The organism is Blautia sp. An81, from assembly GCF_002161285.1.
In the GTDB taxonomy this organism is placed as follows: domain Bacteria; phylum Bacillota; class Clostridia; order Lachnospirales; family Lachnospiraceae; genus Blautia; species Blautia ornithocaccae.
In genome coordinates this window covers 1-54256 of sequence record NZ_NFHH01000026.1, presented here as the reverse complement: position 1 = coordinate 54256, position 54256 = coordinate 1, and the positions used below count along the sequence as shown (strand labels likewise).

The 54256-nt window shown below is 46.1% G+C and carries 53 protein-coding genes, 2 pseudogenes and 1 riboswitch; of the genes and pseudogenes, 13 read left to right on the top strand and 42 right to left on the bottom strand.

The features are described 5' to 3' along the window. Nucleotides 1-501: 501 nt before the first annotated feature. From B5G33_RS17270 to hemA, 7 genes are read right to left on the bottom strand one after another with little or no spacing between them, the layout of a single operon-like run. Nucleotides 502-2199 carry a MutS-related protein gene (locus B5G33_RS17270; protein ID WP_087418511.1) on the bottom strand — a complete coding sequence of 566 codons (1698 nt, stop codon included), beginning with the start codon at nt 2197-2199 and terminating at the stop codon, nt 502-504. Nucleotides 2200-2206: 7 nt separating this feature from the next. Beyond that, nucleotides 2207-3478, bottom strand: a complete 1272-nt coding sequence (hemL, locus tag B5G33_RS17265; protein WP_087274131.1) for a glutamate-1-semialdehyde 2,1-aminomutase — start codon at nt 3476-3478, stop codon at nt 2207-2209. Next, nucleotides 3478-4464 (bottom strand): porphobilinogen synthase, encoded by a 987-nt coding sequence (gene hemB, locus B5G33_RS17260; RefSeq protein WP_164496700.1) that lies wholly within the window; start codon nt 4462-4464, stop codon nt 3478-3480. Before hemB ends, hemL begins: the two co-directional genes overlap by 1 nt. A gap of 3 nt (nt 4465-4467) precedes the next feature. Further along, nucleotides 4468-5979 (bottom strand): uroporphyrinogen-III C-methyltransferase, encoded by a 1512-nt coding sequence (gene cobA / locus B5G33_RS17255; RefSeq protein ID WP_087418513.1) that lies wholly within the window; start codon nt 5977-5979, stop codon nt 4468-4470. A gap of 14 nt (nt 5980-5993) precedes the next feature. Further along, a complete protein-coding gene (gene hemC, locus B5G33_RS17250) occupies nt 5994-6890 on the bottom strand; it encodes a hydroxymethylbilane synthase (protein WP_087418510.1) in 897 nt (298 codons plus the stop codon). Beyond that, nucleotides 6862-7371 (bottom strand): precorrin-2 dehydrogenase/sirohydrochlorin ferrochelatase family protein, encoded by a 510-nt coding sequence (locus tag B5G33_RS17245; RefSeq protein ID WP_087274127.1) that lies wholly within the window; start codon nt 7369-7371, stop codon nt 6862-6864. Before B5G33_RS17245 ends, hemC begins: the two co-directional genes overlap by 29 nt. Continuing rightward, complete coding sequence (gene hemA, locus B5G33_RS17240) at nt 7361-8590, bottom strand: glutamyl-tRNA reductase (protein WP_087274125.1); 1230 nt, start codon at nt 8588-8590, stop codon at nt 7361-7363. Before hemA ends, B5G33_RS17245 begins: the two co-directional genes overlap by 11 nt. Before the next feature lie 146 nt (nt 8591-8736). Continuing rightward, a riboswitch (cobalamin riboswitch) is annotated at nt 8737-8942 on the top strand. Nucleotides 8943-9150: 208 nt separating this feature from the next. On the opposite strand from hemA, the gene B5G33_RS17235 reads away from it, so the two are divergent. The 9 genes and pseudogenes from B5G33_RS17235 (at nt 9151) to B5G33_RS17200 (ending at nt 14984) form a co-directional block, all read left to right on the top strand. Further along, nucleotides 9151-9897, top strand: a complete 747-nt coding sequence (locus B5G33_RS17235; protein ID WP_087274123.1) for an energy-coupling factor ABC transporter permease — start codon at nt 9151-9153, stop codon at nt 9895-9897. A gap of 3 nt (nt 9898-9900) precedes the next feature. Next, nucleotides 9901-10206, top strand: a complete 306-nt coding sequence (locus tag B5G33_RS17230) for an energy-coupling factor ABC transporter substrate-binding protein (protein WP_087274121.1) — start codon at nt 9901-9903, stop codon at nt 10204-10206. 15 nt (nt 10207-10221) lie between these two features. Beyond that, the gene (gene cbiQ, locus B5G33_RS17225; RefSeq protein ID WP_087418509.1) at nt 10222-10998 is read left to right on the top strand and encodes a cobalt ECF transporter T component CbiQ; all 777 of its coding nucleotides are present in this window, start codon (nt 10222-10224) and stop codon (nt 10996-10998) included. Beyond that, a pseudogene (locus tag B5G33_RS22660) lies at nt 10977-11600 on the top strand (energy-coupling factor ABC transporter ATP-binding protein); the annotation flags it as partial. The gene cbiQ and the pseudogene B5G33_RS22660, both read left to right, overlap by 22 nt. 267 nt (nt 11601-11867) lie before the next feature. Beyond that, entirely contained in the window at nt 11868-12659 is a 792-nt protein-coding gene (locus tag B5G33_RS22655) for a sirohydrochlorin cobaltochelatase (protein ID WP_242974748.1), read from the top strand. Nucleotides 12660-12846: 187 nt separating this feature from the next. Next, nucleotides 12847-13266: a DUF3786 domain-containing protein gene (locus B5G33_RS17215; protein ID WP_204247421.1), complete on the top strand. Its 420-nt coding sequence runs from the start codon at nt 12847-12849 to the stop codon at nt 13264-13266. Nucleotides 13267-13281: 15 nt separating this feature from the next. Next, complete coding sequence (locus tag B5G33_RS17210; protein ID WP_087274113.1) at nt 13282-13878, top strand: TetR/AcrR family transcriptional regulator; 597 nt, start codon at nt 13282-13284, stop codon at nt 13876-13878. Continuing rightward, complete coding sequence (locus B5G33_RS17205; RefSeq protein ID WP_087274110.1) at nt 13875-14537, top strand: DUF1638 domain-containing protein; 663 nt, start codon at nt 13875-13877, stop codon at nt 14535-14537. Before B5G33_RS17210 ends, B5G33_RS17205 begins: the two co-directional genes overlap by 4 nt. Before the next feature lie 18 nt (nt 14538-14555). Next, nucleotides 14556-14984 carry a DUF2115 family protein gene (locus B5G33_RS17200; RefSeq protein ID WP_087274108.1) on the top strand — a complete coding sequence of 143 codons (429 nt, stop codon included), beginning with the start codon at nt 14556-14558 and terminating at the stop codon, nt 14982-14984. Here B5G33_RS17200 and B5G33_RS17195 read toward each other — a convergent pair. The 5 genes and pseudogenes from B5G33_RS17195 to B5G33_RS17170 all read right to left on the bottom strand — a co-directional run bounded on the left by B5G33_RS17195 (nt 14981) and on the right by B5G33_RS17170 (nt 20139). Further along, nucleotides 14981-16177, bottom strand: a complete 1197-nt coding sequence (locus B5G33_RS17195; RefSeq protein WP_087418507.1) for an MFS transporter — start codon at nt 16175-16177, stop codon at nt 14981-14983. The two genes, B5G33_RS17200 and B5G33_RS17195, sit on opposite strands and share 4 nt — an antisense overlap. 26 nt (nt 16178-16203) lie before the next feature. After that, on the bottom strand, nt 16204-17514 hold the full coding sequence (locus B5G33_RS22445) for a GNAT family N-acetyltransferase (RefSeq protein WP_330396728.1): 1311 nt from the start codon (nt 17512-17514) through the stop codon (nt 16204-16206). A gap of 202 nt (nt 17515-17716) precedes the next feature. After that, a pseudogene (locus tag B5G33_RS17180) lies at nt 17717-18607 on the bottom strand (DUF362 domain-containing protein). A gap of 411 nt (nt 18608-19018) precedes the next feature. Further along, nucleotides 19019-19477 (bottom strand): GNAT family N-acetyltransferase, encoded by a 459-nt coding sequence (locus tag B5G33_RS17175; protein WP_087418506.1) that lies wholly within the window; start codon nt 19475-19477, stop codon nt 19019-19021. Nucleotides 19478-19536: 59 nt separating this feature from the next. Continuing rightward, on the bottom strand, nt 19537-20139 hold the full coding sequence (locus B5G33_RS17170) for a DNA-3-methyladenine glycosylase I (RefSeq protein ID WP_087418512.1): 603 nt from the start codon (nt 20137-20139) through the stop codon (nt 19537-19539). Between the two features lie 170 nt (nt 20140-20309). Here B5G33_RS17170 and B5G33_RS17165 point away from each other — a divergent pair, with 170 nt between their 5' ends. Further along, nucleotides 20310-20729: a PPC domain-containing DNA-binding protein gene (locus B5G33_RS17165; protein ID WP_087274103.1), complete on the top strand. Its 420-nt coding sequence runs from the start codon at nt 20310-20312 to the stop codon at nt 20727-20729. Between the two features lie 57 nt (nt 20730-20786). Here the strand turns inward: B5G33_RS17165 and B5G33_RS17160 are convergent, their stop codons facing one another. The 20 genes from B5G33_RS17160 to B5G33_RS17060 all read right to left on the bottom strand — a co-directional run bounded on the left by B5G33_RS17160 (nt 20787) and on the right by B5G33_RS17060 (nt 41434). Further along, the gene (locus B5G33_RS17160; RefSeq protein WP_087418505.1) at nt 20787-21569 is read right to left on the bottom strand and encodes a GNAT family N-acetyltransferase; all 783 of its coding nucleotides are present in this window, start codon (nt 21567-21569) and stop codon (nt 20787-20789) included. A 388-nt stretch (nt 21570-21957) separates the two neighbouring features. Next, on the bottom strand, nt 21958-23325 hold the full coding sequence (locus B5G33_RS17155) for a zinc ribbon domain-containing protein (RefSeq protein WP_087418504.1): 1368 nt from the start codon (nt 23323-23325) through the stop codon (nt 21958-21960). Between the two features lie 21 nt (nt 23326-23346). Then, nucleotides 23347-23997 carry a precorrin-8X methylmutase gene (locus tag B5G33_RS17150; protein WP_087418503.1) on the bottom strand — a complete coding sequence of 217 codons (651 nt, stop codon included), beginning with the start codon at nt 23995-23997 and terminating at the stop codon, nt 23347-23349. Nucleotides 23998-24026: 29 nt separating this feature from the next. Further along, the gene (locus B5G33_RS17145) at nt 24027-25535 is read right to left on the bottom strand and encodes a cobyric acid synthase (RefSeq protein WP_087418502.1); all 1509 of its coding nucleotides are present in this window, start codon (nt 25533-25535) and stop codon (nt 24027-24029) included. A 19-nt stretch (nt 25536-25554) separates the two neighbouring features. After that, nucleotides 25555-26598 (bottom strand): pyridoxal phosphate-dependent aminotransferase, encoded by a 1044-nt coding sequence (locus B5G33_RS17140; protein ID WP_087418501.1) that lies wholly within the window; start codon nt 26596-26598, stop codon nt 25555-25557. A gap of 10 nt (nt 26599-26608) precedes the next feature. Further along, entirely contained in the window at nt 26609-27589 is a 981-nt protein-coding gene (gene cbiB / locus B5G33_RS17135) for an adenosylcobinamide-phosphate synthase CbiB (RefSeq protein ID WP_087418500.1), read from the bottom strand. Beyond that, nucleotides 27582-28187 (bottom strand): histidine phosphatase family protein, encoded by a 606-nt coding sequence (locus B5G33_RS17130; RefSeq protein WP_087274088.1) that lies wholly within the window; start codon nt 28185-28187, stop codon nt 27582-27584. Before B5G33_RS17130 ends, cbiB begins: the two co-directional genes overlap by 8 nt. Then, nucleotides 28180-28566, bottom strand: a complete 387-nt coding sequence (locus B5G33_RS17125; protein ID WP_087274086.1) for a bifunctional adenosylcobinamide kinase/adenosylcobinamide-phosphate guanylyltransferase — start codon at nt 28564-28566, stop codon at nt 28180-28182. Before B5G33_RS17125 ends, B5G33_RS17130 begins: the two co-directional genes overlap by 8 nt. Next, nucleotides 28551-29324: an adenosylcobinamide-GDP ribazoletransferase gene (locus B5G33_RS17120; RefSeq protein ID WP_087418499.1), complete on the bottom strand. Its 774-nt coding sequence runs from the start codon at nt 29322-29324 to the stop codon at nt 28551-28553. The genes B5G33_RS17125 and B5G33_RS17120 overlap by 16 nt, the downstream gene beginning before the upstream one ends. Then, nucleotides 29321-29860, bottom strand: coding sequence for a bifunctional adenosylcobinamide kinase/adenosylcobinamide-phosphate guanylyltransferase (locus B5G33_RS17115; protein WP_087274082.1), 540 nt, complete (start codon nt 29858-29860; stop codon nt 29321-29323). The genes B5G33_RS17120 and B5G33_RS17115 overlap by 4 nt, the downstream gene beginning before the upstream one ends. A gap of 88 nt (nt 29861-29948) precedes the next feature. Then, the gene (gene cobT / locus B5G33_RS17110; protein WP_087418498.1) at nt 29949-30998 is read right to left on the bottom strand and encodes a nicotinate-nucleotide--dimethylbenzimidazole phosphoribosyltransferase; all 1050 of its coding nucleotides are present in this window, start codon (nt 30996-30998) and stop codon (nt 29949-29951) included. Nucleotides 30999-31000: 2 nt separating this feature from the next. Beyond that, nucleotides 31001-32380 carry a cobyrinate a,c-diamide synthase gene (locus B5G33_RS17105; protein ID WP_087418497.1) on the bottom strand — a complete coding sequence of 460 codons (1380 nt, stop codon included), beginning with the start codon at nt 32378-32380 and terminating at the stop codon, nt 31001-31003. A 2-nt stretch (nt 32381-32382) separates the two neighbouring features. Beyond that, a complete protein-coding gene (gene cobK / locus B5G33_RS17100; protein ID WP_087418496.1) occupies nt 32383-34365 on the bottom strand; it encodes a precorrin-6A reductase in 1983 nt (660 codons plus the stop codon). After that, a complete protein-coding gene (gene cobJ / locus B5G33_RS17095; RefSeq protein WP_087274073.1) occupies nt 34358-35089 on the bottom strand; it encodes a precorrin-3B C(17)-methyltransferase in 732 nt (243 codons plus the stop codon). Before cobJ ends, cobK begins: the two co-directional genes overlap by 8 nt. Then, on the bottom strand, nt 35082-36197 hold the full coding sequence (locus B5G33_RS17090; RefSeq protein ID WP_087418495.1) for a cobalt-precorrin 5A hydrolase: 1116 nt from the start codon (nt 36195-36197) through the stop codon (nt 35082-35084). Before B5G33_RS17090 ends, cobJ begins: the two co-directional genes overlap by 8 nt. A gap of 29 nt (nt 36198-36226) precedes the next feature. Beyond that, nucleotides 36227-36991, bottom strand: a complete 765-nt coding sequence (cobM, locus tag B5G33_RS17085) for a precorrin-4 C(11)-methyltransferase (protein WP_087418494.1) — start codon at nt 36989-36991, stop codon at nt 36227-36229. A 21-nt stretch (nt 36992-37012) separates the two neighbouring features. Further along, nucleotides 37013-37705 (bottom strand): precorrin-2 C(20)-methyltransferase, encoded by a 693-nt coding sequence (gene cobI, locus B5G33_RS17080; RefSeq protein ID WP_087418493.1) that lies wholly within the window; start codon nt 37703-37705, stop codon nt 37013-37015. A gap of 26 nt (nt 37706-37731) precedes the next feature. Next, nucleotides 37732-38901: a cobalt-precorrin-5B (C(1))-methyltransferase CbiD gene (gene cbiD, locus B5G33_RS17075; RefSeq protein ID WP_087418492.1), complete on the bottom strand. Its 1170-nt coding sequence runs from the start codon at nt 38899-38901 to the stop codon at nt 37732-37734. Nucleotides 38902-39308: 407 nt separating this feature from the next. Next, nucleotides 39309-40250, bottom strand: a complete 942-nt coding sequence (locus tag B5G33_RS17065; RefSeq protein ID WP_087418491.1) for an ornithine cyclodeaminase family protein — start codon at nt 40248-40250, stop codon at nt 39309-39311. Continuing rightward, nucleotides 40247-41434, bottom strand: a complete 1188-nt coding sequence (locus B5G33_RS17060; protein ID WP_087418490.1) for a M20 metallopeptidase family protein — start codon at nt 41432-41434, stop codon at nt 40247-40249. Before B5G33_RS17060 ends, B5G33_RS17065 begins: the two co-directional genes overlap by 4 nt. An 82-nt stretch (nt 41435-41516) precedes the next feature. Here B5G33_RS17060 and B5G33_RS17055 point away from each other — a divergent pair, with 82 nt between their 5' ends. After that, nucleotides 41517-42161: a helix-turn-helix transcriptional regulator gene (locus tag B5G33_RS17055; RefSeq protein ID WP_158229644.1), complete on the top strand. Its 645-nt coding sequence runs from the start codon at nt 41517-41519 to the stop codon at nt 42159-42161. A gap of 15 nt (nt 42162-42176) precedes the next feature. On the opposite strand, the gene B5G33_RS17050 is transcribed toward B5G33_RS17055, so the two are convergent. From B5G33_RS17050 to spoIVA, 7 genes are all read right to left on the bottom strand, one after another. Beyond that, nucleotides 42177-43388, bottom strand: a complete 1212-nt coding sequence (locus B5G33_RS17050) for a metal-dependent hydrolase family protein (RefSeq protein ID WP_087418489.1) — start codon at nt 43386-43388, stop codon at nt 42177-42179. Then, nucleotides 43385-44578 carry a MalY/PatB family protein gene (locus tag B5G33_RS17045; RefSeq protein WP_087418488.1) on the bottom strand — a complete coding sequence of 398 codons (1194 nt, stop codon included), beginning with the start codon at nt 44576-44578 and terminating at the stop codon, nt 43385-43387. Before B5G33_RS17045 ends, B5G33_RS17050 begins: the two co-directional genes overlap by 4 nt. Continuing rightward, nucleotides 44575-45975 (bottom strand): MFS transporter, encoded by a 1401-nt coding sequence (locus B5G33_RS17040; RefSeq protein ID WP_087418487.1) that lies wholly within the window; start codon nt 45973-45975, stop codon nt 44575-44577. The genes B5G33_RS17045 and B5G33_RS17040 overlap by 4 nt, the downstream gene beginning before the upstream one ends. Before the next feature lie 16 nt (nt 45976-45991). Continuing rightward, on the bottom strand, nt 45992-46855 hold the full coding sequence (locus B5G33_RS17035) for a hypothetical protein (RefSeq protein WP_087418486.1): 864 nt from the start codon (nt 46853-46855) through the stop codon (nt 45992-45994). Then, nucleotides 46852-47088: a hypothetical protein gene (locus B5G33_RS17030; protein WP_087418485.1), complete on the bottom strand. Its 237-nt coding sequence runs from the start codon at nt 47086-47088 to the stop codon at nt 46852-46854. The genes B5G33_RS17035 and B5G33_RS17030 overlap by 4 nt, the downstream gene beginning before the upstream one ends. Nucleotides 47089-47336: 248 nt before the next feature. Beyond that, entirely contained in the window at nt 47337-47948 is a 612-nt protein-coding gene (locus tag B5G33_RS17025; RefSeq protein ID WP_087418484.1) for a DUF3786 domain-containing protein, read from the bottom strand. Nucleotides 47949-48083: 135 nt separating this feature from the next. Beyond that, nucleotides 48084-49553 (bottom strand): stage IV sporulation protein A, encoded by a 1470-nt coding sequence (gene spoIVA / locus B5G33_RS17020; protein WP_087274046.1) that lies wholly within the window; start codon nt 49551-49553, stop codon nt 48084-48086. A gap of 278 nt (nt 49554-49831) precedes the next feature. On the opposite strand from spoIVA, the gene B5G33_RS17015 reads away from it, so the two are divergent. Beyond that, nucleotides 49832-51358, top strand: coding sequence for a putative DNA modification/repair radical SAM protein (locus B5G33_RS17015; protein ID WP_087418483.1), 1527 nt, complete (start codon nt 49832-49834; stop codon nt 51356-51358). Between the two features lie 70 nt (nt 51359-51428). Then, a complete protein-coding gene (locus B5G33_RS17010; RefSeq protein ID WP_087418482.1) occupies nt 51429-52184 on the top strand; it encodes a TIGR03915 family putative DNA repair protein in 756 nt (251 codons plus the stop codon). Between the two features lie 129 nt (nt 52185-52313). Here the strand turns inward: B5G33_RS17010 and B5G33_RS17005 are convergent, their stop codons facing one another. From B5G33_RS17005 to B5G33_RS16995, 3 genes are all read right to left on the bottom strand, one after another. Further along, entirely contained in the window at nt 52314-53165 is an 852-nt protein-coding gene (locus B5G33_RS17005; protein ID WP_087274039.1) for a bifunctional 5,10-methylenetetrahydrofolate dehydrogenase/5,10-methenyltetrahydrofolate cyclohydrolase, read from the bottom strand. A 48-nt stretch (nt 53166-53213) separates the two neighbouring features. Continuing rightward, entirely contained in the window at nt 53214-53843 is a 630-nt protein-coding gene (locus tag B5G33_RS17000; protein ID WP_087274037.1) for a cyclodeaminase/cyclohydrolase family protein, read from the bottom strand. Nucleotides 53844-53947: 104 nt separating this feature from the next. Then, nucleotides 53948-54256, bottom strand: a 309-nt coding sequence (locus tag B5G33_RS16995; protein WP_140403169.1) for a formate--tetrahydrofolate ligase, incomplete at its 5' end; no start/stop codon positions are given.

Below are 54256 nucleotides of genomic sequence, written 5' to 3'. Positions count from 1 at the left end.
TGAATATTTATACATTTTATGCGAATTTGTCGAGCATAGCTTTGAGACCATAGGCTCAAAGCGGCACAGACTGAGCAATAAGATGTATAAATATTCTCGATTTCGATTAATGCGACAGCTCCCCCATATTGTGCAAATGGAGCTGCGTATCCGCAGCTCCAACCCAATGGTAAACTCGAAGACTGTGCTTTCCATGGTCATAAATCAGACGTTTATGCACTGCTGCGATAAACGAGAAATGTCTGCCTGTGCAGATTTAGAACGGGTTCTTTTTTCTTTTATCACTCCCATCTTCTGTTTTCTCACAGCGAATGATGATTTAGTCTTTGAGTTTCCAGCAGACACGCTGATTGAAGAAATAAAAACAAAAAGTAAAAAGAAAAGACAGCATTGTCTTTTGACATCTTCTATTATGACAACATCCGGCCTCTCCGTCAAGGAAAACAGTCTGACAGTTTCCGGTGGATTCCTGCCTTTTCTCTTCTATATTTACAGCATGTCTCAGAATTTTTGTACTTTCTCCCAGATTCCTGTCTCTTCAAAATCTGCCACTGCTTTTTTTGCCTCTTCTGACAGGTTTTCCGGATATCCCGTCATTTCCAAAAGGCGTATGGCATTTCTGGTGGTCACTCTGCCTTTCTTCAGCAGATAATTAAAGACTACCTCATGTTCCTTTACTTCTTCCTCAAAATGATAGTTTTCGTACAGGTCCTCCAGAATATAAGACAGCTCAATATCATGGGTAGCTGCAAAGGGCAGCACATGCTCCCTGTCCAGACCCGCCAGTATCCTGGAAGATGCACCAATCCTTTCAATCGTGTTTGTCCCTCTTAAGACTTCATCAATGATACATAAAAGACAGCCTTCTTTTTCTGTCTCATCTAAAATCCTTTTCAGGGAACGTATTTCCACGATAAAATAGCTCTCTCCCCTTTCCAGATCATCCCGAAGAGCCATGGAAGTCATAACTTTAAAATAAGGCGCCTGGTATTCAGAAGCTGTAACAGTATAGATAGTCTGAGCCAAAATGGTATTTACCGCTATATTCTTCAGAAAAGTGGATTTTCCCGAGGCGTTGGAGCCAGTTACCAAAATCCCGTTCTCTGCCTCTATGCTGTTGGCCACAGGATGAGAAAGCAGCGGATGGTACAGGTTTTCCACCTTTAGATAAGCTTTGCCTGCCATTTCAAGTTCCGGTATGCTGTAGTAAGGCAGACTTACTCTGAAAGACGCAATGGAGATCATGCCATCCAGATATCCGAAAATCTTCATCAGACCCAAAATTTCTTCCTGATGTTCCTGCATGGCCTTCATCATGGTAGAAAACTTAATCAGGTCAATGTGCGTAAGCATACGGATATAGTCCATGATCAGCCCTTCCATCCCTCCTCCTGTACTGCTCTGCTCCAGGACCAGAAAGGATCCTTTCTGAAAGGTCCGCAGTTCTTTCCGGCATCTTTTTCCTTCTTCCATATATGAAGCAAGCTCCGGGATCTTCAGTTTTTCCAGATTTTTCTGTGCCTCCAGAAGCTGGATCACACAGCGGAAGCTGGTAAGATACAGATCAATATCCTGCTTTCGCATAAAATACGTGATAATATTCAGAATGCAGATTCCCAGGAAGCAAAAGATTCCCGGCGAAGGCATGGCTGCAAAAAACAATAGGGAAAGGAAAAAGGCGCCGCACATAACTATCTGGAATCCTTTTCCCTGGATCTCTACCTCTTTCGTTACACTGACAGCCTCATAAACGCTTACATTTCCCGGTTTCCGGATTCCGGCAAGAAGAGCCTGTACCTTGTGCCGCTCCATTTCTTTCTCTGAGAAAAATTCCAGAAGCCTCTGCCTCTCTTTCAATTCCTCTTCCTCAAAAACCGGCTTTCTCAGAATCTCATAGAGGTATTCATCTCCAATGGGGGAAATGCTCTGGTTTATCAGAGCAAAAATCCGGTCCATATCCAGGTCATTCCAGGTAATATCGTCAACATAAAAGCCTTCTTTTTCTCTTTTACGGAAAAACTGGGATATATGTTCCAGTTCATCATAACTGTATTCCCGCTGGGGGATCTTGCCCCAGGAAGCCATCATCCTTTCCAGAAAAAGCTTTCGCCTCTTACCCTTTTCATAATAATTCAGGACTCCAGCCCCTGCCAGAAACAGAAGAATCACTACCAGCCCGATTACGGTATCATTATACATAGTTCACCTAAAAATAATTGTTTATAAGCTCTAAAAATTGATGGATATCTTCCTCTGTATGAGCGTCAGAAAGGAAAATAGCTTCAAACTGAGAGGGCGCCAGATGAACTCCATGCTCCAGCATATATTCAAAATATTTTGAGAAAGCCGCCGTGTCAGAAGTCTTGGCTGACTGGTAATCCCTAACAGGAGTTTCTGTAAAGAAAATACTGCCAAGAGAAGCTACAGCATTTACCTGGTATCCGATTTCCTTCTCCACAAAAATCTTCCGGATTCCCTCAAAGAGGATTTCTCCTTTCTGGAAAAGACGTTTATAAATATCCTGGTCCTCCCAGAGGATTTTCAGCTGAGCCAGACCTGCTGCCATGGCGATAGGATTGCCGCTTAAAGTACCTGCCTGATAGACCGGACCGCTGGGGGCCACCATTTCCATGATCTCTTTTCTTCCGCCGTAGGCTCCCACAGGCATGCCTGCGCCGATGATCTTTCCATAAGTAACCATGTCAGGCGTCACTCCGTAGTATTCTGCCGCTCCCCCGAATCTTAAGCGGAAACCGGTAATCACCTCATCAAAGATCAGCAGGGCTTTATGCTTGTCACACAGATCTCTCAGACCCTGAAGAAAACCGTCTTCAGGAGGAACCACACCCATATTGGCGGCCACCGGCTCTACGATCACTGCTGCCACCTGATCCTGGCTTTCTGCCATTAATTTTTCTACGCTGTCAAGATCATTATACACTGCGATCATGGTATCCTGGGTACAGCCTTTTGGCACACCGGCACTGTCCGGTACGCCGCTGGTCATCACGCCGCTTCCTGCACTTACCAGCATGGCGTCCGTATGACCATGGTAGCAGCCGGCGAACTTAATAATCTTATTCTTGCCGGTATAGCCTCTGGCCGTGCGGATAGCGCTCATAACTGCTTCTGTACCGGAATTCACCATACGGATCATTTCCACATGAGGGATCCGCTGGCAGATAAACTCTGCCATCTCTACTTCCCGCTCTGTAGCGCAGCCAAAACTTAATCCGTTCTCGCTGGCACGGATCACCGCTTCTTTTATCCGCTCATCATTATGCCCCAGGATCATAGGACCCCAGGAACCGATATAATCTGTATAAGCGTTTCCGTCCACATCAAAAATCTTGCTTCCCACAGCTCCCTGGATAAATCTGGGAGCCTCATCTACAGAACCAAAGGCTCGTACCGGGCTGTTTACTCCTCCCGGGATTCTTTTCACTGCTCTCTGAAACAGCTCTTCTGATCTTGTCATTATCCGATTCTCCCTTCGTCTAAGAATTTTGCGATTTCTTCTGCAAAATAAGTTAAATAAATATCTGTTCCTGCTCTGAAAGCGCTGACTGCCATCTCACAGATGATCCGGTCCTCCTCTATGTATCCCAGCTTTGCTCCTGCCTTGACCATAGCGTACTCTCCGCTGACGGAATAAGATGCCACCGGAAGATGGATCTGGTCTTTTACCTCCCGGATAATGTCCAGATAATTCATTGCCGGTTTTACCATGATAATATCCGCTCCCTCTTCTACATCCAGAAGAGCTTCTTTAATAGCTTCTCTTCGGTTATGGAAGTCCATCTGATAGCTCTTTCTGTCGCCGAAAGCCGGGGCAGAACCTGCTGCATCACGGAAAGGTCCGTAAAAGGCAGAGGCATATTTCACTGCATAAGACATAATGGGAATATCCCGGTAGCCGTTCTTATCCAGGATGGTGCGGATAGCCCGGACTCTTCCGTCCATCATATCAGAGGGCGCTACCATATCCGCTCCAGCCTCTGCATGAGAAAGAGCTGTCTGGGCCAGATATTCCAGGGTTTTGTCATTGTCCACTTCGTGTCCACAGAGGATGCCGCAGTGTCCATGGGAAGTATACTCACACATACATACATCGGTGATCAGATATAGCTCATCCTGAAATTCTTCTCTCGCTTTCCGAAGAGCCTTCTGAACAATTCCATCCTCTGCATATGCCTGGCTTCCGACCTCGTCTTTGTGGTCAGGAATACCGAAAAACATTACCTTATCTACTCCTGCTTTTTTTAATTCCTCCAGTTTTTCCGGAAGCCGGTCCAGGCTGTACCGGTACTGTCCAGGCATAGTAGCGATTTCTTCTTTCAGATTCTCTCCCTCTCTTACAAAGATGGGGTAGATCAGAGAGCTTTTATCCATTCTGGTCTCTCTTACCATCTTTCTTAAACTTTCTCCCCCTCTGAGTCTTCTGGGTCTGATCCCCATGTCCATTTGTCAACACTCCTTTTCCTTTAATCTTATTACCAGCTCCAGCACACTGTCTATGGTAGCTTTTTCGGCCATATAGGTCTTCATTCCATAGGAGTCTGCCGCTGCTTTTGTCTGTTTTCCAATACAGGCCGCTGTGACCTTTGTATAATCCAGATCCGGGCAGGCCGCTGCAAATCCTCTTACTGTAGAGGCGCTGGTGAATACCGCACAGTCTATCCCACCCTGTTCAAATTCTTTTTTCTCATCTATGATTTCCTGATTTTCATAAAAAGTATCATAAGTGGCGATATCTGAGATCCGAAGGCCCGGTTTCTTTTCCAGCTCCTCCAGGATTTCATGATTTCCAATCTTAGCGCGAGGGATCAAAATCCGCTCTTCCCCGCAGCAGGCATCTCGCAGGGCTTTTCCAAGGGAAGCTCCGTCATAGATTTCCGGAATCAGATCCGGGATCAGGCCTCTCTCTTTCAAAGCTTTCTCAGTGCCTTTGCCGATAGCGGCAATTCGGATTCCTCCCAGCTTTCTGATATCTGTTCCGGTCTTCAGCAGTTCTTCAAAGAAGACCTTCACTCCTGTAGGACTGGTAAATGCAGCCCAGTCATAAGTATCCAGCTCTTTAAAGGCCTGATGCAGTTCTCTCTGGTTTTCCAGGGGCTCTGTCCGTATAGCAGGCAGTTCCAGAACTTCCGCACCCAGTGTCCGAAGCTTGGCAGACATGGTGGAGATCAGATCTTTTGGTCTGGTCACCAATACTTTATAACCGGCCAGCGGAAGCTTTTCATACCAGGCAAATTCCTCTGCCAGAGCGCAGACCTTTCCTACCACAATGATCGCCGGAGTTTCCACTCCCTGCCGCTTTACTTCTTCCGGCAGTTCCGCCACTGTGGAAACAATCCTTTTCTGCCCTGCAGTCGTTCCTTTCTGGAGAACTGCCGCAGGCATCTGTGGATCCATTCCTGCCTCCAGAAGAGAGGCGCAGATATCCGGAAGGGCTGTAACTCCCATGAGAAAAACGAGGGTGCCTTTGGTGTCCACCAGTGCCTTAAAATCAATATCGTAGGCTTCTCCCTGGCGTTTATGACCGGTGATAATATGAAGGGAAGAAGTATAGTCCCGGTGAGTCACAGGGATGCCGTTATAGGCAGGCACTGCAATAGGGGAAGTTACTCCCGGCACCACCTCATAGGGAATCTGCTCCTTTGTCAGAAGCTCCAGCTCCTCTCCTCCTCTTCCAAAAAGGAAAGGATCCCCTCCCTTCAGACGCACCACACGGCAGCCTTTCTTTGCCTCTTCTACCAGGACCTGATTGATCTTCTCCTGGGGCATAGTGTGATGAGAAGCCCGTTTTCCCACATTGATGGCTTTTGCCTCTTTTGGAATCTGGGATAAGACTCCCTGTCCAACCAGGCTGTCATAGACTACCACCTCTGCGTTCTGTAAGATTTCTCTGCCTTTTACGGTAAACAGGCCCGGATCTCCCGGGCCGGCGCCTACCAGCCAGACCTTTCCTGTACTCATATCTATCTGCTCCTTTACTGCTGATTTTCTTTCCTGCATGTTTCCTGCAGCCTGCGGGCAAGGGAAATCCCCAGTTCCTCTGCCGAGGAAATTCTGCCTTTTTCGCTGCCTCTTATGTATTTTCCTGTTTCTTCCTCATAGTACAATCCCATGAGGAATAATTCCTCTCCCAGAACCTGTCCGTGAGCCGCTACGGGAGAAGAACAGCCACCGTCCAGATAGCGGACAAAGGCCCGCTCTGCTCTGGCTGCAGCAGCAGCCTCCGGATCCTGGAAATCTGCCAGGTAAGAATAATCCTCTCCGGCCCTTCCCTGGACTGCCAGGATTCCCTGGCCAGCAGCGGGTATGATTTCTTCCACAGTAAAATAACGGCTGATCCTGTTTTCCAGTCCCAGCCTTTTCAGTCCTGCTGCTGCCAGGACCAGGGCACTGTATTCTCCGCTGTCCAGCTTTTTCAGCCGGGTCAGGACATTTCCACGTACGCTCTTAAATTCCATATCCGGAAAAAGCTCCTTTAGCTGAAGGATCCTCCGGAGGCTGGAACAGCCTATAGGCTTCCTCTTGTCCATGGTTTCCTGTCCTTTTGGAAGGACCAGCACATCCCGGGGATCTTCTCTTTTGGAATAGGCCACCAAAGGCAGCTCCTCCGGTATTTCCATAGGCATATCCTTCAGGCTGTGCACAGAGAGGTCACTTCTCTTTTCCATAAGAGCCTTATCCAGTTCTTTCACAAAAAGCCCTTTTCCTCCGATTTTATCCAGTGTCCTGTCCAGGATAATGTCCCCTGTTGTTTTCATAGTCAGGATCTCTGCCTGGATCTCCGGAGAGTGTTCTTCTATATATTTTTTTACCATTTCACTCTGGATCACTGCCAGCCGGCTTTCACGGCTGCCGATTATGACTTTCTTCATCTTGTACCTCCATGTTGTCTCCCAGCAATACCTTCTGGGTTTTTTCCCGGACCTCTCTCACTTTCCTGTGGTCTTTTCCGCTTCCGTTGAATCCTATGACTACACCCTCGTATTCCAGGATTCCTGGAAAATGAAAGTCGCATTTATTCTGGTCGCTGGCTACATTTACCTGAATTCCCAGACATTTGCAGGCACTGTAAATATCTTCATTTACTTCTTTGTTGTCTGTGGCCGCAATGACCAGATCTGCATCATAAAGGTCCTCTCTGGAATAGGTCTTTTCTTTGTAAAGGATCTCACCCTGACGGGCCAGACTGAGGATCTCTTCAGAAGCCTCAGGGGCTTCTACCACCACTTCTCCTGCAAAGGGCAAAAGGGTTTTTACTCTCCGGGAGGCAATTTTCCCTGCCCCTACTACCAGAACCTTTTTTTGGGTCAGGTCCACAAAGAGGGGAAACATTTTTTTCTCTTTACTCTTCATATAGCTTCTCCAACCCTTCCACACAATTTATAAACTCTTCTTCTTTCATAAAATCCTTCAGGCCGAACATCATCTTGTTGACCACTTTCCCGGCAGCTGTGTCAATGGCATTTAAAAGATTTTCCCGGTCTTTCTCTTCCATGGGAGTCTTCCTTAATATCTTCATGATACGGAGATTCAGATCTTCTACTGCATCTGCCTTGATCTCCTGAATCCTTGGGATCAGATCTCTGCCATTGTACCAGCTGTAAAACTCCTCCTGCTGCTCCTGAAGGATCTTCCCTGCCTGGTCAAGGCTGGCCTGGAGCTTGGGAGATACCGCATCAATCTTGAAACTGTCAATATCGTACAAAGTCACATTACTAAGGGTCCCTGCCGAAGGCTCTATGTCTCTTGGCACTGCCAAGTCGATAAGAACAATATGTCCGGGAATTTCTGCATTTTCAATCTGCTCCATAGTCAGCGTATAATTAGGACTTGCTGTAGCGCTGACTGCCAGATCACATTTTGGAAGAAACTCCAGACGCTCTCCATAATTGATCCTGTCGCAGCCCTGAGGGATTGTCACAATTCCGCTGCGGTACTGCCGCACTGTGACCGTTACATCTGCTCCTGCTTCCTTAAGAGCCAGAGCAGTTACCTTCCCCATTTCGCCGTTTCCAATAACCATACAGGTTTTTCCCTGGATGGAAAATCCCTGATTTTCCAGACGTTCTATAGCCTGGTGGATTACAGAGCTGTTGGCTCTGGAAAAGCTTACCTGGGTTTTTACTTTCTTTGCAGCAGTAACCGCCATGCGGAATAAAACCTCCAGAACATTATCTGTACAGTAAGCTTCTCTGGAAAGGGCTAGGGCATCTTTCACCTGGGTAATGATCTGGTCCTCTGCAAGAATCTGGGATTTCAGGCCACTGGTAAGATAGAACAAATGCTCTACGGCCTCCTCTTCTTTTCTGGAAACAAAATACTGCCGGAATTCATCCGGATCCTTCTCTTTTTCTCTGCATAAAAATTCATAGAGAGAACCTTTCCAGTCTTCCCCAGTACTGGCCCAAATCTCCATACGGTTACAGGTAGACAGAATAATACAGCCCAGGATTCCCGGCTCTTTTTTCAGATTTTCCAGGGCTGCAACTGTATTTTTTTTCGTAAATGAAAACTGGGCCCGAACATCTACTGATGCCTTTTTGTAGTCGATTCCAATCATGGAAATACTCATGTCTTTACTCTCCCCTATTTTCTTTCTCTTATGAATTATGAACGGTCTTATCTCCACTCAATCTTTTCTCATCTTAGCATAGAATTCTTTCCCGTGCAATGATTGATTCCTATTGACAAAAATCCTGTATATGCTACAATAAATCCAGAATTGAATGTACAAAGGTGCCTGCATAAAATGCGGGAGAATAGGAAAGCTGAGTGAAAAGCTCACACGGTCACGCCGCTGTAAAGGAGGAGCCGTATTTCTTGTAAGGTTTTTGTAAGACCTGCGTCACTGGGAATTACCTGGGAAGGCTGAAATACGGTGAGGATGCCTAAGTCAGAAGACCTGCCTTGTGCACGAAATTTACACAGGTTACGAACGATGGCCTCGTGTAAGAACAGGTTGGCTCATAGCAGTTCAATTCTATTTGCTATACCTCTTGTTCTTCTGGTAGCCTGTGGGAATCATCCCTCAGGTTTTTTTATTGTACAGGGAGCTTTGTTCCCAATAAAAAAGTCCCGCAAAAATATACTGCAGCGGGAAAATCACATTTTACTATCAGAAAGGAGAAGAAAATGAGTAAACAGGAAAAACGTATTCTGGCTCTGGCAGGGGCTTTTGCCCTTACTTTCGGTATTGTCCCCAATGTCAGCGCTATGCACATTATGGAGGGATATCTGCCCGGAGGTTTTTGCATTGCCTGGGGTGTTCTGTGCCTGCCATTTTTGATCGCAGGTTTCATGTCCATAAAGAAAACTTTAAATGACCACCGAAATCTGATCACACTGCTGGCCATGTCCGGCGCCTTTATCTTTGTGATCTCATCACTGAAGATCCCTTCCGTAACAGGAAGCTGTTCTCATATGACAGGAACTGGACTGGGTGCCATTTTGTTCGGTCCCTCTGCTGTTTCTGTGCTGGGACTGATCGTTCTTTTGTTCCAGGCCATTCTGCTGGCTCACGGCGGCCTTACCACTATTGGGGCCAATACCTTTTCCATGGCCATAGCAGGACCTTTCCTTTCCTATGGGATATATAAACTTTGTAACAAAAGTGGGATGAACAAGCGGGCCAGTGTTTTTCTGGCCGCCGCTTTAGGCGACTTATTCACATACTGCATCACCGCTTTGCAGATGGCTCTTGCTCACCATGCAGATACTAGCATAGGCGGCGCTTTGGTGAAATTTCTTGTGGTTTTTGCTCCTACCCAGGTGCCTCTGGCCATCATTGAAGGAATCATCACAGTCCTCATCGTCATGGGACTGGAAACCTATGCAAAGCCAGAGCTTCGTACTATCGGATTTATAAAGGAGGGAAAATAAGCCATGAAAAAGAAAGTGTTTCTGGGAATCCTCTTAATTTTTTTAATCGCTCTGGTTCCTCTCTTCGCTTTAAAAGATGCTGAATTCGGAGGCTCCGATGATGCAGGCAGCCAGGTAGTAGAAGAGGTGGATTCTTCCTATGAGCCCTGGGCCACTCCTATTCTGGAAAGGCTCATTGGCGGAGAACTGCCAGGAGAGGTTGAAAGCCTTTTCTTTTGTATCCAGACCGGTATCGGCGTGGGAATCATTGCCTTTATCATGGGCAGGTTCGTGGAACGAAGAAAATGGATGAAACATGAAGAACAATAAAGGAAGGAGTTTCCCGTGATTACCATAGACAAGCTCTGTTATAATTCAAAGCTTCGCTATGAAAATGCCGGTGAAAAATTTGCCTTTGCAGTGATTACACTTTGCATTTGTGTAATGAGTCGTTCCATTGCAGTGGCATGTATTGTTTTAGCTGTGACAGGGATTCTTGCCGTATGGAAAGGCGGAGTCCCTGTTTCCCGTTATCTGGGTTTTCTCACTGTACCACTGGCTTTTTTATTCCTGAGCACAATAGCAATTATGTTTAACATTAGAAAAGCCCCTTTGGACCTTTTTGCGATTTCAATCGGCAGTTGGTATGTGACGGCAAGTACCGATTCTTTTTTCTACGCAGTACAGTTGATCCTGACGGCCTTGGGAGCCGTATCCTGCTTGTATTTTCTATCCTTTACCACACCTATGCCGGATATCCTGGAAGTACTGGGAAAACTCCACTGCCCTGGTCTTCTTATTGAGCTGATGCTGCTGATCTATCGTTTTATTTTTATTCTCCTGAACACAGCTTCTGCTATTACCACATCCCAGAACTGCCGTCTTGGAAATAAAGATTACAGGACTTCTTTAAAGTCTTTTGGGCTGCTGGGCTCTGTACTTATGATGCGGGCTATCTCCCGCTCCAATAAACTTTATGACGCTATGGAAGCCCGGTGTTACGATGGCAGAATTCGGGTGCTGTCAGAGAATCAGCCTCCCAGAAAAAAAATCATTGCCGCTATCGCAGTCTTTGATACTGCACTTTTCATTTTTGCCTTATGGAGGAGATTTTTCTCATGAATCAAGATATTATCTTAAAAGCCGAGAACCTTTATTATTCTTATGATGACGACAACAGCCATTCTCTCAATGGACTGTCTCTGGAAATAAAAAAGGGGCAAAAGATAGCCGTTATGGGAGCCAACGGCAGCGGAAAATCCACTTTTTTCCTCTGCTGTACAGGAATTCTAAAGCCTCAGAAAGGACATCTGTTTTTTAAAGGAAAGAAATACGCCTATGACAAAAAAAGTCTTCTGGATCTGAGGAGCAAAGTGGGTATCGTCTTTCAGGACCCGGATAACCAGCTTTTCTCTGCCAGTGTTTACCAGGAAATCTCCTTCGGCATCCTGAATCTGGGGGTTGCCCCGGAAGAGGCCAAAAAAGAGGTGGAGAAAGTCATTGATTATCTGGAGATCACCCCTTTCCGCCATAAACCTACCCATGCCTTAAGCGGAGGTCAGAAGAAGCAGGTTTCCATTGCAGATATCCTGGTCATGCACCCGGATATCATTATCCTGGACGAGCCGGCAGCGGCCCTGGATCCAAAGCATACCCAGATGGTAAACCACATTGTAGATCAGATGACAGAGGCGGGGATCACCGTTCTCATGGCTACCCACGATGTTGATTACGCCTATGAGTGGGCAGATGAAGTCATCCTTTTCCATGAAGGAAAAGTCCTGCTCCACGGGTCTCCCGCCCAGGTCTTTTCCAATAAACGGGTTCTTGCCCAGACTAACCTGGAGCCCCCTGCAGTATTGGAGCTTTTTGAAAGTCTGTGCAGAAAAGGGTTCCTGAAAGCCTCTCTGGAAATCCCCAGGAATTTAAAAACCCTGGAACAATATATAGAAGAAATAAAATTAAACCCACATTACGGAGGAAAGAAACCAGTGACAGCAGAAACAAAGAAAGCCATTCTGGCAGTAAGCTTCGGCACCAGCCACAACGATACCAGAAAAGTGACCATTGACGCCATTGAGAGAGATATGCAGGAAGCCTTTCCCGACTACATGCTCTACCGGGCATGGACCAGCAAAATGATCATCAAAAAGCTGAAAAACCGGGATAATGTTCATGTATTTACCGTCCTGGAAGCTATGGAACAGATGAAAAAAGACGGGATTACCGACGTTCTGATACAGCCTACCCATGTTATAAATGGTATTGAAAATGATCTGATGAAAGAAGACGCCCTGGCTTACCGTGATGATTTTCACTCCATCACCTTCGGGGATCCTCTCCTCACCAGCGCAGAAGACAATCTTGCAGTGATCCAGGCAATTGCCGATGAATTTTCTGACCTTGCCCAGGATCAGGTGCTGGTACTTATGGGCCACGGTACCACCCATTATGCCAACTCTATTTACGCTGCCCTGGATTACACCTTTAAAGACAAAGGCTACAAAAATATTTTCCTTGGCACGGTAGAGGCTTATCCTTCCATGGAAAGCCTGATGCGAATGGTAAAAGAATATAATCCTTCCAAGGTGGTTCTGGCTCCCTTTATGATCGTAGCCGGAGACCATGCCAAGAACGATATGGCCGGAGACGATCCGGATTCCTGGTACAGCCAGTTTAAAGCCGCTGGTTTTGAAGTGGAGCCAGTGATAAAGGGACTTGGTGAATATACTGGAGTCCGCAGTCTTCTGGTAGAACATTTAAGAGTTGCAGCAGAAATGTAGCAGGCCTCCGAAATCTTTAAAGAACGATAAAAGGCAAGAGCCTGGAGATCTCACAATCCTGTGAAAAATCTCCGGGCTTTTTTTACTTGATTTTTTAGACCGATTGGTCTATTGTTAGAGTAACAACTTTACCAGGGAGGATTTTATGGAAACGGTAACATCAAATTATGAAAAAATGAAAAGGTCTATGTCAAAAGTATTTCTCCAGTATCCCCAGGAAAAAATGATTGAAAAGTTTTCTCTGGAGGCTGACAAGGATTACCTGTATGTGTGGTTTTTCGGCCGCAAATACCGGATCAATCGCTCTACAGGAGAGGTTCAGTGGTCGGAGGATTCATTTTGCAGCGTACAGGAAGCCGGATATAACGAAGCCATGACCATTTATGACGTCCTCTGCAATGCAAAGGATACCTGTCATCTGTCCCATGAATTTGTAAACATCAACACCTTTACCACGGTCAAAACCGGGACTTTAAATCTTGGCAGCGGATTTTTCCAGAATACAGCGGATTTTTTTATCTGCAGATCCTGGCGGACAAAAACACGCCGGACTATATGCACTATGAGACCCTTATGTTCGCCCTCTCCCATCTCTTTGAACGGCTGAAGGAGGAAGTATCCCATGAAAAAAGGTGAAGAATCCAGGCAGAGACTCATCGCCTGCGCCGCCAGGCTGTTCTGGAAGAACGGATACGCCGCTACAGGGATCAGCGAGATCCTTGCCCAGGCAGGGCTTCCAAAAGGCTCTTTTTATTTTTATTTTAAGAGCAAAGATGATCTGGCTGTAGAAGTGATCTCCTATTATCAGCGGATTTTGCTGGATCAGTTAGAAAATATTTCCGTAGGGAAGACCTGGGAGACTTTTGTTGACGGCACCTTCGGATTTTTACTTAGTTCCTCAGAAGATACCGATTTCCTGGGCTGTCCTTTTGCCGTCATGGGAATGGAGACTGCCTTTTACAAGCCGGAAATCGCAAAGAAATATGGGGAAGGGATAGAAAAATTCCGGGATCTTTTCTGCAGGGTGCTGCTTTTCTCCGGCCTGGAACCGTCTCATGCAGAAACGCTTTCCAGCCGGTTTCTATCCCTGTATCAGGGAGCCATCCTCCTTGGAAGGATCAGCGGAAACACTTCTTACTTGACAGAAGCGAAAAAAACTATGATCGAAATATACCGGGAATACTGCGTATTTCATAAGATCGGAAAGGAGTGCCTATGAGTACCGTTATTCTCTCCTGCACCACGTTATTGGAATATGTACAGAAAGCCCAGGAAAGCTGCGGCACCAGCTATCCTGTTGTGGAACTTGACCGGAAATATCATGCAGAGCCTTCCCGGATGCGGGAGCATATCCTGAAGACCCTGGCCGGTCTTCCTTCTGATGTGGACACGGTTCTGGCCGCCATGGGATTCTGCGGCGGTTCCTGGCAGAATGTATCCTGTGCCCGGACTCTGGTCATTCCCAGAGCCGCCGACTGCGTGGCTCTGGCTTTGGTTACCCGAGAACGCTACTCACCGGATCTTAAGGAACCCGGACATATGTATCTGTTCGGCGAAGGGGACAATGGTTTCTCCATACGGGCTATCTATGAAAATCTGCTGGAAACCTATGACAGAGAAATGGCAGATATTGTTTTTGATATGTATTTTGAACACTACTATCACCTGGATATTATTGACAACGGTCTCTATGACTGCTACGACCTGGACTATGTGGAACAAGCCCAGGAAGATGCCGTGCGGATCCACGCAGAGCTGGATTTCGTCCCCGGCAGCAATCTGCTCCTGGAAAAACTGGTATCCGGCCAATGGGACAGCCAGTTCTTTGTAGTACCGCCAAACACAACCATCACACAGGAAAAATTCTTTAATCTTTAAGGAGAAAGGAAAAAGATTATGACTAAAAATTCTCTATTGACCCAGTTGAAAAAAGCCATATCTCCATCAGAATACACCCTTCTCCTGGAAGACAGACTCTCCCATATCAGTCCCTATAACCGCCGCACTATCCTGGAAATAATGGAGCACACAGAAGCCGGAGATACCAGCCTGCCCCTCTCTGAAATACAGGCCCTGAAAGGGATCCTTGACAGCTATCTGTCCAGATATCTGCCGGACGATCCTTCCACCTGGAAATGGATCCTTCTCTCCTGCCTGTATCTTTCCTTCATTCGAGAGGAGCCTATGCACCCTCAGAAACTTGTCCATTATAAAAAGACAGTAACAAACGGCAAAACCAGTTATTACTGTCCTGTAAAAAATATGGAGAAGGATACTGTCTGCTCTTTCTGTGTCTGTGAAAATATGAAAAAACGTATCCTCTAATGAGCTGTCTTTTTTGTAAGCAGCTCATGCATGACAGCCATAAGCACAAGCAGCGCCATCATATACACTGGAAAGAGCGTAATACTGATATGATTGGCGATCAGCCCGAACAGAGGCGGCATAAGGCAGGTGCCCACATAGGCGCTAGCCATCTGTACGCCAATGATGGCCTGTGACCGATCCGCCCCGAAATGCTCCGGCGTAGAGTGGATAATACAGGGATATACCGGGGCACAGCCCAGTCCGATAAGGATCAGCCCGGCAAGAGCTGTCACATTCGGCCCGGGAAGAAGCATAACAAGAATACCTGCGAAAATAATTACCTGTCCCAGACGGATCATCTGCACATCATTGAGCTTCATAGTAATAAAGCCGCTGACTGCACGGCCTGCAGTAATGCCGATAAAAAACATTCCGGCAAAACGTGCAGCTGTTTCCGCAGGTATCCCTTTAAATAAATGGAGATAGCTGCTGGCCCACAGCCCTGCTGTCTGTTCAATGGCGCAGTAACAGAAGAAACAGAGCATAACTTCCTTTGCTCCTGGAATCTTTATGATCTGCGCCAGAGAAAGGGCGGATTCCTGTATCTCTGCCTCTTTTTCTCTGTCTATTGTTCCCTCTTCTTTTTCGGAAAAACTTCTGCTGCCCCGTTTTTTCCATAAAGGCAGGCTGAAAATAAGAACGGCGGTCAGAAGAATCTGGAGGATCCCCACGCAAAGGTAGCCGAAATTCCATGTCCTGCCTCCGGACAGGGCAAATCCCATGATATATGGTCCCACCGTAGCGCCCACACCCCACATACAGTGAAGCCAGCTCATGTGGTGGCTCTCATAGTGGAGAGCAACATAGTTATTCAGAGCAGCGTCTACACTCCCTGCCCCAAGCCCATAGGGAATCGACCACAGGCAGAGCATCCAGAAGGAACTGGAGAAAGAAAAGCCTAGAAGAGCAGCGGCTGTCATAGCTACGCTAATCGCCGTCACTTTCCCCGTTCCCAGCTTCTTTGTCAGACGGTCACTCTGGAGACTGGATACGATAGTCCCCAGGGAAATGATTATGGAAATGATCCCGGCATAGGAAACAGGAACATGAAATTCCGTATACATTGTAGGCCATGCGGAGCCAAGGAGACCGTCCGGAAGGCCGAGACTGATAAAAGCAAGATATATGATCGCAAGTAATAAGTGTGTCATCTTATGATTCTCCTTTTATGTAGCTGTTATTCTATGAACAGAGATATTCCCGAAAACATCTTATGCAGCTTATACTCATCAAAGGGAAGATATTCCGCAATGGTGAAACCGGCAACATCTGCATTTTTTGTAATGAGACCTAACACCTCTGTCAGCTTTTCTATAGTCATCTTTCCGCCGCCGGAGCCGTCTCCCGTTAATTCCGGATCAGCAAAGTAGGTGGAGTGGAAGAAATGCTCATCCAGCACATCAACATCCAAATGCACCAGAATGTGTTCAAACTTTTTTACAAACTCCAAAATTTCATGATCCGGCACAAAAGTCTCTTCCTGCACCTTATAATCCACTCCAATATCATTCAGAAACCGCTCCTGATAATCATGGAGGGGCTGCAGCCCAATATATAGAACCTGAGACGGTTCAAAACTTCCATGCCGCATTCTTTCCGAAAGAACTTCCGGTCCATATCCCAGAAGTGTCCGCAGCACCATTGCATGGGCGTTGGGATATCCGTCCTCTGCTGAGGAAACATCCGGATGGGCGTCGATCCATATGATACCGGTATCTTTATATTTTCCGTGAAGATAATCAAATGGAGCAAGGGAAACCATACAATTTCCCCCTATGGTAATGATCCTGTCCGGTTTCTCCCCCTCGATTTTCTTTGCAGCGTCTTCAATCCCGGCAAGTACTTTTTCTCTGGCGTAAATCCCTTCTTCAACCTCTTTTTCTTTATGATCCGGCGGGGCAATGTCGACCTTCACAAGAGGCTGCCGTTCATTTTGAGGCAATATGTGGGTAAGAAGATGTGCGCCAAAATAATAGGCCTCTAATCCCCCGCTGACATGATCCGGATAAAGCAAACGTATGGTTTTCATAGTCTCCAAGGATTTCTCAGTACGGCTCATATATAAAAGCGGATAAGGATTTCCCTGTTCATCCAGTTCTGTCCTTTTATAAACACGAAAACCCATATGTTCATAGAATCCTTTTGCCTGGGGGTTCTGTTCATTAACAGCCAGCCGTTCAACGGCATAGTTTTCAATCCCATATCGGAGCAGACGTTTTCCCAGTCCTTTTCCCCTCTCCTCTGGTGCAACAAACAGCATTTCCAGGGAACCGTCCTCAATTCCCATAAAAGCTTTCGGACATCCTGCTTCATCCTCTGCGATCACCAGATGTCCAACACCCTTTAATGCCTGGGGAACGTATTCTTTGATATTCCTGATTTCTCTGTCTGACAGAAACAGATGGGTGGCTCTCACAGATCCTTCCCATACATCCAGAAGACAGCTTATCAACTCTGATGTCCTGTTTTTTACTTCTATGATTTTCATAAATTCCTCCTGTTTTTCAAACTGATATCGCACAGGCAAGAGTATACCAGATTTACTATGAAAAAACGAGATAAAAATTTAAAAAGAAGCGAAACAGGCATGACCGAGATCATGCCTGTTCCAAAAAATTCACATATCACTGTTTTACGACCATCAAGCATCAGGGACGGCTTCTTATAAAAATGACAGGTGAATCCTGTTTTTAAAGTTCTATAAGTTCATATTCCCTGGTTCCGATTCCCAGATCCTCAGCAGCTTCAATGGTATGGATTCCGTTGCGGCTGTTCACACGTTCCATAAAGTGGTCCCTGCCGGGATCATCGGAATGAATTACCAGATCCATACAAGCCTGGTCAATGGCAACCGGATCTGTGGAGGCCAGAATACCGATATCTTTCATACAGGGATCCTCCTCTACTGCACAGCAGTCACAGTCCACAGAAAGGTTTTTCATTACATTGATAAAAGCAGTCCTGCCTTTAAAATGCTCCACTACACTGGCCGCTGCGTCAGCCATGGCCTCTGGAAATTCAACGCTGCTGGCATGCTGTTTCCATGTCTCATAACGGTCATTGGTCTTGCCGGCAGAATGGATCAGAGCCTTTCCGGCTCTTGAAGCGCAGCCAATAGAAAGCTGTTTAAGAGCTCCGCCGTAGCCGCCCATAGGGTGTCCTTTAAAATGGGCCAGGACCAGCATAGAATCATAATTCATAATATTTTTACCCAGGTGGTTTTCTTTGAGAACTTTGCCATTTGGAATGGGCCAGATCACATCCGGTCCCTGGGCATCCATAAGATCTACATCAAAGTATTTATTCCAGCCGTGCTCTTACAAAAGTTTCAGATGAGACTCTGTATGGTCCCGTACACCTCCGCTGGCGTCACCATAAGCAGTGTTGCACTCCACAATCGTTCCCTGAACTTTCTCAACCATAGGCCGCCAAAACTCCGGACGGAGGAAATTTTGATTTCCCTTTTCTCCAGAATGGACCTTCACAGCCACTTTTCCTGGCAGCTCCACTCCAAGGGCCTGATACATCTCTACAACCTTTTCAGGGGTAATTTCTCTAGTAAAGTAAACCTTTGCCTTCATATTTTTCCCTCTCTTTCTTGTATTTGATGGTTCAGCATAATATACCGGAAAGCTTTCGGTATAATCTGAATGATCATTTATTTGTATCATAGCTCTTGAAGTCAACTCTAAGTCAAGAGTTTTTCTGAAAATAGTCCATCATATCAGAAATAATCCTCCTGCTGCTGCCACAAGAATTCCCAATATCCTCCCAACAACTTTTGCCCGTTTATATCCCAGCCATTTTACAGTTTCCGGAGTTGTAAGAGGAAAAACAAGGATCGTAATCCCGGTAAGAAAAAGCCCTCCGACTTCTGCCCCTTCTCTTCCTGTTATCGCACCAATAAACAGAACCAGAATACCAATCCCGATTCCCAGGAGAAAGTACCTGACATGTCTTTTGTCTTTCTGAAGTTCTTTTTTTATACGCTGCTACAATTCCTTTTCATAAATGTATCTCTGAGGCCTCATTCCCTGTTTCTCATAGAATCTTTTGGCGTCGCTGTTAAATTCCCATACCATAAGGTCCAGCCGTTTTGCCCCGGTATTTCTGCCTCTCTCTTCCATTTCTTCATAAAGCTGTGAGGCAATCCCTTTTCCCCGAAAATTTCTGTCTACAATCAGGTCCTCTATATACATGGTCTTCATCTCCACCATACCGCTTTTCTTCCGTAGAGTTCCTATACAAAGACCGATTACCACACTTTTTTCTTCAGCAAGTATGGCAATAATTCCCGGATTGCTTACAATCTTTTCAAATTCTTCTCTGGAATAGGGGTGTTCCAGCTCTGTATACAGGTCCGGCCTGCCTTTTACATGAAGCTCATGAAGTTCCTTCATAAGCCTGTCAATTTCCGGGTAGTCTTTACTTTCCATGTCTCGTATTTCCATCTCTGCCACCTCTTCCTGCTTTTTCGTTTCTACTCTCTGAGTAAGAGCCTAGATTTCCTTTACTGCTCTTTCTCTCTTCTTTTTTTGACTGCGTCTGACAGTTCCATCAGCTCTGGAAACCGAAAGCAGGTATCCAGGTGATCATTAATAATCCCGCAGGCCTGTAAATGAGAATATACCGTAACAGACCCCATATATTTCATGCCCCGCTTTTTCAGATCACTGCTGACTCTGTCAGACAGGCCGTTTCTTGCTGGAATCTCTCCTTTCTGATGTCCGGTATAGAGATAAGTTTTTCCTTTGGTAAAACTCCAGATATATTTGCTGAAAGAACCCCATTCTTTACGGATTTCCTGGAAACACCTGGCATTGTGTATCACTGCTTCAATTTTTCTTCTTGAGTGGATCATGCCTTCGGTATTCAGAATCCTTTCAATATCCTCCTCTCCATACTCCGCCACCTTGTCAAAGTCAAACTCCTCAAAACACTGTCGGAAAATCTCCCGCTTCTGAATCATCATATTCCAGTTCAGACCGCACTGCATGACTTCCATCATCAGAAATTCGAACTGTTTTTGATCGTCCCACAGAGGGACGCCCCATTCTTCATCATGGTAACGCATCATTTTCTCATTACAAAGACACCATTTACATCTGTTCATAATATTTCCCTCTACATACTGTACCCTCAGTGTATTTTCATAAATCATATCACAATCTGTCATAAAAGTCATAAAATATACGGACTTTCTTTCCTATGAAATCCAGTTCTTGACAATCGTTTTCCTCAGACTGTATGATTAACTATATAAATCTGGGAGGTACTTATATTATGGAATACAGAAAATTTGGAAACACTTTGATCGCAAGAATCGATAAAGGAGAAGAAATCCTGGAACAGGTAAAAGAAATCGCTCTGAAAGAAAATATAAAGCTGGCAAGCATCCAGGCTTTGGGCGCCATCAATGATTTTACTGTAGGAGTTTTTAAAACTGACGAGAAAAAATATTATTCCAATCATTTCAGCGGCAGTTTCGAAATCGTATCTCTTACCGGAACTATCAACACTATGGACGGTGAATTTTACTGCCATTTACATATGAGCGCAGGAAATGATAAGGGAGAAGTCTTCGGTGGTCATCTGAACCAGGCTATGGTCAGCGCCACCTGTGAAATGGTCATAACTCTCATTGAGGGAACTGTGGACAGGGCTTACAATGAAGAAATCGGGCTGAATTTATTTAAGTTTTAAATATCCTGGTATAAAGGATGTGACAAACTGTTTTCAGCCAGTCTGTTGTGGAACGCATTAAGACAGCAGAGTAATTTCGTTCATATCCTGAACGATCTTGGCCGGTTTCACTGTCATCTCCACCCAGGCAGGAATAAATCCGCTTTTTATCCCGTTTCTCACAGAGCGGATATTAGACCAGGCAGAGCAGTAAAAAGGCACCTTGCCCCGCTCCAGTATCTCAACAGCCAGTCTGCTGGTCAGTGCAGAGGCGATTCCTGCCCTGCGGTACTCTTGCAGTACGTCTACACCAATCTGCCACATTTTGTCGCAGTCAGCAGAGCACCCTGCCAGTCCAACCAGCTTTTTGCCGTCATATGCCCCTACTCCAAGGACATCCAGGTGTTTCCTTTCCCTGCACAGAGCATTGCTCCATTCTGGTCTGTAAAGCTCCTCAAAGTCCTCTCTGTGTAAAATTTTCAGGGAGCAGCTGCAGGGAAGGGGCTTCACCTTTTCCACATCCGGCAGATAATATTCCGCCATAAAGCAGACCCTCTGCCCTTCTTTTCTAAGTCTGTCCTCCAGCCAGTGCATATTGGGGGTCTCAAAACAATGGTAAAATGTAAATCTATGGATATACTCCCATATAAGCTCCCGATACTCTTCTTTCACAGAAGCAACAATATTATTTCCATATGATACCAAATTGGCAGAAACCGGCTCCTGATAATATTTCTTGGCTCCTGGTCCTAGACCCCCGCTGACCACAACCGGTTCCTTTTTTAAAAAATCTTCTGCCTTACAGTTTAAATCTGCTCCAGACTGCTCCATGGCAGTCTTCATTATTTCCTGATTTGTCATTTCCTTCTCCTCTCGGCTAAACTATATTTTTCAACGGAAAAACGGTCCAAAATACATTTCCGATGATGTAACCGTCCTTTTTCGTATACAATTACGGTTTCATAATCTGGATTCTCTTATACAACCGTTCCTTTAGCCAGTTTATTACGGTTGCACACCTGGTTTTTCTTATATAACCGTACTGTAGACCATAAAACTACGGCTTAAAACCAATTTCTTATATCACAACCGTACTAGAGACCTAAAAGCTACGGTTATAATACAAGTATTTTCCATGATAACCGTTCACAGAAAAATACCAAGAGCTGCCGCATAAAAACACAGGTATAAATATTCTCCATAGGTTTCATGCGACAGCTCTTTATACAGCAATTCCTTAAAATGGGCATCATTCATAAACTTCTATCTCTGAGATACAGTTGTCCTCCCATCTCTCACCTTCATAAGAAGACTGTATCCGTATCTTTATCTCAGAAGTCTCCACCGGTTCCTGAAGTGCCAGGTAAAAGACTTTTTTCTCATCTGGAAATTCCAGGACTTCCTCTTCTCCCTCTCCCACCTGAACGGCCAGGGACTGGGGACGGGCATTATAGTTCCACAGCTCGTCACTTTTCCAGTTGCCAAGATAGAGAGCAAGATAACGGATCTGATGACTGCCGTCCAGGGTCAGGGTAACTCCTTTTCCCTCTCCGGTGCCTTCTTCTCCTTCCTGCCAGGAAGTTGCCGGATCTCCGTCTATAAGACGGCTTCCGCTATAGTCTTCTTCCTCTGACTGTTTCTGGGAATCTGCCTGAGCAGATGCGGGCTGCAGCTTTGTATACTGGGAAAGATCTGCTTCTTCTGAAAGGAGACGGATATTTCCAGTATCAGCAGCCGTAGGCTCTGTTTCGGTTCTATCTTCCAGTTTCTGAGTATACTCTCTTTCCAATGTCTCCAGATGATTCATTCTGCGGATTCCCAGAATGATACCTGCTGCCAGACACAGAAGGAGAAAAAAACCTGCCAGAAGAGCCGTATATCGCCTGGCTCTCTTCTTCTCCGGCGTCAGCGGTTCTTTCTCTTCTGCCTCTTCTTCATCCTCATCTTCGTCCTCTTCCTCGTCAAAGTCAGACTCTGATTCCAACTCCGTTGTCTCTTGAGATTCCAGAGTTTCCTCTGGCAGATCTCCTTCATCTGAGGAAGACAGTTTATCTTCTGGACTCTCTATTTCCTGAACAAAGCTTTGTTCTTCCAGGCCTGCTTCTTCCGTAAGTTCTTCTGAGGGAAAATCTTCCCCAGAAACTTCCTCTTGGGAAGCCTCCTCTTCTGAAATCTCCCTTTCGGAGTTTTCTGCCTGAAAATCTTCTTCTAAAAGTCCATTCTCTGGACTCAGGGCAGAATTTTCCCTTTCAGAATTTTCCTGCTCTATATTTTCTGTCTCAGAATCCTTCGCCGCAGCCTCCTCTGGTTCAAAAGCCTTGGACTCAGATTCCTCTGCTTTAGCACTCTTTATCTCAGAAACCCCATCTTCAGAATCTTCCTGTTCCGAAATTCTCTCTTTTTCTTCTGGTTCCGAAGTTTCTCCATCCGAAACATTCTTCTGAGAAGCCCCATTCTGTTCTTTCTCTGCCTTTAAGATTTGTTCCAGCTCTTCATCTGACTTATAATAGGCCCATATATCTTCCTCGTCCATGTACTCTGGAAAAACGGCCTTACCGCATCTGCTGCAGTATAAGTCAATATCAGAAAGTTCCTTTCCGCATCTTTCGCACTTCATACAAATTCCTTCCCGGCAATTTTACTTCCAGTAATCTCGCTCATTATCAATCATGTAAAGCAATGCGTTACAGATACAGGCGGCAATATTGCTTCCGCCCTTTCTTCCACTGGCTACAATATAGGGAACCTCTGTATCCATAATCATTTCTTTTGATTGTACCACATTTACAAAGCCTACTGGAACCCCTATGATCAAATATGGAGAAATTTTTTTCTCCTGTATAAGCTCATAAAGACGCACCAGAGCTGTAGGGGCATTTCCGATAGCAAAGATTACCGGCTTTCCAAGGGCCGCAGCTTTGTCGATGCAGGCAGTTGCTCTGGTACATCCCTGTTCTTTTGCAGCAGCGGCCACATCTTCATCGGACATAAAACAGTAAACCTCTCCTCCATATTTCTGCAGTGCCTTTTTATTGATCCCGGCTTTTGCCATCTGCGTATCTGTCACGATACAGGCCCCTTTTTTAATGGCTTCTATGGCTTTTTCCACTGCCCCTTCTGAGAAGCAGAGATTATCTGCATAATCGAAATCTGCGCTGGTATGGATACAGCGCTTTACGATCAGCTCGGTTCCCGGAATCAGCTTCTTATCCCCCAGCTCCTGGGTAATGATCTCAAAGCTTCTGGTCTCTATTTCTTTTGGTTTTACATTTTCCAGTTCTACTTTCATACTGCCATCTCCTGTTTTTTCTGCTCCTGTCAGATTCCTTCTTCCAGGATCTGATAGATCTTTTTCATATCTAAGTGTTCCCTGAGGCCCTGAGCCAGCAGGTCATACTGCGTTTCTTTAAAACTTGCGAAGTCCACTCCTGTCATAGAAGAAACATCCAGTCCCTTAATTTCTCCTATGGCTTCTACTACTTTCTTGGCCACTTCTTCCTTGTCAAAGATACCATGTACATAGGAGCCATATACATTGTTATAAAAGGCTCCGTCTGCTTTAGTTTCATTCTTTACCGTATCAGTGATCCTGGTAAAACTCTCAACGTTCTCATGGAGCTTTGTCTCTCCCATATGGATTTCATAGCCTTCCAGATTCACTCCTGTCAATGTATGGAGAGGTCCCTGTACCTGGCCAAAAGTTCCTTCCACACGGGTTCTGGTCTTCCCTTCTCTGAACACGGTATCCATAGGCAGAAGTCCCATGCCTTTGATCTCTCCTCCGGCCTCTACGTGCTCCGGGTCTGACAAAGTCTCTCCCAGCATCTGGTAACCTCCGCATACGCCGAAAATGATCTTTCCCTCAGCAGCTTTCTTCAGCACAGCTGCCTCCAGGCCGTTCTGCCGCATCCACAGCAGGTCTTCCATGGTATTCTTGGTTCCAGGAAGAATGATCATATCTGGATTTTTCAGCTCCTGGACATGGCGCACATACCGGAGAGAAACTCCCGGAATCACCTCCAGAGCATTGAAATCTGTAAAATTGGAGATTCTTGGCACCCGGATCACGGCGATATCGATAAGGCCTACTTCCTGGTTTCCGGAGAACCGTTCTGTCAGACTGTCCTCATCTTCTACTTCCAGCTCCATATAGGGGGCCACTCCCACAACTGGAATATTGGTCCTCTCTTCCAGCATTTCTACGCCGGGATCCAGTATGGTCTTATCGCCACGGAATTTGTTAATGATCATGCCCTTTACCATCTTCTGCTCTTCCGGTTCCAGAAGCATAATGGTTCCCATCAGCTGGGCGAAAACCCCTCCACGGTCAATATCTCCCACCAGGAGCACCGGCGCCTTTGCCATTTTGGCCATACCCATATTGACGATATCCTCTTCCTTCAGATTGATCTCTGCAGGACTTCCCGCTCCTTCTATGACAATGATATCATATTCTTCAGCCAGTTTTTCATAAGCTTCCATAACTTTTGGCACAAGCTGCTTTTTATACTTAAAATAGTCCCTGGCGCTCATAGTCCCCAGGACCTCTCCGTTTACGATCACCTGGCTCCCCACATCATTGGTAGGTTTCAGCAGTATGGGATTCATCAGCACGGAGGGACTGATCCCTGCAGCCTCTGCCTGCATGACCTGGGCTCTTCCCATTTCCAGTCCCTCCTGGGTAATAAAAGAATTCAGAGCCATATTCTGAGATTTAAAAGGGGCTACCTTATATCCGTCCTGTTTAAAAATCCTGCAAAGACCTGCCGCCAGCAGGCTTTTTCCTGCATTGGACATAGTCCCCTGTATCATAATTGCTTTTGCCATAATCCTTCCCTCTTTTTGTCTATTTTATAATTTGGTCCAGAACTTCCAAAAGCTTCTGGTTCTCCTCTTTTGTCCGGACAGCCACCCGGTAATAGCCTTTTTTCAGTCCCCGGTAATTGCTGCAGTCCCGGATATAGATTCCTTTGTCCAGGCACTTTTCCTGAAGATTCCAAGGGCCTTTAAAAAAGATATAATTCGCCTCTGAGGCAAATGTGAAAAATCCCTGTTTCCCCATACCCTCCAGAAGTTTTTCCCTCTCCTTTCGGATTTTTGCCATAGACTCTTTCACATATGTCTCTTCTTTCAGAGCGGCGATCCCTGCTTCCTGGGCAACTACAGAAACATTCCAGGGCTGCATGACAGCTTTCATCTGTTCCAAAGTCTCAGAGCTTCCGCAGAAGCCATAGCCCAGCCGGATTCCCGCCATGGCGTATTTCTTTGTAAATGCCTTCAGCAGAAACATCCGGGGATATGCTTTCAGATATCCTTTCATGGAGTATTTCTCCGGCTCCTCCAGAAAGTCTTCAAAGCATTCGTCCAGCACCAGGAAGGCACCCATCTGCCGGCATCGCTCTGCCAGTCTTTTCAGATACTCCGGTTCTGCCGCCACTCCGGTAGGGTTGTTTGGATTGCAGAAAAACACCATATCCATATCCTGCCGGATGGCATCTAAAAACTCCTCTCCAGGGCAAAACCCCTTCTCTTCTGAAAGAAAACAGTATTCCGTCTGGCATCCCCAGGCATTCAAAGCCTGTTCATATTCTGCAAAAGTGGGCGCAGGAAGGAGCGCTTTCCTGGGTTTTACTGCCAATACCAGACCAAAGATCAGATCCGCAGCTCCGTTTCCGCAGATAATGGATTCCATAGGAACTCCTTCTGCCTTTTCCAGGGCCCGGCGCAGTTCTTCACACTCCACATCCGGATAGTGGCAGACCTGGGCCATAGCCGCCGCACCTGCTTTTTTTACCCCATCGGGAGTTCCGTAAGGATTACAGTTAGAAGAAAAATCCAGAACATTTTTATGCCGGTAAATGTCTCCTCCGTGTTTGTGTATCTCTGTCATTGTCTCACCTCTAAACCAGGGAAAAGATTCCCATTATTGCCAGCCGGATTCCTGCAAAGATCACCGTACCTAATAAAGCGCTTATATATAAAAGCCGGTTTGCCCGGGGAATGTCTTCAAACTCCACAGGCCTTTTGGGATCTCCCAGAGTAGGCTTCTCATACAGCTTTCCGAAATAATATGCATTTCCTGCAAGCTGTATATTCAGAGCTCCTGCCATAGCCGCCTCTGTCTGGGCGGAATTAGGGCTTGCATGGTTATACCTGTCTCTTTTAAAAATCTTCCAGGCATTTTTCCCGTCCATTCCTGCCAGAAAGGCTGCCCCGATCAGCAGCAGAGCTGAGAGCCTGGCGGGAATGTAATTTACTATATCATCCAGTTTGGCTCCGTATCTGCCAAAGTTCAGATACTTGTCATTTTTATATCCCACCATGGAATCCATGGTATTCACAGTTTTATACAGATAGAGAAGAGGCGGCCCTCCCAAAGCCATATAAAACAGGGGAGCAATTTCTCCGTCTGAGGTATTCTCTGCTACGGTTTCCACCGCTGCCTTGGTCACGCCTTCAAAGGTAAGGTTCTGGGTGTCCCTGCCCACGATCATGGAAACTGCATATCTGGAACCTTCCAGATCTCCTTTTTTCAGTTCCCGGTATACCTTCATGCTTTCCTCCTTCAGAGATCTGGCCGCCAGCATCTGGTAGCACATAAAGGTTTCCAGAAGGATTCCCAGCACTGTATGGATCTTATAGGCCAGGAAAAGGATTCCCGCCGGGATTGCAAAGCCCAGGATACACAGAAGGATTACCATGAGAAGCCCTGCCTGCCGTTCTCCCTTTGGTGTTTTTGGAAAAATTCCTCTCAGCTTCTTTTCCAGAAAACTAATCTCCAGACCGATAACCCGTACCGGGTGGTACAGCCAACGGGGATCTCCCAGAAACAAATCTATGATAAAGCCCAGAACCAGGGCCAGTGGTGTCCATTTAAACATCTGTCCATAATCCTTTCTCAGCGAAGACTACACTTCTGTCCTTTTTCCAGGATTCCTCCTCCAAGGTCAGCGCATAATATTCTCCGTTTTTTATCTGCCAGTCAAAATAATCCCGGGAAGGCCGGCCATAAGCGCTTAAAATACTCATGATCGTACCCCCATGAGCCACAATAGCCGTTTCAGGGCTTCCCAGGGAAAAGGCCGTCTCCACACACTGGAGAAAGCCTCTGCGGCACCTGGAACGAAATTCCTCAGAATCCTCTCCTCCCGGAAAGGGAAGGGTGCCGCCGCTGTCGATCCAGGCCTGATAGTCCGGATTTCCCGACAGCTCTTTATAGTTTTTGTTCTCAAAATCACCGAAGTCACATTCCTGCAAAAGAGGAATTTTTCTCTGTTCCAGGCCGGGATACAGAAGCTCTGCAGTCTGGATACAGCGTTTCATAGGGCTTACGAAAAGAATCTGAGCCTGGGGATAGGTTTTCCCTTTCAGTTCCCGGATTCCTTCTTCGCAGAGAGGTTCATCTGTTCTGGAACCGATATATTTTCCGGAAAGATTGCCCTGGGTCTTTCCATGACGGATAAGATAAATCTTAAGCATCTTTGATCACCGTCCCAATTCCGCAGACTATCCGGATCACCTGGCTGCTTTTCTGTGCGATCCTGGTACATACTCTCCCTGTTGTCTCCCGGTAATTCCTGTCAAAGGCTTCTATAGGAACTACCCCATATCCCAGTTCATTGGATACCAGGATGATCTCCGGATTTTTTTCCAGAAGTTCTCCTTCCAGATTGTCTAGATTCCAGTTTTCCTCTAATCCTTTCCGGATCCATTCATGGAAATGATAGAGACAGGGACAGTGAAAAATGTCCTCATAGGAAGCCGTGGCCCCGTCCTTCATCTCCGCGTCTTCCAGGTGGAAGGTCTGTTTTACATAGTCTTTTTTCCCTTGAAAGGCTCCGCCTATAACCAACCGCATAATTTCTCTCCTATCACTGCGCCAAAAGCGATCACCAGCTCACAGACCTGCATATGAAATCCTGCCAGATCTCCGGTAATGCCGCCAAATTCTTTCTGAGACATTTTATAATAATACAGATATTCCAGAGCCGCTCCTAGAAGAACGCAGCCTCCGATCACCGGCTCATAAGCCAGCATAAGAACTGCACAGATTACTACGTAAACCAGTGAAAAAATCTTCACACAGGTTTTCTGAGCCCCATCGGAAAAGGTAGCAGCCAGTCCCGTATTTTTTGCCATAGGAAAAGCAGCAATGGAGAATCCTCCCATTGCCCTGGACAAAATAAATCCAATACATACCACCGGCAGAGCCTTCAAAGTCATCTCGCTGTAGACTCCCAGATAAAAAAGAAAATAGATTACTGCGGTGATAATGGCAAAGGCTCCTGCATGGGAATCTTTAAGGATCTCCAGCTTTCTCTCTCTTGGCTGATAGGAGTGAAGGGCGTCTGATGTGTCCAGAAGCCCATCCAGATGAATTCCTCCGGAGATGATCACAGGTATCAGCACCAGCACAATAGAATAAAAGGTATGGCTCTGTGTAATCTGAGACCCCCAGTATCCCCAAATCCAGGTGACTCCTCCGATGATCACTCCGATCAGGGGAAAAAAGCACATGATGTACCGCATATTTTCTTTCGTCCAGTCGCTTTTCGGCATTGGAACTTTGGAATACATTGAAAAGGCGATTTTAAAACTATTCCACCATGTTTTCATATTTTCTGTCCTTCTTTTCTCTCGTTTTTATGACACAGGGGGATTCCATAAACCACCTCTGTTACATTGACCGCCATCCTGGCGATCTCCTGATTGATCTGCCCCAGATAGGCCTGATACTGTCTGGTCTCTGGTGAATACTGGATTCCGTCGGAAAAAATCTCATTGGTCACCACCACCAGTTCTCCGGCCTGCTCTGCCAGAGAAGAGACCCCTTTTAAGATTTCCTCCACTGTATTTTCTCCTGCTCCCTGTTCCTGATACATTTCATTTGCCACCAGGTTGGACATACATTCCAGCAGTACACAGGAGCCTGGCGGAACCTGGAGATTTTTTAAGCCTGTATAACATTCCAGCGTCTGGAAGTTTTTTTTCCCTCGCATTTTCCGATGACGGCGGATACGCTCATGGCTTTCTTCATCAAAGGGATACATCGTGGCGATATAGATCCGCTCATGTTCCCCGAATCCGGTAATGACGCTTTCCGCATAGGCAGACTTCCCGCTGCCGCTGCCTCCGGTTATCAGTGTAACCATATCCTAAACCTCCTGTGTACTTTGGGTGTTTTTATAAAAGCCCCGGATTGCTACGTGCCAGGCACTCCCGCAATCATGATCCCCATTCTCATTCCAGGTGCTGGTATGCTTCCATGCCGAAGTTTCCGAAATCGCTCATGCCGTGATAAACGGCCAGGCCGGTATCCAGAAGAGGGAAGAGATTTAAGGCTCCAGTTCCTTCTCCCAGGCACATGTCGCAGTGAAGAGGCGCTTCTTTTCCCAGGGCTTTTAAGATCAGTTCTCCTGCCGGCTCTTTGGATACATGAGAAGCCAGCATGTAATCTTTTGCCTGGGGGCATAAAGCAGCCGCCAGAACTGCTCCTGTGGCAGAGATTACTCCGTCAATGACCACAGGCATATGACAGGCAGCTCCTCCCAGGAACAGCCCTGCGATCCCACCGATATCAAAGCCTCCCACTTTTGCCAGAACATCTATAGGGTCTTCTTTATCTGGTTTATGAAGGGCAATAGCCTCTTTGATCACCTGTATCTTCCGGTTAAACCCTTCTGTGGAAAGCCCGGCTCCTCTGCCTGTCATCTTCTCTACCGGAAGGTCCAGGAGTACAGAAGCAATGGCACTGCTGGTAGTGGTATTTCCAATTCCCATCTCTCCGGTAGCCATGATCTGGTAGCCTTTTTCTTTCATCATACAGGCCACTTCAATACCTGTCTCCACAGCCTGGATAGCCTGTTCTCTGGTCATAGCCGGTTCCTTGGCCATATTTTTTGTGCCGTAGGCAATTTTCCTGTTGAGAATGCTGACCTCTGTGGCCACTCCCACATCAACTGGGAAAATATCGCAGTTTACGGTTCTGCACATAATACTGGAGGCCGCCTTTGTCTGAAGGAAGCTTTCTGCTACCAGAGCTGTGATTTCCTGGCCGGTCTGGGTGACCCCTTCCTCTACAACTCCGTTATCTGCACACATGGGAACCAGAACCCTTTTTTCTGTATGTACTCTGGGATCTCCGGTGATTCCTGCAATCTGTACCACCATATCCTCCAGCTTTCCAAGACTGTGGAGAGGATGGGCGATACTGTCCCAATGCTCTCTTGCCTGTTCCATAGCCTTTTCATCTAAAGGCTGGATTCCATTGACTGCTTCCTGTAAATTCATAATTACTGCCTCCTTCTCTCTCGTGCATAGTTTCTGCATCTATCTACATAAGCTGCCGCAAATCTGGGATTTCCCCAGTAATAGAAATGTGGAAATCCGGCGATCATGGAATCTGTACAATGGATACAATCCCATCCCCTGCTGCTTTCCGGTTTTTGTCCGTGGAAATCCTCCCCGCAGCTTGTAGAGTCAAAATAATGGAATTCATGAGCCGGGCAGGGGCCTGTGTCCTGTCCGAAAACCTTTCCCTCTTTTTTCTCCAGAGTCAGATAGCCGAATCTGGAAAGTCTGGGTGTCTTATAGGCTTTGCCCTCTATGATCCCTACTCCTTTCCGGTCTTTTCCCTCCATATCCTGAAAGGTCTGGTGGAGATACATAAAACCCCCGCACTCCGCCAGGACCGGAAGACCATTTTCCAACGCATCCTTTATCTGGCTGCGCATATTTACATTTTTTTCAAGTTCCCCTGCGTAAAGCTCCGGATACCCGCCATACAGAAGAAGGCCGTCCAGATTCTCTGGCAGTTCCTGGTCATGTATAGGAGAAAACTCTGTCAGTTCAGCTCCAAGCTCACGCAGCAGTTCTAAGTTGTCCTCATAAATAAAGCAAAAAGCCTCGTCTCTTGCCAGGCCGATCCGAACAGACGGCTTCTCACAGATTTCAGGAAGGGCTGGCTTTGCAGCTTCCAGGGCCGGTGCTGTATCCGCCAGCTTCAGAAGTCCCTCCAGGTCCAGAGACTCCTCCAAAACTTTTGCCAGCCGGTTCAGCTTTTCCTTCAGATCCTGTATCTCTCCTGGCAGCACCAGGCCTAAATGCCGGCTTTCAATAGTACATTCCTCCACCTTTGGGACATATCCGTAGACCTTCAGCCCCAGCTCTTCTTCTATCTGCTTTTTCATCCTGGGATACAGCATGGGAGACATCTGATTTAAAATTACCCCCTGGATCCCGCTGTCTTTTTTATACTCACAGAATCCTTTGATATATGCCAGAATGGAAAGGCTCATGCCTTTGCTGTTTACGATGAGCACTGCAGGAGTCTTGGTAATCCTTGCCAGATCATAGGCGCTGGCCCGGAAAGTGGTCCCGCCTACGCCGTCATAATATCCCATGACCCCTTCCATCACCGCAATGTCACAGTCCCGGCTGTTTTTTTCCAGAAGATACCTCAGGGTATCTTCTCCAGTGAAAAACGTATCCAGGTTTCTGGACTTTGTTCCGATAACCTTTGTGTGAAACATGGGGTCAATATAATCCGGTCCGCACTTAAAGGAGGCCGGATTTAAGCCCCTGTTTTTCAAAGCCTGAAGGATCCCGCAGGTAAGAAGGGTTTTACCGCTGCCGCTGGCTCCTGCTGTCAGCAAAAAACGTGGTGTCTTTATGGTCAGTTCCCCCTTCCTCGTCCTGTACAGGATATAATATATATGGGATTTTCCCCCATCATCATGTGATAAGAGCCGATTTCCCTGGACTTGCTCACACTGAGCTGGACAATTTCTGTGTCTGTCACCGGAAGTTCTTTTATGCAGCGGAGACTTTCCGCCACAGTTTCCAGTGCAATGCAGTTGATCACGATCCTCACCTGGGGATTTTTCTCCAGGAGCAGTTCCAGGATTTCCTTCAAATTTCCAGAAGAGCCGCCGATAAAAGCCTGGTCAGGTGCCGGAAGGTCCTCTAGTGCCTCCGGCGCTGTTCCCTGGATCACCCTGAGATTATCTGCAGCAAACTTCTTTTTGTTTTTCTTTAAAAGCTCCACTGCCGGTTCTTTTTTCTCAATGGCAAAGACTTTTCCGCATGGAGTCCGCAGAGCCATCTCTACAGATACGGAACCGGTTCCTGCCCCTACGTCATAGCAGACGGAATCTGGGCGAAGTCTCAGCTTTGCAAGGGAGACTGTACGGACCTCTTCTTTTGTCATCGGCACCTTATTACGGATGAATTCCCCATCCGAAATTCCGTGAACTGACAAAAGCTCCTGACATTCCTCATTTTCTGCACAGACCACACTTAAAGGATCTCCTTCATAGTTCGTAAAGTCCTCTGGCTTGCCCTTTTGAATTTTTTCCTCAGGGTAAGAAAGACATTCTCCTGTGTACAGGGTTACATTTTTCATATCATATTCAAGAAGTTTTCTGGCCAGATCAGAAATGCCGTCCCTGGTTCCCAGGATTGCAAAAACCTTTCGGTTATGGCGGATCAGAGAGACCAGATTCGCCGCTCTTCCGTGGGCGCTGGTAATCAGGGCATCATCCCAGGACTTTCCGATACGGCTCATAAAATATACCACGGAAGAAATGCCGCAGATGATCCGGACATTTTTCCCCTTAAGAGCCTCAAGGAGCTTTCTGGCCCCACTGTAAAAGCCTACGTCTCCGGAAAGTAAAACCGCAATTCTGTCATATTCCGGATGTTCTTCTATGTATGCGGCAATCTTTTGGCTGTCATATTCGATAAAACAGTCCTGCCCGGGATTTTTGCAGGAGTCGGTCATCCTTCTGGCGCCGATAAGGAGCTGAGCTCCGCGGATTGCCTCTTGGGCTTCCACGGTAAGTCCTTCCCTGCTGCCCATGCCGATTCCTACCAGAGCAATCTCTCCCTGGGCTTTCAGACCGTATCTCCTGCACAGAATCTGCCGGCACTGTCCTACAGAAATCCCCTCTTCCTTAAGAGGTCTTCCAATGACTACCGGGATACAGCCGCATTCCCTGGCTGCGTCGATCTTATCCTGAAATCCGCCTGCATCTCCTGACATCTTTGTTACCAGATATTTACAGTCCAGCTGACGGATCATGGCAGCGTTCAGTTCCCTGGAAAAAGGTCCCTGCATACAGATCAGGTTTTTTCCCTGAAACCCCAGTTCTCCGCACTGAAGGGCTACCTTTGGCAGAGACAGGACTCTCAAAAACACCCTTTCCTGATAGTCTGGAAGCCTGGTATACTTGGTAGCCTCTTTACTTCCTGTGGTAGCCAGAATGTTCCCTTCCCTATGAGAAAGGAGCTCTACAGCCTCCTCTACGCTGTCTGCAAAAATCCAGTCGCTGTCCTCTTCTGTCTTCTGATTTTCCCGGAGAATACGGATATATTCCCTGCCAGTTTCCTCACAGGCCTTTTTTATGTTTTCTGTGACCTGGGCCGCATAGGGGTGAGTAGCGTCCAACACCATATCCGGTTTTTTCTGCTGGAAAAGGGCTTTCATCTCTTCCACATCTAAGCGCTGGTGGGATATCTCCAGCACTCCGCTCTCCGGCAGAAGTTTCTCCCCATACTCCGTAGCCACACAGACATAGCCTGGCAAATTGTGACGATTCAGAAATTCTGCGATTTCTCTGCCCTCTGTAGTGCCGGCAAAAACAATCACTTTACACATTCTTATACCCTCTGGGAGTTACCATTTTTCCTCCCACATTTTTCGTCTGAGAATTTCCCACGAAAACCGTGGTAAACATATCCACCTTTGTATTCTTTAACTCTTCCAGAGAAAGGACCTTCATGGCTTCTCCCTCTCTTCCGATATTCCCCACAATGCCGCAGACTGTATCCGGAGACTTATATTCCATCATCAGATTGCAGGCTTTTTCCAGATAATCGTGGCGTTTCTTACTGGAAGGATTATAAAGACAAATGACAAAATCTGCTTTAGAAGCTTCTAACAGTCTGGTCTCGATCTTCTCCCAGGGGGTCAGCAGATCACTGAGACTGATCAGGCAGAAATCATGAATCAAAGGCGCTCCCAGCACTGCGGCGCCTCCTGTGGCCGCAGTTACGCCTGGAATGATCTCCAGCTCTACCTGAGGATATTTTACCCCCACCTCATACATCAGGCCGGCCATGCCGTAAACCCCTGCATCGCCGCTGCAGATCATGGAAACAGTCTTTCCTTTTACAGCCTCCTCAAAGGCCATTTCACAGCGCTCCACCTCTTTTTTCATAGGTGTGGTCATAAATTCTTTGCCTGGAAAATGGTCTCTTACCAGATCCACGTACACTGTATATCCAATGATCACATCGCTGTTTTTCAGAGCCTGGGCCGCCTCAATAGTCATCTTCTCATAGGCTCCCGGCCCGATTCCAACTACATATAATTTATTCAAAGTTCACACTCCATTTCTTCATAGCCAGAGCTACGGTCACACCGTCCTGGGCAAATTTTCTAAGTATCAGCCGTCCTTTTCCCTCTTTGCTGCTTCCCAGAAGAGCAGCTCTTTCACACACGTTATCGACTCCTGTAACGTCCTTTACAAAGGAAGAAGAAGCATAGGTTCCCTCTACTTCCTCCAGTTCTTCCCTGCTGTATGTGACAAAGGGCAGGTTTCTTTCCTGGCAGTATTCCAGAATCCCTTCCTCGTCTTTTTTCAGGTCAATGCTGGCTACCTGTTCCATGGCTACGGAAGGGATCAGCAGCTCATCGCAGGCTCTCCGGATTACTTTTTCCACGATTTCTTTCGGAGTTTCTTTTTTACATCCTACTCCTGTAGTGATCACCCTGGGGATCAGGTACAACGTGTGTACGAAAGGATGCTCCATATAGCCGTTGGTCACATAGATTCCCAGCTCTGGTTTTTCTTTTCCCTCTTCCAGAAGCTTCAGTTCCTCCGGAATCTCCCCAAGCCATGGAAAATCGCTGGCAAAGCCAACTTCTTTTCCTGCCAGAAGAGCTGCTGAAACCTCTTTTGCCAGAGTCATATCAGAAATAAAACAACTGTTTTTCTTTGCAAAAACATCCACTGCAAATTTATTGTTCAGGTCAGTAGCCGTAGTCACCACTGGCTGCCCATGGACGATTTCCGCCACTTCCTGAGTCAGCTCATTGGCCCCTCCGATATGTCCGGACAGAAGAGAAATGACAAATTTTCCCTGTTCATCTACTACCACTACTGCCGGGTCTACTTTTTTGCTTTTTACAAAAGGAGCAATGCTACGCACCGCAATACCGCAGGCGCCGATAAAAATTATGGCGTCACAGTCTGCAAATCTCTGCTTGGTCCACTCTCTGATGGACTCGTCTACAGGCTTTGCAAAATCCTTTACATTTCGGAAATCTCTGGAATCTTCATCCAGCTGGGATTCGTCCAGAACTTTTTTGGTATACTTGCTTTTTGCATAGGAACTGACTTCATAATTCCGCTCCTTCAATACCCAATAAAGCATCTCGCTGAGACGATAGCCTGCCCGGCTGAAGCTTATGATCGCTATTTTCATTTCCTTCACCTCTTATCTTCTTCCTCTTATCACTGAGGTCCTGTACCTTTTCTGAATTCTGTAGTAAATTCCGGATGATACAGCAGGGAACGGTCATAGGAATTGTGGGAAACCACATCCCCAATGATCATCAAAGCTGTTTTGGTAATATTGTTTTCTTTTGCTGTCTGGGCCAGAGTAGCCACTGTACATACAAACTTCTTTTCATCCTCCCAGGTAGCCTTATAGACGATTGCCGCCGGTGTATCTGGTTTATAGCCTCCTTCGATGAGACGTCTGGAGAGCTCCTCCAGCATGCCTGTACTTAAAAACACTACCATGGTTGCCTGGTGAGCCGCAAAAGACTCAATACTTTCCTTTTCCGGCACTGGAGTCCTTCCTGCCATTCGGGTAATGATCACGCTCTGGGAAACATTTGGAAGGGTATATTCCAGGTTCAAAGCCGCTGCTGCACCGGAAAAAGAACTCACTCCCGGACAATAGTCATAGGAAATCCCCTTCTCGTCCAGCACATCCATCTGCTCCCGGATAGCGCCGTAAAGACAGGGATCTCCAGTATGAAGACGGACTGTTGTTTCCCCCTCTTCTTCTGCCTGGAAGATCACCTCCAGAACCTCTTCCAAGGTCATCTTTGCACTGTTGAAGATCTTACAGTCCTCTCTGGCATACTCCAAAAGCTGGGGATTTACCAGAGACCCTGCATAGATGATCACATCTGCTTCCTCTAAAAATTTCTTTCCGCGAAGGGTAATCAGATCTGCCGCTCCGCTTCCTGCTCCCACAAAATGTACCATGATGTTTTCCTCTTTCTTCTGTTAGTTTTCTTTTACAATGATCAGGGAATAGTACCCGGAATCTTCCGGGATTTCTTCCGCCGACCGGTATATTTTTTCTGAAGGCATACCGCAGTTTTCGATCATCACTGCTTTCTGACCGCTTTTTTCTATACTCTCTTTTACCTGTTTCATTTTCTTTCCTGTCTTCATCAGGACCTTTGTCCCGGGAAGTTCCAGGATCTCATCCATTTCCTGAGCTTTATAGGTAGCCGGTATCACATGGAGAGGCTGATCCGCCTCCACCAGTCCCATATTCAGCCTGGCTGCCACTGCGCAGAAAGAGGTGATGCCGCTGACGATCTCCGCCTCATATCCTCTCTCCAGGATCCTTTTATGGACATAGAGATATGTGGAATACACAGTGGTATCTCCCAAAGTGAGGAAAACCACATTTTTCCCTTCTTTGAGATAAGACTCCACCTGATCCGCCGCCTTGTCATGATTGGCTTTCAGCACCTGAGGGTCCTTGGTCATAGGCATAGCCACAGGAATCAGTGTTTTTTCATCCAGTTCCTCATAAGCCCCCTTCACGATCTGATAAGCCACACTGGCCTGAATCTCTTTCCCCGGCACAGCGATAACCTCATTCTCCTTTATCAGTCTCAGAGCCTTTAAGGTAAGGAGTTCCGGGTCTCCCGGTCCCACTCCTACTCCATATAATTTTCCTTGCATGTCTGTCTCCTTTGTTTTACATTTCTTTATACTGACGGCTTTTTATATTGTTTTTGCAAAAGCCGGATCAATTCCTCTGTATTTTCTGTCTGCCCCAGATAGCCGTATTCGTTAGAGAATATCACGGCTCCCAGGAGCATTCGGTCATAAGTTCTGTGGTTCATGTAATATAAGATTCTTTTTGTCAGCTCCTCCATGACCGGCTCCAGAAGATTTTCTCTCCGGATCACAGCCAGAGCCTCGTCTGTGGTAATGGTATCCAGGATTTCTCTGGCTCCTTCCAGAGAAATTCCTGCCCGTATGGCGTTTGCAGCCAGCAGCTCCGCCCGGCTGTCTGCACATCTGGAATGGGTGTTCATGATCCCCCCGGCCACTTTTACGAACTTGCCGATATGAGAGACAAAAAGGATTCCTTTCACCTCCATATCCAGAGCCATATCCAGTGTCTCCCCTATGTAATTGCTGCACTTCATGCTTTCCTCAAAAGGCAGGTCCATATGCTCCTTTAAATATGCCGCTCCGTAGTTTCCCGGGGTGATCAGAAGATATTCTCCTCCGTTTTCCACCTTCTGACGCATTTCGATCTCAATGCTTTTGATCAGGGCACTTTCACTCATAGGCTCTACAATCCCCGAGGTGCCAAGAATGGAAATCCCTCCCCGGATCCCCAGCCTGGGATTAAAGGTCCTGGCTCCCACCTGGTCCCCTCCGGGAACACTGACGGTAAGAAGAAGACCTCCTTCATAATCTGCTCTGGAACAGATTTCTTCGGTTTCCTTTAGAATCATTGACCGTGGGACTTTGTTAATGGCCGGACTTCCCACAGGCTGCTCCAGGCCTTTTTTCGTCACTCGTCCTACTCCTTCTCCTCCTTCCAGCCGGATCCCGGAATCTCTGGTCTTTTCTGCTTTTACAAAAATCTCCAGTCCGTCTGTGGCGTCAGGATCATCTCCCCCGTCCTTTTTCACGGCACAGGAGACCCAGTCCTTTCCCTGACTGATGTGGAGAAGCTCCAGATTCAGGAGGATCCCTTTCGGCGTCATCAGCTCCACCTGCTCCACCTTTTTGTTCTCCAGAAGGATCTCCACTGCTCCTTTTGCCGCAGCGGCAGCGCAGGAACCGGTGGTGTAGCCATACCTCATTTTCTTATTATTTTTTATACTGTAATAGCCTTCTAATCCTGTTTTATGCTCCATATCCTGCCTCTGTTTTCTCAAATAAAACGAAATTTGTGCAAAGAAAAATCCGTTGCCAACTGGCAACGGACCTAGTGTATCACAGAGCTGTATCAGCTCTTTACCTCACACGATATCATGGAAGTATCCGGTTGCCGCAGATAAAACCTCCACACCTTCTGAAAATCTTATGTATCTGGCTTTCACAGTAACGGACTTGCACAGGAATTCCACCTGCTTCCATAAAGATTTCCAGCTTATTTTTTCAAGAATGACTTTGTTTATTATATAATTTTCTGTGCAAAAAGTCAACGTAAACCAGAAGTCTGCAAAGCACTATAAAATATTTAAAGAGCTGGTTAAAATAGCAAAAAAAGCTGCCGCATCTATGATTTTCTGACCATGGATACGGCAGCCCCTAATGTTATTTATTTCTTCGATTCCAGATAAACCAACTCCGCACTGGAAATATCTTCAACTGCAAGACCCAGTGCATCAAAAACAGTAATATCATTTTTGCTTTGACGTCCTGGTACTTTGCCTAAAAGCAATTCGCCTACAGAACCGATAATATGGGATTCCGTAATAATACCTTCCTTCAGAGGAATAAGATATTCCCCGCTCTCCTTTCTGCATGAAGGTGTATGATCCGAATAGAGCCTTGCTGCCCCGATCAAGTCGGATGCCACTTCTCTTGTAGTCGGAGAAAATGTACCGACTGCATTAATATGAACACCTAGCTTCACCATATCTTTGGTAAGATAAGCTTCCTTTGCAGGACATACCGTACAGATAATATCCGCATCGGCAACAGCACTTTCAACACTCCCGCAGGTTTTAACGGAAATCCCGTATTTTTTTTTCATTTCCTCGGCATATAGTTCTGAAGCTGCGGGATTTTTGTCGTATACGGTGACCTCTGTGATCTTTCTTACCAAACGGATGGCTGCAAGATGGCTTCTTGCCTGAGCTCCCGCTCCGATCACTGCCATTTTGTGAGCGTTTTTCTCTGCCAGCAGATCTGTGGCTACAGCAGAAACACATCCTGTACGGATTTCTGTGATACTCCCCGCCTCGATCATGCCGCAGACTGTGCAGTGTCTGCTCTCAAAGAGCATCACATATCCAATATGAGAAGGATAGCCTGTTCCCATATTCGGTTCATAGGCTGTGATTGCTTTTGCTCCGAAATAGTCCCCTGTATATGCCGGCATAAAACCAAGAGCTGCGGTATTGGGCATCCTGCAGATCAGTCTCTGAGGCATTACACACTTTCCTAATTCCAGATCCATAAGAGTTTTTTGCATGACATCCATGCATTTCTCCGGTGTAAGCAGCTTCCTTACCTGTTCTTCCTCTATGATCTTCATATCTTTTCTTTACCGCCTTCCTTTAAGTATCCCATGGCTCCTGCCACATAGACAAGTACGCCTGTTTTCATAGATTCCTCATCAAAAATAATCCTGGGATTATGCTGCGTCAGCACCTCGCTGTTTTCCGGGCAAGCGCCAATCAGGAAAAAGGTGGACGGAACCAGGTCGCTGATATAGGAGAAGTCTTCACTGAACGGAAGTTTCAGGATATGGTCATTTACTTTCGCCGCATCCATATGCTTTTTGATCTCATTTCCGCACAGTGCTGTGACCATGGTATCCGTAACCACAGCCCCCATTTCAAGGGAATATTCTATCTGGGCGCTTCCGCCGAACATTGCGGCAGTCTGTTCCGTAATCTCTGAAACCCTCTTCTTAATCTGTCTGCGCACATCATTGTTGAATGTGCGGATATTCCCCTTCAGCACTGCTGTCTCAGGTATTGCATTGCCTGCAGATCCAGCATTGATGGATCCAAAGTCCAGTACGGCCATCTCCTGAGCATCTATCTCACGGCTATTTACTGTCTGAAGGTTCAAAACAATATGACATGCAATATTGATCGGATCAATGGTCGTATGTGGGACAGATCCATGCCCTCCTTTCCCATGTACGGTGATCGTAAACAGGTCTGCCCCTGTAGAGAGACTTCCCGTGCCATAGAGAACCGTCTCTTTTGGAAAACATGACATAATATGTGCACCAAATGCCGCATCAACCTTCGGGTTTTCAAGGATCCCATTTTCAACCATGTTACGACACCCGTAACCTATTTCTTCTGCAGGTTGGAACAAAAGTTTTACCTTTCCAGGAAGTTCATCCTCAATTTCTTTAAAAATCCGGGCTGCGGTAAGAAGCATAGCCGTATGTGTATCGTGCCCGCAGGTATGCGCTGCACTGTCATAAGTACACGAAAAAGGCAATCCGCTCTCTTCCTTCATTGGCAGGGCATCCATATCGGATCGAAGCAGAATGCATCTGCCCTCTTTTTTCCCGATTACCGCTGCCCCCCCATGGTCTCCAATATCTATCGGCTTACATCCCATAGCAGTCAATTCTTCCTTCACATACTGCACTGTATGATCCAGATCAAACCCGAGTTCGGGATGCTGATGCAGATAACGTCGATTTCTTATCAGATCCTTTTCATATTTTTCAATCAATTTTTTATAATCCTGCATGCTTCTTCTCCTTTCCTGCAGGTTGATAAATTATCAACCTGATGTTAAAATCATAGTAAACATAGTAAGTGAGGTAATTGTTATGACAAAATCAGAGGCATTTTTCTTTCTTGACCGCTTGGCTCACGGCATTGCACTCATCTTCGGCGAAAGCTGTGAAACTATCATACACGATTTTTCAGACGGCATGATGACAAACGTGGCAATTTACAATGGAAATGTCAGCGGTCGAAGCCCCGGCTCCCACAATGGTATCCTGGATTCCTCTCTTGTCGATACAAGCCAGATCCGGAAAATCGGCACCCATGATATTATCAATCAGCTTGTTCATTTAAAAAATGGCCGTACTGTAAAATCCTCCACTTTTTTTCTCACCGGAGAAGATTATGTCCTCGCACTGGGGATCAATTACGAGATTACCCTGATGACGCAGATGGAACACTTTCTCAGTTCAGTTACCTCTGACAGCGGTGATCTCTTTTCTACCATGTCAGGGAATGAAAGATCTGACGCTGACCTGCTGGTACAACTCTTCCACCAGGCGTTGTCCCGAATTGGGGTTCCCATATCTGCCATGAAAAAACAAGAGCGTTTTTCCCTGGTAGCTCTCCTGAAAGAACAGGACTACTTCCGCCTGCAAAAAAGCGTCGGCTATGTAGCAAAGCAGCTAAATGTCTCTAAGTACACAATCTACAAGTATCTCAAAGAACTGGATGCCGATGCCTGACATCCGGTTCCTTATTTACATTCTTCGGACGATTTTTCCTCTCTTCATTACAAGTTTTGGTCTGTGATACATACAGCGGATATCCAGATCCGGTTTTCCGTCTACCAGGATCAGATCCGCTGACATTCCTTTTCGGATCATTCCGACTCTGTCTTCAATCCCTGCGATCACTGCGTTATTTCTTGTGCACTGAAGCAGAATATCCAAGTCCTTCATCCCGCAGTTCTCCCTACGGAATCTAAACTCAATCCCGTTATCATAGCAAAAGTCTCCGGCAGCACAATCTGTACCGAATCCAAGATACAGACCCATCTCATATGCTTTTGCCATTTTTTCCGTACAGTGTCGGAACATCGGTCCCAATCGCTTTTCCCAATAATCCTTTCTGGGGCCGTCAGAGATATGCATAACAGCCAGTGTAGGAATCAGATACGCCCCCTGTACGGCCGCAAGCTCCAGCGTCTCATCTGAAATCAAAGTAGCGTGTTCTATTGTCCTTACTCCGGCAAGGATACTGTTTCGGACTGCATTGTCTCCATGGCAGTGAGCTGCCACATAACGTCCTTTTCTTTCTGCAGTCTCCACCGCTGCCCGGATTTCTTCTGGAAACATAATACTCTGCTCAGGGACACTGGTGGCAACTGCTGCCGCTCCGGAGGTAAATACTTTCAAAAAATCCGCTCCCTCTGCGATTTCCTGTCTTGCCGCCTTTCTCACTTCATCTACTGTATCTGCGAAGTGGACATGCTGTGCCATGATATGGTCTTCGCTTCCCTCTGTGGGCATGACTGCTCTCCCGCAGGTGATCAGGTCAGGTGCTTCGATCAATCCAATCTGTGCCATATGCTTCACCTCATTTGCAACCCGGTGAATGCTCCCGCAATCACGTATCGTTGTAAAGCCCATATCCAGATAATGTGCTGCATGCTCTGCTGCCGTTGTCAAAAGCTCCATATCGGAATGCAGACAGTTAAATCCCACTTGATTCAGCACAGTAATATGTGTATGCAAGTCGATCAAACCGGGAATCAGTGTCTTCCCTTTACAGTCAACCATATCAATATCTTCTGTATTTCCTATGTTCGTATTAACTGCAGTTTCATCCGCTAAAGGATAAGGTCTGTCTGATACTTCTGTGATCATGTCTTTTTCAACTCTTACAAACCCGGATTCCGTGCTTATCCCAGAGGACAGTTCACGGATCAGCCTCACATGGTTCAATATCATTTTCCGAATCCTCCTCTCTCATACGCTTTTTTCATCTGTTCGAGCATCTGTCTTATTGTCTTTTCCTGGGCTGCGATCTGCAGACGGTAAAATCCTCTTCCGCAGCTTCCGTATTCATTTCCCGGATCCCCGATTACATTCGCCTGCCGCTCCATAAATTGCTGCAGTTCCTCCTCATCAAAGCCTAGTCCTCTCATATCCATCCATAAGATAAAGCCTCCCTGAAGGGGCACCGGTCTGATCAAAGGCATTTTGGCGGCGCAGAATCTCCGGATCAGTTCTTCGTTTCTTTTTACCAGTGAACATACCTCCCGGATCCATCTGTATCCCGCCTCTGTGTAGGCCGCACAAAGCGCATTATAGAAAAACGGGTCAATGCTTCCTATATGGTCTTTTTTCTGCTGTACTTTAAACTCTGCTCTTACAGCCTGATCGCAGATCAGCAGATTTGCCTGATTTACGCCGGTAAAGTTAAAGCATTTCCCCAGAGAAGTTGATACGATGATTCCTTTCTTTGAAACTGTGAGCAGAGAATGAAAGGTATATCCGTCCATTATCATCTCTCCGAAAATCTCATCACAAAAAATGATCATATTATTTTTTTGAGCAAGATCCGTCATTATCTCCAGTTCTTTTCTGGTAAATATCCGACCTGTCGGGTTATGGGGACTACAGATCAGAAGCATCCTGTTTTCCGGAACCGAACAGCACTTTGCAAGATGATCAAAGTCGATCCTGTAGTTTCCGTTTTCACAGATCATTGGATTGTATACAACATTCCTTCCCTGATTGCGGATAGCCCGGTCGAATCTGTAATAGGATGGCGACTGAAGGACGATCCCGTCTCCCGGGGCAGTAAATGCCTTTATTGCCGTATTAACTGCAGAAATAGTTCCTGTAGTGACTACGATTTCCTCGCCGCTGAGTTTCAGAGATCGGGTTTTGGCCATCCAGCGGCGGACCGCTTCATTATATCTTTGGTCTTGAACAGTATACCCGTACAATCCATTCTCTGCAAAATCAGAAAGGCTCTTTCGAATCACAGGAGCGGTTTTTAGATCCATCTCTGCTCCGCTTAAATAGACCAGCTCATTGCCTTCCACAAGTTCAATCTTTCCGGAAGACATCTCTCTCTCTGCAATGCCTTTCATGTTTCCGATATGATCCCTTTTTGCACTCTCCACTATCATACCTTTTGGCAGGAACGTATTCCCTGCTCTTCCGCCTTTCTGTTTCTGACCAGTTCTCTCAGTCTCTTATCATACCGTGATACCAATAGAAAGCTAATAGTAAGACAGCCTGCAAGAATCATCGGAAGAATGATATTTTCTGCAAAAAACAGATCTAACACAGACTGCTCCTGGATCTGTGCATTCGCCACATAAGGAACCAGTTCCAGCATCCATCCTGCCACAACACCTCCAAGAGCCTGTCCCAGCTTCTGGGAAAAGGTAAATACAGCCATAGTCGTTCCCTGATTGTTTGCTCCATCTTTAAGCTTTGCATAAGTACAGGAATCCAGGATGCACTGTACCGAATAAGAGCCCACCATGCCGCTCCCGAAGCCCAGAATGATCATGGAAACCACAAAAATCAAAAAGTTCTGATCCATGGTGACCCATCGGATGATGCATCCCACCACGCAGGCAGCTCCGCAGAATGCACAGGATCGGGCGTTTCCCAATAATTTGTGCATAGGTTTCATAGTCAGAATACCAATCACGCTCCCTACCATAACAGCCACAGAATATACACTGAGCAGATTGGTATTCTGGAGATTATATTTAAAATAATACACTGTCGTACTTCCCATGATCGCAGAGATCAGAAGATAAAATATGTAGGACGCAGAAGCCAGGAGGGCATAGTGATTACGGAATGTCTGCCTGATCAGTTCTAAAATACTCTGACCAGAATGGTTTTCCCCTATATGTTTCTCATCCTCACTGCTGTCCACATCATACCCTTCCGTGCCCTTCCAGGATATCAGCCTGAGCACTCCGTAAATCACAGAGTAAATCGCTACCACGCCTGCAAATCCTGTGATCATGTTATGACTTTCTCCTGCAAAAAATGTTGCAAGCGGTAATGTCACAGACGGGATCGTCAGTGACAGCGCCAAATCTCCCAGGGAGGAAATCTGTTGGATCAGCACCCGTTCATCCGGATCGTCTGTCACACGGGCCGTCAGTGCATTGGTTGAGACAGACAGGACAGTGGAAGCCATACCCTGAAGGATATAGGTGACTGCAACCCAAGCAATCTTACCGGGAGTGGATACTGCCGGACAGAAGTAGCTCAAAAACAGAACTACAGCGGTCGGGACCGAAAAATATTTCAGCCAGAAGCGGCACTTTCCTTCTTTCGATCTGGTCTTATCTACAATAATCCCCATCATCGGATCATTTACAGCATCCCATACCCGGGCGATCAACATAATGATCCCGGCAGTCCCTCCAGATATGCCCACCACATCTGTATAAAAATACAGCAGAAAATAAGTATTCAGAAGTACCAGCAGATTATTGGCCCAGCTTGCTACGCCAAGGGCAATTTTTACTTTTAGAGGAAGTCTCTTATTTGTCATCTGAATCACTCTCCTTTTATCTTTTTGTTTCAAAATGATAAGATGTTACCTTTTGGCCGTTGAGTTCAATTTCATCCTTCACAACTTGAAATCTGTTTTCAAAAATATCCGGATCCGGCTCAAGGAACTTTCCTGCAGTCATCTCTTCAAACTGAACAACTGCCTCCCGGCCGAGGCGTTCCTGAAGAAAGGCCTTCCAATCCGCAGGATGCATGGGCCGATCCCAGCCAAATTGTTTTACAATGTCATCAATACTTCCTTTCCCGGCCCGTCGAAGCTGCGCCTCTGTGTTCGCCAGATACAGGAACCCTCTTCCATAAGGGCACTCCTGTGCGAGCCTCTCTTTCCATTGGATCTTCGGTATTTCCATATTCGGCGTCTCCCTGAAGGGATTCTGATAATATCTTCTCCCAATCTTTTCATTTAAGCACTTGACCGTAAATTCATCATCAAGAAATCCTCCAATATAGGGAAGCCAGGTACAGTAATATTCTGTGGCTTCTTCCAAAAACCAGGTTCCCTCTCCCACATTATTGTCGTCCATATATGGCCAGGTATGGGTCATCTCATGGATCAGTACATTGAACCATTTGTCCGGATCAAAGCCGCCAAATGCACTGTAGCCGGAGATAAAAGCATATCTGCAGGCCGATCCCCCATTGCTGATCACAAAGGGATCTCTCCTCAGAAAAACTTTAAATTGTGCATCCGGATCGTTAAAGTATTCCTTCTCATACTGAAAGATTGGAAACAGTTTCTCCGCAATAGGACGGATCTCAAATTCCGGTTCCGACAGATAATATACTCCGAAAGACTCATTTTCCACCGCACGGATCTTGCCGACGGTAAATAAAGAAATCCCAAGCTCTGTGATTTTCATGGACTTGTCCACATTTCCTTCTCTTCACATTCAAGAAAACCCTTTTCGTCCTCGATCCTTAGATATTCCATATCCGGGAAGGGACAAAGACCGCCGAAACCTTCATCAAACCGACAGAGCATAGGCACACCGGTAGATACTTTTATATCCGGACTGCTGAGTTCATAATCAATAAAGGAAATCGTGTCCTTCTTCCAGAATGGTCTGATCACAATCTTTAATTTAGGTCTCATTTCTCCTCCTTTATTCATTCGTTAAGATTTTTATGGGCATTTTAGCAACAATTTTTAATTATTATACTTTTTAGTTGATAAAAATTCAATATTATATTGACTATTTGTCAACTTTCATTCTATTATTTAGCATCATTTGTTAAAATATAAAAGTGCCACAATCCAGTGTTTTCAAAGATTGTGGCACTTTTTTTCTTTTTAGTACTAAAAACGCAAATCAGGAATCTGCTCCTCTTATTGATATCAATTCAGACAAGTACATGTATCAGTCTCTCTGTACCGATCTGGGCCAGAGTAGGCACACTTTCCGGGTGAGTCCACTGGGCTATGGTATCCTGGAATAAAATGTTAGCGGAAGGGGGAAACTCCTCGTCTCCGTCCCAGAAAATATAAGTAAGCCTGATCTTTGGAAATGCATGGAGCGTAAGGCTTACGTCTCCGTATTTTTCCCGGATGCCGCCCAATTCCAGTCCTGCTTTTAAAAGCTCCTGGGAACGGCCTGCAAAATGCTTTTTCAGAGGCTCCAGAGCAGATCTTTCATAGGCCTTTTCAAACACCGCCGCTTCCCGGATTTCCCGGAAGGGTACCATTTTGCTGCCTTCTTCTGCGAAACCTTTACAATACCGCAGATGGTGCATAATGGTCAGTCTCTCTGTAACCGGGATCTCCCGTTCTCCTTCTCCAGTAATCTCTCCTGTCCCTCTGGAGATCCTGCATCTTTCACCGAAAAAAGAGAGAGATAGATTCTTCTCATCAAACTCTCCCCCTATCTTCTTAATAATATCCTCCTGGGGACATTTTACAAACCAGTCCTGAAACTGGGCATATACCTTTTCGTAATTCGATTCTTTCTTTTCCATAACATTACCTCTCTCGCCGATATTCCCTTTTTCTCCATACCGGGCAAATTTTTATATCAGGCCCGCTGTAGTCAGTTTAGCACAGGAAAAAACAGACGTACAGAAAAACTTCCGCACGTCTGCCTCTGTATCCCTTTATATGATAATGCAAACCAGTCCGCCTTTGCTGTCATTGACGATTTTCTGCATGGTATCCTGCAGTTTAATCTGGCTTTCATCTCCGATCTGTACCAGCTTGGTATGTATACCGTCTTCTACCAGCTGGCCGATAGATTTGCCGAATATATTTGTCTGCCATACACTTTCTTTCCGTTCATCACAGGTCTTAATATATTCGATCAAATCTTTTGCCTGTTCTTCACTTCCTACAATTGGGGCAATCTCCGTTTCAATATTTGCCCGTATCATATGGATGGAGGGACTTACTGACTTAATTTTCACCCCATATTTGCTGCCCTGTTTGATCACCACTGGTTCCTCCAGCTTGATCTCTTCCTTGTCAGGAGTTACGACTCCGTATCCTTTTCCCCGCACTGCCGAAATGGCGTCTTGAACTTTCACATATTCTTTCTTCATCTTGGCCATTTCCTGCATCGTATGAATCAACTCATATTCGTCGGAAATAGATACTCCCGTCATTTCACTTAAGATTTCATAATACCATTTTTCATCCATATCCACTCGGACCTGTACCCTGCCATTGGATAGGGAAATTTTCTCCGGAGTCATATTTTTTACATATTCTGAAGAGAAAGGAAGATGCTCTCTGTCTGCATCTTTCACGTACCTCATCTTGCCCATCAGGTCCCGGATCCCGTTTAAGAGATTTTCCTTCAGATAATGGTCCGGAGGAAGCATTTCTACCCATTTCGGCACATAAAACTCCATCTGAACAATGGGAAATTCATATAAAATTTTCTCCAGGATTCTGGTAATATCCTCTTTCCTAAGCTGCTCACAGTTTACACTCATAACTCCAGCCTGATATTTTTTCTTCAGTTCCTGGACTAGATTCTGAGTCTCTTCTTTATAAGGCTTCTGGGAATTTACCAGGATCAAAAAAGGCTTTCCCGTCTTTTTCAGCTCCTGAACCGTCTTTTCTTCCCCTTCTATGTAATTTTCCCTGGGGATCTCCCCGAAAGAACCGTCACAGGTGATCACAAGACCAATACTGGAGTGTTCTTCAATAACTTTTCTGGTTCCTGTCTCCGCCGCCTGATGAAAGGGAATCTCATAGCTGAACCAGGGGGTTTTCACCATCCGTTCTTTTCCCTCTTCCATGTTTCCTGCTGCATCTCGGACCATAAAGCCCACACAGTCTATAAGGCGTATTTTCGCTTCCAAATCCTCTCCTAAAGATATTGCCGCAGCCTCTTTTGGAATGAATTTTGGTTCTACTGTGGTGATCATTTTTCCGGAACCGCTTAAAGGAAGCTGGTCTCTCACTTCCTTTTTTTGATTTTCCTCCATATTGGGAAGGACTGCCAGCTCCATAAACCGTCTTATGAACGTGGACTTTCCTGTACGGACCGGTCCTACTACGCCTATGTAAATTTCCCCGTTTGTACGGGCCTGGATATCCTGATAGATATGATATGCATCCATGAACCTGCCTCCTTAATTCTACTGCCCTGTCGCAGCAAAACCCCTGCTTTCTTCTCAGAGAGTCCCTTCCAGGGTTTCTGCACTCCGACATCATATTAATAATATATATGTGTCCCATCCTCGAAAAATGCCATGGATTTTCATAGTTTCAGGTACTGCCTCTCCGTCAAATTTAGAGCCGTTTTCGAACATTTGTTCTTGACAGAATTTAAACTCAGGCATATAATAGAATCAGAACATTTGTTCGTTTACTATTAAGAATTACTGGGGAGTTGATCATGGAAATAAAAAAAGAACCCGACTTAGAAGAAAAATTAAAGATTCTCTCAGATGCTGCCAAATACGATGTAGCCTGCACCTCCAGCGGCGTTGACCGGAAAGGAGAAAAGGGAAGTCTGGGAAATTCCAGAGCCTGCGGTATCTGTCACAGCTTTGCCGCAGATGGTCGCTGTATTTCCCTCTTAAAGGTACTTCTCTCCAACCACTGTATTTATGACTGCAAATACTGCCTCAACCGCCGTTCCAATGAAAGAATCCGAACCTCTTTTACACCGGAGGAACTCTGTACCATTACTATCGAGTTTTATAAGCGAAATTATATTGAAGGCCTTTTTTTAAGCTCCGGAGTTATAAAGAGTCCTACCTATACCATGGAACTGATGTATCGTACTCTTTTCCTTCTCCGAAATCAATATCATTTCAGAGGCTATATCCATGCCAAAGCCGTCCCCGGCGCCGCTCCTGAAATCATACAGGAGATTGGTTATCTGGCAGATCGAATGAGCGTCAACATGGAACTGCCCACAAAAGAAAGCCTCCGCCTTCTTGCTCCAGGCAAAAGCCACGAGGCGATTCTCCGTCCCATGAGTCAGATTCAGCAGCAGATTACGGACTATCGCCTGTCCATTGGAAAATCTATCTCTATGGAACGGCATTTTGGCAATCAGTATCTCGCAGGAAGCATTTTTTCCTCTTCTGCAAAGAGACTAGACTCTCAGAAAAAAGTTCTGCCAGATAGCACCAGCCCTTCTCTTCTCCAGGAAAGCGGCTCTCAGCTTTTGGAAGGTTCGCCTGGCAAAAGAGATTTATCCTCTCAAAAAAGTCCCAGGCCTTTTGCGCCTGCCGGGCAGAGCACCCAGATGATCATAGGCGCTACTCAGGAAAATGACTATCAGCTTTTAAAAGTTACCCAGGCTATGTATCAGCGCTATGATCTGAAGCGGGTCTTTTTCTCCGCTTACATTCCTCTGAACGAGGACAGAGACCTGCCTTCCTTGGATACAGCCCCGCCTCTTCTCAGAGAACACCGTCTGTATCAGGCGGACTGGCTTCTCCGATACTATGGTTTTCAGGCAGAGGACCTTCTCAGTCCTTCCCGCCCTAATTTTAATATCTTTCTGGACCCGAAATGCGACTGGGCCCTCCGGCATCTGGAACTGTTTCCTATTGAAGTTTCAACGGCCTCTTACCAGGATCTTCTGAAAGTTCCCGGTATTGGAAATAAATCTGCCTGGAGGATCCTTCAGGCAAGGCGTTTCGGCAGACTGGACTTTTCATCCCTGAAAACCATGGGCGTGGTACTAAAGCGGGCCCAATATTTTATTACCTGTCACGGGAAAATGCGTTACCGCACTCCCATAGAAGAAAATTTTATTACCAGACAGCTTACGGGAAGTGAAGAGAAAGCCCTCTGGAATCTGGAGCATCCCCAGACCTACCGGCAGCTTTCTCTCTTTGACGACAATTTTCTGGAAATCCCCCCTACTGTGGAAGATAACCGGAAAACTATCCTCGGACAATTATGACCTAACAGAGATGATTCTTCTCAATCCCGTATCGCAGTCTTTCATCACATATCCCAGGAGGTATTATTAAATGGTTGTTTTCACCTGCCATGATGATTTTGAATCCATGATGACCTGTATCTATGACGCCTGGGCCGCACGGCTGGGTCACTCCAATATACGGCTGATGACTGAGCCGGTAGATGAGCCGGAGCTTTTCTGCCAATACCGTCATATTGACCCGAACCTGGAAAAATGCCAGAAGGTCATCCGCTCTGTCCGCACAAAAATCTCTCCAAATGCTTACCAGAATATTTATCGGGCCGCTATGCACTGGAACCCTGACAAGCTGGATATTATTTACCGTTTTCTCGTCCTGGGGTTTGCCTGGGGCTCCCAGGTAACCCGTATGTTAAGCAATCCCTATGTATCTGCACTTTTTGAGCTGGACCGAAAAGTATCCAATGAAAGCCATCAGTTCCGGGAGTTTATCCGTTTTTCCAGGCTTAATGACCAGGCCCTCTTTTCCCTCATCGAACCTAAGTGCAATATCCTTACCCTGGTAGCCTCCCACTTCGCTGACCGGATGCCCTCGGAGAACTGGCTGATTACAGACAAGAAACGGCTTTTAGCAGTTGTTCATCCCAAAGATAAAGATTACTTTCTTACTTCCGTTACACCTCAGGAACTGGCCCATATGGAAGCGGCCCAAAAGGAAGACAGCTACTCTTCCCTATGGAAAGCCTTCTTTCATTCCGTAAGTATCGAGGCAAGGACAAATGAGCGCTGCCAAAGAAACTTTCTGCCTCTCTGGTACAGGAAGAATATGACAGAATTTTCTATATGATTTCTCTAGACTATTCCCACGCCCGGAGGGCTGTTTTTTCTATAGGACAGTCCGGAGGACTTTCCCTATAGAAAAAAGACCCCGCCGGAAATCTGACAGGATTCCGGCGAAGTCTTAACTTAACCAATCTTATAAATATTTTCTCTTTGCAGCTTCTACTACATGACCAACCAGTACAGAAGTAGTTACGCTTCCAACTCCTCCTGGAACTGGTGTGATTGCTTCTACAATAGGCTCTGCTTTCTCAAAGTCTACATCTCCGCAAAGCTTGCCTTCAGCATTTACATTGATACCTACATCAATGACAACCTGTCCTTCTCTCAGATATGTATCATCTACTACGCCTGCACGTCCTGCTGCTACAATAACAATGTCTGCTTCTTTTACAACAGAAGGCATGTCTACGGTTCTTGTATGGCACACGGTAACAGTTGCATTTTTCTTGATCAGCATCATAGCCGCCGGCTTTCCTACTACCAGGCTTCTGCCGATAACAACGGCTCTTTTTCCTGTACAGTCAATGCCATAGTGGTCCAGAATCTCCATACATGCCTGAGGTGTACATGGAGGGAATCCCACTTCTTTACCTGTAAATACACCTGTCATAGAACCATCGGTCATACAGTCTACGTCCTTTGCAGGATCCAAGGCATTCTCAATAACCGCCTGATCTAAATGTTTTGGAAGAGGACGGAACAGCAGTACCCCATGGATATTGTCATTCTTATTCATCTTCTCGATTTCTGCCAGCAGATCCTCCTGGGATACATCTGCGGGAAGCAGCACCTTCTCACATGCAACGCCCAGTGTCTCACAGCGTTTTGTGGCGCCTCTCTCATAAGAAATATCACTTTCATTCTCGCCTACACGGATAATTCCAAGGGTAGGTTTTACACCCTTTTCCTCCAATGCTGCAACATCTGCTTTAATTCTTTCATTCAGTGCAGCCGTTACTTCTTTTCCAAGTAATCTCTTTGCCATCTTTCTAAATTCCTCCTGCATTTTCTACCAGTCATAGACTAATTTACATTATTTTAATCTGGATAAAACACTGTCAAAGGTTTCATCTGCGATTTTTGTATACTTTTCAAGCATAGCGTCTGCTTTTTTGTTTAATTCTTCTGCATACTCTCTGTCGGCCATTGATTTTGTATTAATATAAACATTCAGACTTGCACCCTTTAGTGCAGCTTTACAGAAAGCAGCGCCTACGCCGGCATCGCTGATTGCCAGTTTAGATCCCTTTGCAGCAAACTCTACGATTACTTCAATAGCTTCACAGCATTTTTCCATGATTTCCATAGGTACAGAGCAGGCATCTTTTAATACGATCTCCATTACCCGGGCTTTTTCGGCTTTTTCTTCCTCTGTCTCTCTGGGCATACCGTATGCTTTGGATAGAGGTTCAAACACTTCTGCATCTCTCTCAATAAGACGAAGAAAATCTTTCTGGAGTTCATCACATTTTTTCTTTAACTCCCACATCTCATCTTCCACGTCTGCATATTTTTTCTTTCCTACAGTCAGGCTTCCCACCATATTTCCCAGGGCGATACCTACTGCCCCTACCAGAGCAGAGGCACCGCCGCCGCCAGGTACAGGTGCTTTAGAAGCTAAAACCTCTACGAACTCATTACATGGTACAGTTGAAAATCCCATTTCTTATATCCTCCTAAAATCTGAAAGTAATTTCCACCAGGCGGAAAAGCTCTCCGCCCGGCGGATACTGCTATCTGTAAACTCCTGAAAGGTTTCAGTCGAAATCAGAACAGACCGGAAATCTTACCTGTCTCATCTACATCAATACGCTCTGCAGCCGGTACCTTCGGCAGACCAGGCATAGTCATGATCTCACCAGTCAGGGCAACTACAAAGCCTGCTCCTGCGGAAATCTTCAGATTTCTGACAGTTACTTCAAAGTCTGTAGGCGCTCCCAGTTTTGTCTGGTCATCCGTTAAGCTGTACTGAGTCTTTGCTACACAGATCGGGCAGTTGCCAAATCCCTGTTTTTCAAGCTGCTGTGCCTGTTTCTGTGCATTGGCAGTAAGGACTACTCCCTTGCCTCCGTATAC

Bases quoted from the DNA above. Each gene is read 5' to 3' on its own strand.
- B5G33_RS17270 (WP_087418511.1), bottom strand. From the start codon at position 2,199: ATGTATAATGATACCGTAATCGGGCTGGTAGTGATTCTTCTGTTTCTG.
- hemL (WP_087274131.1), bottom strand. From the start codon at position 3,478: ATGACAAGATCAGAAGAGCTGTTTCAGAGAGCAGTGAAAAGAATCCCG.
- hemB (WP_164496700.1), bottom strand. From the start codon at position 4,464: ATGGACATGGGGATCAGACCCAGAAGACTCAGAGGGGGAGAAAGTTTA.
- cobA (WP_087418513.1), bottom strand. From the start codon at position 5,979: ATGAGTACAGGAAAGGTCTGGCTGGTAGGCGCCGGCCCGGGAGATCCG.
- hemC (WP_087418510.1), bottom strand. From the start codon at position 6,890: ATGAAGAAAGTCATAATCGGCAGCCGTGAAAGCCGGCTGGCAGTGATC.
- B5G33_RS17245 (WP_087274127.1), bottom strand. From the start codon at position 7,371: ATGAAGAGTAAAGAGAAAAAAATGTTTCCCCTCTTTGTGGACCTGACC.
- hemA (WP_087274125.1), bottom strand. From the start codon at position 8,590: ATGAGTATTTCCATGATTGGAATCGACTACAAAAAGGCATCAGTAGAT.
- B5G33_RS17235 (WP_087274123.1), top strand. From the start codon at position 9,151: ATGAGTAAACAGGAAAAACGTATTCTGGCTCTGGCAGGGGCTTTTGCC.
- B5G33_RS17230 (WP_087274121.1), top strand. From the start codon at position 9,901: ATGAAAAAGAAAGTGTTTCTGGGAATCCTCTTAATTTTTTTAATCGCT.
- B5G33_RS17215 (WP_204247421.1), top strand. From the start codon at position 12,847: ATGTCAAAAGTATTTCTCCAGTATCCCCAGGAAAAAATGATTGAAAAG.
- B5G33_RS17210 (WP_087274113.1), top strand. From the start codon at position 13,282: ATGAAAAAAGGTGAAGAATCCAGGCAGAGACTCATCGCCTGCGCCGCC.
- B5G33_RS17205 (WP_087274110.1), top strand. From the start codon at position 13,875: ATGAGTACCGTTATTCTCTCCTGCACCACGTTATTGGAATATGTACAG.
- B5G33_RS17200 (WP_087274108.1), top strand. From the start codon at position 14,556: ATGACTAAAAATTCTCTATTGACCCAGTTGAAAAAAGCCATATCTCCA.
- B5G33_RS17195 (WP_087418507.1), bottom strand. From the start codon at position 16,177: ATGACACACTTATTACTTGCGATCATATATCTTGCTTTTATCAGTCTC.
- B5G33_RS22445 (WP_330396728.1), bottom strand. From the start codon at position 17,514: ATGAAAATCATAGAAGTAAAAAACAGGACATCAGAGTTGATAAGCTGT.
- B5G33_RS17175 (WP_087418506.1), bottom strand. From the start codon at position 19,477: ATGGAAATACGAGACATGGAAAGTAAAGACTACCCGGAAATTGACAGG.
- B5G33_RS17170 (WP_087418512.1), bottom strand. From the start codon at position 20,139: ATGAACAGATGTAAATGGTGTCTTTGTAATGAGAAAATGATGCGTTAC.
- B5G33_RS17165 (WP_087274103.1), top strand. From the start codon at position 20,310: ATGGAATACAGAAAATTTGGAAACACTTTGATCGCAAGAATCGATAAA.
- B5G33_RS17160 (WP_087418505.1), bottom strand. From the start codon at position 21,569: ATGACAAATCAGGAAATAATGAAGACTGCCATGGAGCAGTCTGGAGCA.
- B5G33_RS17155 (WP_087418504.1), bottom strand. From the start codon at position 23,325: ATGAAGTGCGAAAGATGCGGAAAGGAACTTTCTGATATTGACTTATAC.
- B5G33_RS17150 (WP_087418503.1), bottom strand. From the start codon at position 23,997: ATGAAAGTAGAACTGGAAAATGTAAAACCAAAAGAAATAGAGACCAGA.
- B5G33_RS17145 (WP_087418502.1), bottom strand. From the start codon at position 25,535: ATGGCAAAAGCAATTATGATACAGGGGACTATGTCCAATGCAGGAAAA.
- B5G33_RS17140 (WP_087418501.1), bottom strand. From the start codon at position 26,598: ATGACAGAGATACACAAACACGGAGGAGACATTTACCGGCATAAAAAT.
- cbiB (WP_087418500.1), bottom strand. From the start codon at position 27,589: ATGTTTAAATGGACACCACTGGCCCTGGTTCTGGGCTTTATCATAGAT.
- B5G33_RS17130 (WP_087274088.1), bottom strand. From the start codon at position 28,187: ATGCTTAAGATTTATCTTATCCGTCATGGAAAGACCCAGGGCAATCTT.
- B5G33_RS17125 (WP_087274086.1), bottom strand. From the start codon at position 28,566: ATGCGGTTGGTTATAGGCGGAGCCTTTCAAGGGAAAAAAGACTATGTA.
- B5G33_RS17120 (WP_087418499.1), bottom strand. From the start codon at position 29,324: ATGAAAACATGGTGGAATAGTTTTAAAATCGCCTTTTCAATGTATTCC.
- B5G33_RS17115 (WP_087274082.1), bottom strand. From the start codon at position 29,860: ATGGTTACACTGATAACCGGAGGCAGCGGCAGCGGGAAGTCTGCCTAT.
- cobT (WP_087418498.1), bottom strand. From the start codon at position 30,998: ATGAATTTACAGGAAGCAGTCAATGGAATCCAGCCTTTAGATGAAAAG.
- cobK (WP_087418496.1), bottom strand. From the start codon at position 34,365: ATGTGTAAAGTGATTGTTTTTGCCGGCACTACAGAGGGCAGAGAAATC.
- B5G33_RS17090 (WP_087418495.1), bottom strand. From the start codon at position 36,197: ATGAAAATAGCGATCATAAGCTTCAGCCGGGCAGGCTATCGTCTCAGC.
- cobM (WP_087418494.1), bottom strand. From the start codon at position 36,991: ATGGTACATTTTGTGGGAGCAGGAAGCGGAGCGGCAGATCTGATTACC.
- cobI (WP_087418493.1), bottom strand. From the start codon at position 37,705: ATGCAAGGAAAATTATATGGAGTAGGAGTGGGACCGGGAGACCCGGAA.
- cbiD (WP_087418492.1), bottom strand. From the start codon at position 38,901: ATGGAGCATAAAACAGGATTAGAAGGCTATTACAGTATAAAAAATAAT.
- B5G33_RS17065 (WP_087418491.1), bottom strand. From the start codon at position 40,250: ATGAAGATCATAGAGGAAGAACAGGTAAGGAAGCTGCTTACACCGGAG.
- B5G33_RS17060 (WP_087418490.1), bottom strand. From the start codon at position 41,434: ATGCAGGATTATAAAAAATTGATTGAAAAATATGAAAAGGATCTGATA.
- B5G33_RS17055 (WP_158229644.1), top strand. From the start codon at position 41,517: ATGACAAAATCAGAGGCATTTTTCTTTCTTGACCGCTTGGCTCACGGC.
- B5G33_RS17050 (WP_087418489.1), bottom strand. From the start codon at position 43,388: ATGATATTGAACCATGTGAGGCTGATCCGTGAACTGTCCTCTGGGATA.
- B5G33_RS17045 (WP_087418488.1), bottom strand. From the start codon at position 44,578: ATGATAGTGGAGAGTGCAAAAAGGGATCATATCGGAAACATGAAAGGC.
- B5G33_RS17040 (WP_087418487.1), bottom strand. From the start codon at position 45,975: ATGACAAATAAGAGACTTCCTCTAAAAGTAAAAATTGCCCTTGGCGTA.
- B5G33_RS17035 (WP_087418486.1), bottom strand. From the start codon at position 46,855: ATGAAAATCACAGAGCTTGGGATTTCTTTATTTACCGTCGGCAAGATC.
- B5G33_RS17030 (WP_087418485.1), bottom strand. From the start codon at position 47,088: ATGAGACCTAAATTAAAGATTGTGATCAGACCATTCTGGAAGAAGGAC.
- B5G33_RS17025 (WP_087418484.1), bottom strand. From the start codon at position 47,948: ATGGAAAAGAAAGAATCGAATTACGAAAAGGTATATGCCCAGTTTCAG.
- spoIVA (WP_087274046.1), bottom strand. From the start codon at position 49,553: ATGGATGCATATCATATCTATCAGGATATCCAGGCCCGTACAAACGGG.
- B5G33_RS17015 (WP_087418483.1), top strand. From the start codon at position 49,832: ATGGAAATAAAAAAAGAACCCGACTTAGAAGAAAAATTAAAGATTCTC.
- B5G33_RS17010 (WP_087418482.1), top strand. From the start codon at position 51,429: ATGGTTGTTTTCACCTGCCATGATGATTTTGAATCCATGATGACCTGT.
- B5G33_RS17005 (WP_087274039.1), bottom strand. From the start codon at position 53,165: ATGGCAAAGAGATTACTTGGAAAAGAAGTAACGGCTGCACTGAATGAA.
- B5G33_RS17000 (WP_087274037.1), bottom strand. From the start codon at position 53,843: ATGGGATTTTCAACTGTACCATGTAATGAGTTCGTAGAGGTTTTAGCT.